The 57671-nt window shown below is 27.6% G+C and carries 67 protein-coding genes, 1 pseudogene and 1 riboswitch (1 of these 69 running past the window's edge); of the genes and pseudogenes, 40 read left to right on the plus strand and 28 right to left on the minus strand.

Features of this window, described 5'->3' with window-relative positions:
- The 8 genes and pseudogenes from CRU91_RS08375 to glmM form a co-directional block, all read right to left on the minus strand.
- A pseudogene (locus CRU91_RS08375) lies at positions 1-796 on the minus strand (hypothetical protein); the annotation flags it as partial.
- Positions 790-984, minus strand: a complete 195-nt coding sequence (locus CRU91_RS08380; protein WP_113894778.1) for a hypothetical protein — start codon at positions 982-984, stop codon at positions 790-792. The pseudogene CRU91_RS08375 and the gene CRU91_RS08380, both read right to left, overlap by 7 nt.
- Positions 985-1166: 182 nt before the next feature.
- Positions 1167-2354 (minus strand): rhodanese-like domain-containing protein, encoded by a 1188-nt coding sequence (locus CRU91_RS08385; RefSeq protein WP_113894779.1) that lies wholly within the window; start codon positions 2352-2354, stop codon positions 1167-1169.
- 17 nt (positions 2355-2371) lie between these two features.
- A complete protein-coding gene (locus CRU91_RS08390; protein WP_113894780.1) occupies positions 2372-3841 on the minus strand; it encodes an NAD(P)/FAD-dependent oxidoreductase in 1470 nt (489 codons plus the stop codon).
- A 96-nt stretch (positions 3842-3937) separates the two neighbouring features.
- Positions 3938-4519 (minus strand): molybdenum cofactor guanylyltransferase MobA, encoded by a 582-nt coding sequence (mobA, locus tag CRU91_RS08395; protein WP_113894781.1) that lies wholly within the window; start codon positions 4517-4519, stop codon positions 3938-3940.
- The gene (gene leuC, locus CRU91_RS08400) at positions 4520-5788 is read right to left on the minus strand and encodes a 3-isopropylmalate dehydratase large subunit (RefSeq protein WP_113894857.1); all 1269 of its coding nucleotides are present in this window, start codon (positions 5786-5788) and stop codon (positions 4520-4522) included.
- A gap of 65 nt (positions 5789-5853) precedes the next feature.
- Positions 5854-6330 carry a signal peptidase II gene (lspA, locus tag CRU91_RS08405; protein ID WP_113894782.1) on the minus strand — a complete coding sequence of 159 codons (477 nt, stop codon included), beginning with the start codon at positions 6328-6330 and terminating at the stop codon, positions 5854-5856.
- Positions 6327-7661 carry a phosphoglucosamine mutase gene (gene glmM / locus CRU91_RS08410; protein WP_113894783.1) on the minus strand — a complete coding sequence of 445 codons (1335 nt, stop codon included), beginning with the start codon at positions 7659-7661 and terminating at the stop codon, positions 6327-6329. The genes lspA and glmM overlap by 4 nt, the downstream gene beginning before the upstream one ends.
- Before the next feature lie 82 nt (positions 7662-7743).
- On the opposite strand from glmM, the gene rpsT reads away from it, so the two are divergent.
- The 14 genes from rpsT to rpsI all read left to right on the plus strand — a co-directional run bounded on the left by rpsT (position 7744) and on the right by rpsI (position 19907).
- Positions 7744-8004, plus strand: coding sequence for a 30S ribosomal protein S20 (rpsT, locus tag CRU91_RS08415; RefSeq protein ID WP_113894784.1), 261 nt, complete (start codon positions 7744-7746; stop codon positions 8002-8004).
- A gap of 7 nt (positions 8005-8011) precedes the next feature.
- Positions 8012-9079 (plus strand): peptide chain release factor 1, encoded by a 1068-nt coding sequence (prfA, locus tag CRU91_RS08420; protein ID WP_113894785.1) that lies wholly within the window; start codon positions 8012-8014, stop codon positions 9077-9079.
- Between the two features lie 218 nt (positions 9080-9297).
- Positions 9298-9927: a hypothetical protein gene (locus CRU91_RS08425; RefSeq protein WP_113894786.1), complete on the plus strand. Its 630-nt coding sequence runs from the start codon at positions 9298-9300 to the stop codon at positions 9925-9927.
- Positions 9928-10084: 157 nt separating this feature from the next.
- Positions 10085-11140: a substrate-binding domain-containing protein gene (locus CRU91_RS08430; RefSeq protein ID WP_113894787.1), complete on the plus strand. Its 1056-nt coding sequence runs from the start codon at positions 10085-10087 to the stop codon at positions 11138-11140.
- A gap of 58 nt (positions 11141-11198) precedes the next feature.
- Positions 11199-12929: a GGDEF domain-containing protein gene (locus tag CRU91_RS08435; protein WP_113894788.1), complete on the plus strand. Its 1731-nt coding sequence runs from the start codon at positions 11199-11201 to the stop codon at positions 12927-12929.
- A gap of 64 nt (positions 12930-12993) precedes the next feature.
- Positions 12994-13923 (plus strand): phosphate ABC transporter permease subunit PstC, encoded by a 930-nt coding sequence (gene pstC, locus CRU91_RS08440; protein WP_113894858.1) that lies wholly within the window; start codon positions 12994-12996, stop codon positions 13921-13923.
- Positions 13920-15107: a phosphate ABC transporter permease PstA gene (gene pstA, locus CRU91_RS08445; protein WP_235826980.1), complete on the plus strand. Its 1188-nt coding sequence runs from the start codon at positions 13920-13922 to the stop codon at positions 15105-15107. The genes pstC and pstA overlap by 4 nt, the downstream gene beginning before the upstream one ends.
- 10 nt (positions 15108-15117) lie before the next feature.
- Positions 15118-15888 carry a phosphate ABC transporter ATP-binding protein PstB gene (gene pstB / locus CRU91_RS08450; protein WP_113894789.1) on the plus strand — a complete coding sequence of 257 codons (771 nt, stop codon included), beginning with the start codon at positions 15118-15120 and terminating at the stop codon, positions 15886-15888.
- Positions 15888-16556 carry a phosphate signaling complex PhoU family protein gene (locus tag CRU91_RS08455; protein ID WP_113894790.1) on the plus strand — a complete coding sequence of 223 codons (669 nt, stop codon included), beginning with the start codon at positions 15888-15890 and terminating at the stop codon, positions 16554-16556. The genes pstB and CRU91_RS08455 overlap by 1 nt, the downstream gene beginning before the upstream one ends.
- Positions 16543-16974, plus strand: coding sequence for a hypothetical protein (locus CRU91_RS08460; protein ID WP_235826981.1), 432 nt, complete (start codon positions 16543-16545; stop codon positions 16972-16974). Before CRU91_RS08455 ends, CRU91_RS08460 begins: the two co-directional genes overlap by 14 nt.
- The gene (locus tag CRU91_RS08465) at positions 16964-17638 is read left to right on the plus strand and encodes a response regulator transcription factor (protein WP_113894791.1); all 675 of its coding nucleotides are present in this window, start codon (positions 16964-16966) and stop codon (positions 17636-17638) included. The genes CRU91_RS08460 and CRU91_RS08465 overlap by 11 nt, the downstream gene beginning before the upstream one ends.
- Entirely contained in the window at positions 17632-19017 is a 1386-nt protein-coding gene (locus tag CRU91_RS08470; RefSeq protein ID WP_113894792.1) for a sensor histidine kinase, read from the plus strand. Before CRU91_RS08465 ends, CRU91_RS08470 begins: the two co-directional genes overlap by 7 nt.
- A 75-nt stretch (positions 19018-19092) precedes the next feature.
- Positions 19093-19512 carry a 50S ribosomal protein L13 gene (gene rplM / locus CRU91_RS08475; RefSeq protein WP_113894793.1) on the plus strand — a complete coding sequence of 140 codons (420 nt, stop codon included), beginning with the start codon at positions 19093-19095 and terminating at the stop codon, positions 19510-19512.
- A 5-nt stretch (positions 19513-19517) separates the two neighbouring features.
- On the plus strand, positions 19518-19907 hold the full coding sequence (gene rpsI, locus CRU91_RS08480; protein ID WP_113894794.1) for a 30S ribosomal protein S9: 390 nt from the start codon (positions 19518-19520) through the stop codon (positions 19905-19907).
- 57 nt (positions 19908-19964) lie between these two features.
- Here the strand turns inward: rpsI and tenA are convergent, their stop codons facing one another.
- Positions 19965-20645 (minus strand): thiaminase II, encoded by a 681-nt coding sequence (gene tenA, locus CRU91_RS08485; protein ID WP_113894795.1) that lies wholly within the window; start codon positions 20643-20645, stop codon positions 19965-19967.
- Between the two features lie 94 nt (positions 20646-20739).
- On the opposite strand from tenA, the gene CRU91_RS08490 reads away from it, so the two are divergent.
- From CRU91_RS08490 to CRU91_RS08500, 3 genes are read left to right on the plus strand one after another with little or no spacing between them, the layout of a single operon-like run.
- On the plus strand, positions 20740-22242 hold the full coding sequence (locus CRU91_RS08490) for a peptide-binding protein (protein ID WP_113894796.1): 1503 nt from the start codon (positions 20740-20742) through the stop codon (positions 22240-22242).
- A gap of 2 nt (positions 22243-22244) precedes the next feature.
- Complete coding sequence (locus CRU91_RS08495) at positions 22245-22895, plus strand: HAD family hydrolase (protein WP_113894797.1); 651 nt, start codon at positions 22245-22247, stop codon at positions 22893-22895.
- Positions 22892-23929, plus strand: a complete 1038-nt coding sequence (locus CRU91_RS08500) for an AbrB family transcriptional regulator (protein WP_235826982.1) — start codon at positions 22892-22894, stop codon at positions 23927-23929. The genes CRU91_RS08495 and CRU91_RS08500 overlap by 4 nt, the downstream gene beginning before the upstream one ends.
- A gap of 7 nt (positions 23930-23936) precedes the next feature.
- Here the strand turns inward: CRU91_RS08500 and CRU91_RS08505 are convergent, their stop codons facing one another.
- The 7 genes from CRU91_RS08505 to CRU91_RS08535 form a co-directional block, all read right to left on the minus strand.
- Positions 23937-24506: a hypothetical protein gene (locus tag CRU91_RS08505; protein WP_222718436.1), complete on the minus strand. Its 570-nt coding sequence runs from the start codon at positions 24504-24506 to the stop codon at positions 23937-23939.
- 76 nt (positions 24507-24582) lie between these two features.
- A complete protein-coding gene (locus CRU91_RS08510) occupies positions 24583-25161 on the minus strand; it encodes an ABC-type transport auxiliary lipoprotein family protein (protein WP_113894799.1) in 579 nt (192 codons plus the stop codon).
- A complete protein-coding gene (locus tag CRU91_RS08515) occupies positions 25151-26065 on the minus strand; it encodes an MlaD family protein (protein WP_113894800.1) in 915 nt (304 codons plus the stop codon). Before CRU91_RS08515 ends, CRU91_RS08510 begins: the two co-directional genes overlap by 11 nt.
- Positions 26065-26802: an ABC transporter ATP-binding protein gene (locus tag CRU91_RS08520; protein WP_113894801.1), complete on the minus strand. Its 738-nt coding sequence runs from the start codon at positions 26800-26802 to the stop codon at positions 26065-26067. Before CRU91_RS08520 ends, CRU91_RS08515 begins: the two co-directional genes overlap by 1 nt.
- A 1-nt stretch (position 26803) precedes the next feature.
- Positions 26804-27931 (minus strand): MlaE family ABC transporter permease, encoded by a 1128-nt coding sequence (locus tag CRU91_RS08525; RefSeq protein WP_235826983.1) that lies wholly within the window; start codon positions 27929-27931, stop codon positions 26804-26806.
- A gap of 79 nt (positions 27932-28010) precedes the next feature.
- Positions 28011-28724, minus strand: coding sequence for an SDR family NAD(P)-dependent oxidoreductase (locus tag CRU91_RS08530; protein WP_113894802.1), 714 nt, complete (start codon positions 28722-28724; stop codon positions 28011-28013).
- Positions 28721-29158 carry a MarR family winged helix-turn-helix transcriptional regulator gene (locus tag CRU91_RS08535; RefSeq protein WP_113894803.1) on the minus strand — a complete coding sequence of 146 codons (438 nt, stop codon included), beginning with the start codon at positions 29156-29158 and terminating at the stop codon, positions 28721-28723. Before CRU91_RS08535 ends, CRU91_RS08530 begins: the two co-directional genes overlap by 4 nt.
- 143 nt (positions 29159-29301) lie before the next feature.
- Here CRU91_RS08535 and luxS point away from each other — a divergent pair, with 143 nt between their 5' ends.
- Genes luxS through CRU91_RS08555 form a run of 4 tightly spaced genes read left to right on the plus strand, consistent with a single transcriptional unit; the run spans position 29302 to position 31859 of the window.
- Positions 29302-29817, plus strand: a complete 516-nt coding sequence (gene luxS / locus CRU91_RS08540; RefSeq protein ID WP_113894804.1) for an S-ribosylhomocysteine lyase — start codon at positions 29302-29304, stop codon at positions 29815-29817.
- Between the two features lie 2 nt (positions 29818-29819).
- Positions 29820-30260: a hypothetical protein gene (locus CRU91_RS08545; RefSeq protein WP_113894805.1), complete on the plus strand. Its 441-nt coding sequence runs from the start codon at positions 29820-29822 to the stop codon at positions 30258-30260.
- A complete protein-coding gene (locus CRU91_RS08550; protein ID WP_113894806.1) occupies positions 30261-31001 on the plus strand; it encodes a tRNA (5-methylaminomethyl-2-thiouridine)(34)-methyltransferase MnmD in 741 nt (246 codons plus the stop codon).
- Positions 31002-31046: 45 nt separating this feature from the next.
- On the plus strand, positions 31047-31859 hold the full coding sequence (locus CRU91_RS08555; RefSeq protein ID WP_113894807.1) for a D-alanyl-D-alanine carboxypeptidase family protein: 813 nt from the start codon (positions 31047-31049) through the stop codon (positions 31857-31859).
- Between the two features lie 7 nt (positions 31860-31866).
- On the opposite strand, the gene CRU91_RS08560 is transcribed toward CRU91_RS08555, so the two are convergent.
- The 3 genes from CRU91_RS08560 to CRU91_RS08570 all read right to left on the minus strand — a co-directional run bounded on the left by CRU91_RS08560 (position 31867) and on the right by CRU91_RS08570 (position 36512).
- Positions 31867-32364: a hypothetical protein gene (locus tag CRU91_RS08560; protein ID WP_113894808.1), complete on the minus strand. Its 498-nt coding sequence runs from the start codon at positions 32362-32364 to the stop codon at positions 31867-31869.
- A gap of 33 nt (positions 32365-32397) precedes the next feature.
- Positions 32398-35871 carry a methionine synthase gene (metH, locus tag CRU91_RS08565; protein ID WP_113894809.1) on the minus strand — a complete coding sequence of 1158 codons (3474 nt, stop codon included), beginning with the start codon at positions 35869-35871 and terminating at the stop codon, positions 32398-32400.
- Positions 35872-35939: 68 nt separating this feature from the next.
- Complete coding sequence (locus tag CRU91_RS08570; RefSeq protein ID WP_113894810.1) at positions 35940-36512, minus strand: hypothetical protein; 573 nt, start codon at positions 36510-36512, stop codon at positions 35940-35942.
- A 118-nt stretch (positions 36513-36630) separates the two neighbouring features.
- Between CRU91_RS08570 and CRU91_RS08575 the strand changes: the two genes are divergently transcribed.
- From CRU91_RS08575 to CRU91_RS08615, 9 genes are all read left to right on the plus strand, one after another.
- Positions 36631-37551, plus strand: a complete 921-nt coding sequence (locus tag CRU91_RS08575; protein ID WP_113894811.1) for a branched-chain amino acid transaminase — start codon at positions 36631-36633, stop codon at positions 37549-37551.
- Between the two features lie 45 nt (positions 37552-37596).
- Entirely contained in the window at positions 37597-38682 is a 1086-nt protein-coding gene (locus CRU91_RS08580; RefSeq protein ID WP_113894812.1) for a prohibitin family protein, read from the plus strand.
- 38 nt (positions 38683-38720) lie between these two features.
- On the plus strand, positions 38721-38987 hold the full coding sequence (locus CRU91_RS08585; protein ID WP_113894813.1) for a hypothetical protein: 267 nt from the start codon (positions 38721-38723) through the stop codon (positions 38985-38987).
- Entirely contained in the window at positions 38987-39667 is a 681-nt protein-coding gene (gene hisIE, locus CRU91_RS08590) for a bifunctional phosphoribosyl-AMP cyclohydrolase/phosphoribosyl-ATP diphosphatase HisIE (RefSeq protein ID WP_113894814.1), read from the plus strand. Before CRU91_RS08585 ends, hisIE begins: the two co-directional genes overlap by 1 nt.
- A 91-nt stretch (positions 39668-39758) precedes the next feature.
- On the plus strand, positions 39759-40016 hold the full coding sequence (locus CRU91_RS08595) for a DUF2116 family Zn-ribbon domain-containing protein (protein WP_113894815.1): 258 nt from the start codon (positions 39759-39761) through the stop codon (positions 40014-40016).
- A gap of 26 nt (positions 40017-40042) precedes the next feature.
- Entirely contained in the window at positions 40043-40387 is a 345-nt protein-coding gene (locus tag CRU91_RS08600) for a MerR family transcriptional regulator (RefSeq protein ID WP_113894816.1), read from the plus strand.
- A 183-nt stretch (positions 40388-40570) separates the two neighbouring features.
- Positions 40571-41050 (plus strand): diaminobutyrate acetyltransferase, encoded by a 480-nt coding sequence (gene ectA / locus CRU91_RS08605; RefSeq protein WP_222718437.1) that lies wholly within the window; start codon positions 40571-40573, stop codon positions 41048-41050.
- On the plus strand, positions 41047-42327 hold the full coding sequence (gene ectB, locus CRU91_RS08610) for a diaminobutyrate--2-oxoglutarate transaminase (protein WP_113894817.1): 1281 nt from the start codon (positions 41047-41049) through the stop codon (positions 42325-42327). Before ectA ends, ectB begins: the two co-directional genes overlap by 4 nt.
- Before the next feature lies 1 nt (position 42328).
- Positions 42329-42721, plus strand: a complete 393-nt coding sequence (locus CRU91_RS08615) for an ectoine synthase (RefSeq protein ID WP_113894818.1) — start codon at positions 42329-42331, stop codon at positions 42719-42721.
- Positions 42722-42753: 32 nt separating this feature from the next.
- Here CRU91_RS08615 and CRU91_RS08620 read toward each other — a convergent pair whose 3' ends face one another.
- The 3 genes from CRU91_RS08620 to CRU91_RS08630 form a co-directional block, all read right to left on the minus strand.
- Positions 42754-43926, minus strand: coding sequence for an Mrp/NBP35 family ATP-binding protein (locus CRU91_RS08620; protein WP_113894819.1), 1173 nt, complete (start codon positions 43924-43926; stop codon positions 42754-42756).
- 62 nt (positions 43927-43988) lie between these two features.
- On the minus strand, positions 43989-45341 hold the full coding sequence (thiC, locus tag CRU91_RS08625; protein WP_113894820.1) for a phosphomethylpyrimidine synthase ThiC: 1353 nt from the start codon (positions 45339-45341) through the stop codon (positions 43989-43991).
- Between the two features lie 10 nt (positions 45342-45351).
- On the minus strand, positions 45352-45900 hold the full coding sequence (locus CRU91_RS08630; protein WP_113894821.1) for a spermine/spermidine synthase domain-containing protein: 549 nt from the start codon (positions 45898-45900) through the stop codon (positions 45352-45354).
- Positions 45901-46021: 121 nt separating this feature from the next.
- Positions 46022-46122: riboswitch (TPP riboswitch) on the minus strand.
- Positions 46123-46224: 102 nt separating this feature from the next.
- Between CRU91_RS08630 and CRU91_RS08635 the strand changes: the two genes are divergently transcribed.
- Genes CRU91_RS08635 through CRU91_RS08650 form a run of 4 tightly spaced genes read left to right on the plus strand, consistent with a single transcriptional unit; the run spans position 46225 to position 49595 of the window.
- On the plus strand, positions 46225-47046 hold the full coding sequence (locus tag CRU91_RS08635; protein WP_113894822.1) for an HDOD domain-containing protein: 822 nt from the start codon (positions 46225-46227) through the stop codon (positions 47044-47046).
- A gap of 58 nt (positions 47047-47104) precedes the next feature.
- Positions 47105-48229, plus strand: a complete 1125-nt coding sequence (locus tag CRU91_RS08640; RefSeq protein ID WP_113894823.1) for a bifunctional 2-C-methyl-D-erythritol 4-phosphate cytidylyltransferase/2-C-methyl-D-erythritol 2,4-cyclodiphosphate synthase — start codon at positions 47105-47107, stop codon at positions 48227-48229.
- The gene (locus tag CRU91_RS08645) at positions 48226-49116 is read left to right on the plus strand and encodes a DNA-binding transcriptional response regulator (RefSeq protein ID WP_113894824.1); all 891 of its coding nucleotides are present in this window, start codon (positions 48226-48228) and stop codon (positions 49114-49116) included. The genes CRU91_RS08640 and CRU91_RS08645 overlap by 4 nt, the downstream gene beginning before the upstream one ends.
- Positions 49117-49118: 2 nt before the next feature.
- Positions 49119-49595 carry a phosphatidylglycerophosphatase A family protein gene (locus CRU91_RS08650; RefSeq protein ID WP_113894825.1) on the plus strand — a complete coding sequence of 159 codons (477 nt, stop codon included), beginning with the start codon at positions 49119-49121 and terminating at the stop codon, positions 49593-49595.
- On the opposite strand, the gene CRU91_RS08655 is transcribed toward CRU91_RS08650, so the two are convergent.
- Entirely contained in the window at positions 49585-49845 is a 261-nt protein-coding gene (locus CRU91_RS08655; protein WP_235826984.1) for a helix-turn-helix domain-containing protein, read from the minus strand. The genes CRU91_RS08650 and CRU91_RS08655 overlap by 11 nt on opposite strands.
- 103 nt (positions 49846-49948) lie before the next feature.
- Here CRU91_RS08655 and CRU91_RS08660 point away from each other — a divergent pair, with 103 nt between their 5' ends.
- Genes CRU91_RS08660 through CRU91_RS08680 form a run of 5 tightly spaced genes read left to right on the plus strand, consistent with a single transcriptional unit; the run spans position 49949 to position 52411 of the window.
- Positions 49949-50320: a hypothetical protein gene (locus CRU91_RS08660; protein WP_113894826.1), complete on the plus strand. Its 372-nt coding sequence runs from the start codon at positions 49949-49951 to the stop codon at positions 50318-50320.
- Complete coding sequence (locus CRU91_RS08665) at positions 50317-50796, plus strand: OB-fold protein (protein ID WP_113894827.1); 480 nt, start codon at positions 50317-50319, stop codon at positions 50794-50796. Before CRU91_RS08660 ends, CRU91_RS08665 begins: the two co-directional genes overlap by 4 nt.
- 9 nt (positions 50797-50805) lie before the next feature.
- Positions 50806-51273 carry a hypothetical protein gene (locus CRU91_RS08670; protein ID WP_113894828.1) on the plus strand — a complete coding sequence of 156 codons (468 nt, stop codon included), beginning with the start codon at positions 50806-50808 and terminating at the stop codon, positions 51271-51273.
- Between the two features lie 8 nt (positions 51274-51281).
- The gene (locus CRU91_RS08675) at positions 51282-51938 is read left to right on the plus strand and encodes a lysozyme inhibitor LprI family protein (RefSeq protein WP_113894829.1); all 657 of its coding nucleotides are present in this window, start codon (positions 51282-51284) and stop codon (positions 51936-51938) included.
- 17 nt (positions 51939-51955) lie between these two features.
- Entirely contained in the window at positions 51956-52411 is a 456-nt protein-coding gene (locus CRU91_RS08680; protein ID WP_113894830.1) for a hypothetical protein, read from the plus strand.
- 52 nt (positions 52412-52463) lie between these two features.
- On the opposite strand, the gene CRU91_RS08685 is transcribed toward CRU91_RS08680, so the two are convergent.
- Genes CRU91_RS08685 through CRU91_RS08705 form a run of 5 tightly spaced genes read right to left on the minus strand, consistent with a single transcriptional unit; the run spans position 52464 to position 57325 of the window.
- Positions 52464-53561 (minus strand): carbamoyl phosphate synthase small subunit, encoded by a 1098-nt coding sequence (locus CRU91_RS08685; RefSeq protein ID WP_113894831.1) that lies wholly within the window; start codon positions 53559-53561, stop codon positions 52464-52466.
- Positions 53561-54112: a DUF507 family protein gene (locus CRU91_RS08690; protein WP_113894832.1), complete on the minus strand. Its 552-nt coding sequence runs from the start codon at positions 54110-54112 to the stop codon at positions 53561-53563. The genes CRU91_RS08685 and CRU91_RS08690 overlap by 1 nt, the downstream gene beginning before the upstream one ends.
- A 4-nt stretch (positions 54113-54116) precedes the next feature.
- A complete protein-coding gene (locus CRU91_RS08695; protein ID WP_113894833.1) occupies positions 54117-55367 on the minus strand; it encodes an adenylosuccinate synthase in 1251 nt (416 codons plus the stop codon).
- Between the two features lies 1 nt (position 55368).
- Complete coding sequence (locus tag CRU91_RS08700; RefSeq protein WP_235826985.1) at positions 55369-56268, minus strand: ATP phosphoribosyltransferase regulatory subunit; 900 nt, start codon at positions 56266-56268, stop codon at positions 55369-55371.
- Complete coding sequence (locus CRU91_RS08705; protein ID WP_113894834.1) at positions 56219-57325, minus strand: pyridoxal-phosphate-dependent aminotransferase family protein; 1107 nt, start codon at positions 57323-57325, stop codon at positions 56219-56221. Before CRU91_RS08705 ends, CRU91_RS08700 begins: the two co-directional genes overlap by 50 nt.
- Before the next feature lie 125 nt (positions 57326-57450).
- Between CRU91_RS08705 and CRU91_RS08710 the strand changes: the two genes are divergently transcribed.
- On the plus strand, positions 57451-57671 hold the beginning of the coding sequence (locus CRU91_RS08710; RefSeq protein ID WP_113894835.1) for a YceI family protein. The gene runs 361 nt beyond the window's last position; 221 of the gene's 582 nt are visible here — the first part of the coding sequence; it begins with the start codon at positions 57451-57453; its stop codon lies beyond the right edge, outside the window.

Genomic DNA, 57671 nt, shown 5'->3' on the forward strand with positions numbered 1-57671 from the left:
CTATTCCTGCTTTTGTTTTTATAATATTCTCATTTACTACTTTTGCCATCTGTCCAAATTCATCTTTTGAACTATCTTCTAAAAGTTCTGTTGTATTTGATTCTCTATTTAAGTATGCAAAAAATCCTAGTAATCCTAATTTAAAACTGTCTAAAGACTTAGAAATCTGTTTTATTATAACAACACTAACAGTAAATCCAATCAACACTCCAATTACTAGTAAAACTATTCCTTCAAACAAAGAATCTTTCGACAACGCTATTATTTCATTTACATTTGATTTTAAATTATTTTCTACTTTCTGTATTTCTTTTTCTATCTCATTTTCAAAATGATGTAAATGCTCTGAATAAGCTTCAATTGATTGCTCTAGTATTATATTTTTATTTTCAGTAACTATAAATTTGTTTGCTATATTCTCACCTTCAGTAAATAAATTTTTAGCCAATAACTCTAGATTTTTTATATTTTTTAATTCATTACTATTATTTTTAAATAGTTCTTGTATAACACTCATTTCTATAGAAGCTTTATTAAAATACTCTTTTGCTTCACCTATTTTATCGAAGTTATTTTCAATAATTGCATTTGATATTGATAGTTGCATATCTAAAATATATTTTTCAAATTTAGATAAATGAATTATTTCTGGAACAACAGTATTCTCAATATATTCACTATCATTAATTATCAATGAAAATGATTTACCAGAAATAAATCCATATATCATAAATAATATCATTATACTAGATGATAACCCAATAATTTTTTGCTTTGTATTTAAATTTTTTAACATTCTTCACTCCTTGGTTGATTTCTTTCAATTATTATTCTTATTTTATTTAGCTGGTTTAAGATATCTTTTAATACTTGTTTTTGAGATATATCTTTACAATCATATTTTTGTAGTGAATACTCGTCTTCAACGTAACTCAATAACTGGTAAATTAAAAAATTAAGTTCAATATCTTTTTCTTTTGTCATATTAATCCTTAAAAAAGATAATCTTATCTTATCTTATCTTGCAATTAAAAACCCATTTAATTTTTATTAAATTTATATGTAATAGTTTGATATTTATTGGAAATTGTAGATTTTAATAAATCTTCCTCTTTTATATTTTAAAATATAAAGAGAAAGATATAGAAGAAGTGGATTAGTTTATTTTATTCTAAAGGCTCATTTACATCAATTTTGCATTTATTACCTTCACAAATAATATTTGCATCAAAGTAAAAAATTTCTGATAAATCAACTTTATCTTTTTGTAATTTCATATATGCTTCCAATGATCTAGCACCAGCACTACAATGAAAAATAATAGTTTTATCTTTTGGTAACTTTTCAAGTATCTCTTTTGCACTCAATTTATCAGTTTCGATATTTATACTACCTTCAATATTTCCTTTTTCAAAGTCTTTTTTAGAAAGTACATTTACAATTTGAATATAAGAAGGAACTTTATTTTCTAAAATTAATGATTTTAACCACTCTCCATCAACAGTTCCTTCATCACTTCCTAATTTTGCACCATTTTTACTAAACTCTTTTTTGGCTTCTTTTGGTTTATCTTCTGATTTTTTACCACCTATTGTTGTAGGAAGTCCAGCTTTCTTCCACTCTGGAACTCCACCAGCATATACAGAAACATTTTTATAACCTAATTCAAGAAGTTTATTTGCTACAATATTTGATTTTTCACAAGAATAACCAGAACAAAAAGTTACGATTTTTTCATCTTTATTTATAGGAAATCTACCTATTAACTTATCAAGTTCAGTATCAGGAATAGAAATACTTCCTAAAATAGTTTCTTGCATAAATTTTGCATTTGGTCTTGCATCTACAAGTAAAGCACTGTTGTTTTCTTGATAAGATTTAATAACTACTGTACCAACTTCTAAATAGCTTTTTGTTGCCCATTGCGGTTCTCCAGCACTATAAACTTTTACTTTTTTATGCCCTTTTTTCTTTAAAAGATTTGCAACAATTGGACTTTTTTCACATCCATATCCACCGCAATAAACAATTAATTCTTTATCTTTAGATACATCTATAAGTTGTTTATATCCATCTTCAAAAGTTCCATCTGTAATATTTAAACTAGAAGGAATCGTACCTCTTACATATTTTGCTTCTGGTCTTGCATCGATTAAAATAGCTTCAGCTGAACCTCTATGTCCAATACCAACTTTTTGCTTAACATATTCGAAATCAACTTGTTCTAATTTGTATTTATTTATCAACTCCAAAACTGCTGGAGTTGGTTTTGTTAAATTTGGTATCTCATTTGCAAATAATCCACCAAAACCTAAAATTGATACTACAACTAAACTACTAACTATTTTTTTCATTTTGTTCTCCCTATATTTTAAGCTCTACCGCTTAGCATTCCATACATTGTCATTGGTTTTAAAATATAAACTTTTAATATCCACCAAATCCATCTCTCTTGTGTAGGATCAAGTGGTATAATAGGAGTTGGTTTTGATGTCCAATCAAATTCTGCAAGCATAACTTTTCCAATATCAGTTAAAACTGGGCAAACTGTGTAGCCATCAAATCTAGCTGTTAGCTCTTTACCTTCCATAACTGCTATTAAATTTTCAACTAAAACTTTATATTGTTTTCTTACTGTTCCTCCTGTTTTACCTAGTGGTACAGCTGCTATATCACCTAAAGCAAAAACATTTTTGTATTTTACATGTTGCAATGTTTCTTTATTAACAGGGATCCAACCTTTTTCTGAACCAATTTCAGATTTTCCTATTTCATCTGGAGCTTTTTGTGGAGGAGTAATATGTAAAAAATCAAAAGGAACTTCAATATTTTGGCTTTTTTTAACAATATCATACTCTTCTAAATCTTTATCATAAGCACCCTCTTCTTCCCAAAATTTATTAAAAATAGCAACTTTTTTTGCAATATCAACCTCAACTAAATTATGTTGAAAATTCCATTTCATATCTCTTGCAATAAACTGCTTTTCAATAGCATCAGCAAATTCCTTAACACTAAATAGCTTATCATTATTATCATACAATGTTAATTCAGCATTCGCTCTTGCTTTTGCTTCATTTAATCTTGCATTTGTAAGATACATAACTTTTTTAGGAGCTCCTCCACATTTTATAGGAGTATTTGGTGCAGTAAATACACCTTTTACCTTTTGCCCATCTTTTGCTTTTTGAATAAACTTTTGAGTTTGCTCCCACATATGTGCTGAACTATCAATATTATAAACAGATGTTACTCCACTATCACCAAAAACTTTTAAAATTTTTGAAGCATCTCCAGCACTATAAGCATCTCCTATCTCTTCTAATCCTTTAATTGCAGCAAAATCAAGAGTAACCCCAGCTGCTACAATTAAAAAATCATAAGATAATACATCTCCAGATGCCAATGTCACTTTATTTGCTTCAGGATTAAAATCAACAGCTTTATCTTTTATGAAAGTAACACCATTTGGTAAATAATCTTTTGTTTCAAAAAGTAATTCATCTTTTGATTTATAAATTCCAGATGCTACAAGAGTAGTCCCTGGTTGGTAAGATACTGATTTAGGATTTGGTTCAACAATTGTAATGTCAGGATCTGATAATGTATTAACCAACCTTGCAGCTGTTGAAATACCAGCTAATCCACCACCAATAATAAGGATTTTCCCTTTTGCTTCACTAGCTTTTGCAGCTGTTGATGCACTAGCTTGAGTTCCACCAGTTAAAAGTGCTGCACTTCCAAGACCTGCTAATTTAAAAGCTTCTCTTCTTGAGATTCCAGATTTTTTTAATTCACTATCTATAATCTCAAATGCTTTTCTTAACTCATCTTTATTCATTATTTTTTCCTTAAAATAAATATATAATATACTAGCAAAATAATTATAATAATACACTTACTTTATATAAGTTTGTATTTTCAAATATATATCATTTTATCTTATAATTTGTAGTGATTTATAATAATCTTCTTGTGAGTTTATATTTAAGAATTCATCTTCATATTGAAAGTCTAAAATATTATATTTAGAATTCCTAACTAAATAATTTATTTTATGAATATCATCTTTTATCATATTTTTAATTCTATTTAAAATATTTTTTGAAAATACTCCACATAAATTGTGTGTTTTTAAAGGTGTTTGAGCAATGGTTATATCAAAATCTAAACTCTTACTTATTAGTTCTTTTATTGTTTCAATTTTTACAAAAGGTGTGTCCACTGCGATAATAAAAACTTTTTCATCTTTTATTGTTTCTAAAATAGTTTGTAAAGCTAAAATTGGCGAGAAAATCTCTTTATTTTCATCTAGGATTAGATTATTAGAATTTAGAAAATTAAATTTATTGCTTTTTGAAGAGATATAAATATCTTTAAAGTGAGGTTTTAGTCTTTCAAATTGATATTCTATCAAAGAGTTTGAAGAGCTAAAGGGAAGAAGAGATTTGTCTTCTCCCATTCGTGAACTTTTACCTCCACTTAAAATAACACAAGGTATTTCAAATGGAATAATCATTTATAAACTTCTTGGGTCTGTAATATATCCACTAATAGCACTTGCAGCGGCAACAGCACTATTTGCTAAATAGATTTTTGAACTTCTACTTCCCATTCTTCCAACAAAGTTTCTATTTGTTGTAGAGATACATACTTCGTTATCTCCTAAAATTCCCATATATCCACCAAGACATGCTCCACATGTAGGATTTGATACAACTGCTCCAGCATCAACTAAAGTATCAATATATCCTAGTTTTGTAGCTTCTCTTAATATTTTTTGAGTTCCTGGAGTTAAGATAAGTCTTACATGTCGAGCTACTTTTTTATCTTTTAAAATTTCAGCTGCAACTTTAAAATCACTTAATCTTCCATTTGTACATGAACCTATAAATACTTGATCAACTTTGATATCATCTTTAACAGCTTGAGATACACTATGACCATTTGATGGTAAATATGGATATGCAATAACAGGCTCTAGTTTTTCTACATCAATAACAATCTCTTGACAATAAACAGCATCTTCATCACTATAATGAATTTTAGGCTCTGCTCTTAAACTATCCCTACTATCCAAAAACTCTTTTGTAATCTCATCGTAAGCTACAATTCCATTTTTAGCACCTGCTTCAATAGCCATATTACATAAACTAAATCTATCATCCATTGATAAATATTTTATTGTATCTCCTGTAAATTCTAAAGCTTTATATAAAGCTCCATCAACTCCAAGTATTCTAATAATTTCTAAAATTAAATCTTTTCCAGTTACATATTTAGATGGACGACCATTAAATACTACTTTTATAGATTCTGGAACTTTAAACCAATTCCCACCAGTAATCATTCCAAAAGAGATATCTGTTGAACCCATACCAGTTGAAAATGCTCCTAAAGCTCCGTGTGTACATGTATGACTATCTGCACCAATGATAACATCACCAGGAATTACTAAACCTTTTTCAGGTAAAAGTGCATGTTCTATTCCCATATCTTTTTCATCAAAAAAGTTTTTTAAATTGTATTTTAATGCAAAATCTCTACTAATCTTTGCTTGATTTGCTGAAGCTATATCTTTTGCTGGAATAAAATGGTCTAAAACTATTGCAAAACCATCTGGATTTGCTAGTTTTTTAAAACCACCCTCTTCAAATGCACGAATAGAAATAGGAGTTGTAATATCATTTCCAATTACCATATCAATTGGACTTCTTACAATTTCTCCTGCATAAACTTTTTTTCCAACATGTTCACTAAAAATTTTTTCTGTAATTGTTTGACCCATATTTTTTCCTAAACTGTTTAATTTTGAGAATTTTGCCAAGATTATAACCAAAAAACTCTTTTAAGCTACAAAGAGCTTTTCTCTTTTAAATTTTTTTCTCTTCTATTGTTTCGTATTTGAATAAAGATTATAATAGCAACGGAAACATTTATCATAACATCTGCAAAGTTGAAAATTGCAAACTCAAATCCATAATGCCAATAAAAATAATCAACAACTGCACCATAAGTAAATCTATCCAAAATATTTGACAATCCACCAGCATATAAAAGCCCTATTGCAATATAATATTCTTTAAATAAATATATATTTTTATATAAATATATACTTCCTAAAACTACTATAAAAAGCTGGATATATTTTAAATACTCATCCAAAAAAGAGAACATAGAAAAAGCAACTCCATAGTTGTAAGCAAGTTTCAAGCTCATAACACTTCCATTTGCATCCCAACCAAGATTTGCAAAACCAAACTTTACAACTTGGTCTATGATAAAAATCGCTATAAAAATAGCAACTGCTAATTTAAACTCTCTTTTCATAAAGCTTTTTTAAAAAAAGAAATTAAAGTTTCCATTCCAGTCTCTACATCTTTTTTATTTTTTCCTTCGAGTAGAAGTCTGATTTTATTCTCTGTTCCAGAATATCTTATCAAATCTCTCATTCCTTTTTCTCTTAAAGGTTTTAAAATTTCATCTAAACCCTTTATATCTTTTAATGGTATTTTTTCATTAACTTTCATATTATGTAAAATCTGTGGATACAGAGTAAAAGGATTTAAAACTTCACTTGCTTTTTTCTTACTTCTAATCATCATCGCCAACACTTGCAATGCCGAAGCTAAACCATCTCCAGTTTTTGCAGCATCAGAAAAAATAATATGTCCACTTTGTTCTCCACCAAAATTTATACCTTGTTCTTTCATGAGTTCAAGAACGTATTTATCTCCAACATCACTTCTTAAAAGTTTAATTTGATGGTTTGCTAAATAGTCTTCTAAGGCTTTATTTGACATAACTGTAGCTACACAAGCATCACCTTTTAATAGATTTTCTTGTTTTAAGTATATTGTCAATGCTCCTAAAAGTTTATCCCCATCAACTATCTCACCTTTTTCATCAATAACAACCAATCTATCTGCATCACCATCAAGAGCCAATCCAATATCTGCTCGATACTCTCTTACAAGTTTTGCTACATTTTCTGGGTGCATCGCTCCACAATTATCGTTTATATTAAATCCATTTGGCTTATTGTTTATAGTGATAACATCTGCACCTAATTCTTCTAAAATTGTAGGAGCAACTTTATACGCAGCACCATTTGCACAATCAAGAATTATTCTTAAACCTTTTAGAGTTAAATCTTTTGGAAACGATGACTTAATAACAACAATATATCTTCCAATAACATCATCTATTCTTTTTGATGAACCAATATCCATACCAGTTACTTGTTCACTTTGGAGTAAATCATGATTGAAAAATATTTTTTCAATCTCTTTTTCATCTTCAACACTTAGTTTATTTCCATGATTATCAAAAAACTTTATTCCATTATCTTCAAAAGGATTGTGTGAAGCACTTATCATAATTCCAGCATCACATCTCATACTTTCTGTTAAATATGCTATTGCAGGAGTTGGCATAGGTCCTATTTGGATAACATCATATCCAACAGATGTAAGACCACTAACAAGTGCATTTTCTATCATATATCCACTTCTTCTTGTATCTTTTCCAACTAAAATTTTATTTGTTGTTGAGTGTTTTCTAAAATGAACACCAGCAGCTTGTGCAAGTTTTATTACAGTAAAAGCATCTAAAAATGCTCCAGCCTTTCCTCTAACTCCATCTGTTCCAAATAGTTTCATTAAATCTTCCTAAAATTAAACTCTGTTTAAGTTATTTTGGATAGTATTCTATCCTTTAAAATTTTATAAAGAGGTTAAAAAAATGGCAAATCACAAATCTTCTGAAAAGAGAGCTAGACAAACTTTAGTTAAGACTGAAAGAAATAGATTCTATAAAACTAGAATTAAAAATATAACTAAAGATGTAGTTGCTGCAGTTGAATCTGGAGACAAAACAAAAGCTACTGAAGCAATGAAAGTTGCAAACAAATATTTCCACCACTGCGTTTCTAAAGGTATTTTACCAAAAGGTACAGCAGCTAGAAAAGTAAGTAGATTACAATTAAAAGTAAATGCTATATAAGTAATTTATGTTAAAAAATAGACTCCAACCATTTATTACTAGATATGAGGAAATCACTCAATTATTGATGAGTCCTGATATCACAAGTGATATAAAAAGAATGACATCTTTGTCAAAAGAACAATCAAGTATAGAAGCAATAGTAAATAAAGCTAAAGAGTATATAAAAGTTCTTGATGATATTGAAGAAAACAAACTTATCCTTGATGATGCTGAACTTGGCGAATTAGCAAAAGAAGAGTTAAAAGAATTAGAAACTTCAAAACCAATTTTGGAAGAAGAGATAAAAGTTTTGATGATTCCAAAAGATCCAAATGATGATAGAAATATTTACTTGGAGCTAAGAGCGGGAACAGGCGGAGATGAAGCTGCACTATTTGTAGGTGATTTATTCCGTGGTTATTTAAGATATGCTGAAAATAATGGTTGGAAAGTAGAGATTATGAGTTCAAGTGATAGTGAAGCAGGTGGTTACAAAGAGATAGTAATCTTAGTAAAAGGTGACCATGTGTATTCTAAACTAAAATTTGAAGGTGGAACTCATAGAGTTCAAAGAGTTCCAGCAACAGAATCTCAAGGTAGAGTTCATACATCAGCTATTACAGTTGCAGTTATGCCTGAAGTTGATGATGTTGAAGTCGAAATAAATGAAAATGATTTAAAAATTGATGTTATGAGAGCTAGTGGGAATGGTGGTCAATCTGTAAATACTACAGACTCGGCTGTAAGAATCACACATATTCCTTCTGGTATTGTTGTAACAAATCAAGATCAAAAATCTCAACATAAAAACAAAGAGCGAGCTATGAAAGTTCTAAAAGCTAAACTTTTTGAAATTGAGATGGAAAAAAAGATGGAAGCTGAAGGTGCAAACCGAAAAGAGCAAGTAGGAACTGGTGATAGAAGTGGAAGAATAAGAACTTATAACTTCCCACAAAATCGTATCAGTGATCATAGAATAAATTTGACTCTTTACAGACTTGAAAACATCTTAAATGATGGGTTGTTTGATGAAGTAATTGATCCTCTTATTGCTGATCATCAATCTCGACTTATCGAAGCAAATGGGCTATAAAAAGCCTTTTTTGTTTTTCTTTTTTAAATACTAATAACAAAATAAAAATACTTTTATAATTTTTAAATCAATCTTATCTTTACTAATATTTTTATTTTTACTTAGATTTATTGTTTTTGTTTTAAATAAAATCATACAAATCATACCAAGTTTTCGTTACAGTTTTATATTAAAATGATAATTGATTTATTATAATATATAAACACAAGGAAAAAAAAATGGAAATAAATCAAACTACAAATATATATCAAACACAAAGTGTAAAAAATTTAAGTACAGCTTATTATAAGGAACTTGAAAAAATAGATTATAGTAACTATTCGGCAAATGATTTACTAAATATTTCTTTTGAAGAGGCAAAAACTCATCAAGAAGAGTTTGATAAAAGATATAAAGAACTATCAGATAATGGAGATATAAAAGCTTCCCAATATAGTAAGTTTTTACACTTAAAAGGTGCATTAAATTATAGTGAGAATAGTAGTATCAATAAAGCATATTATGAAACTTTACAAAATACAGATCCAGAAAAAACTGGACTTTTATCTTTTGAATTTCAAATGAATTTACAAGAGTTTTCTAAAAATGAAGATATAAATGCAAGTTTTATGAAAAATGGCAGATCTTCAAATGGTAATTATGTGATAAATCATAAAAATGAGTTAAATAATATAGATTTTGTTTCTTTTATAGATAAAGCCATAGCTAATTTTGAAAAAGCTTTAATAAATTCAAAATCTTCAAATGCAGATAAAAAAGTGCAAGAGCAATATCAAAATATATCTGATTTTTATAAAAATTTTCAAGAGAACTTTAATAAAGCGACTAAAGAGCCATATTATGCATAATATTAAATGTCCTTATTGGGGATACAGATAAATAAATATCTCTAAAGTAGTTATTATAAAAAACTATCCTTTTCAAGTTTAAATTTATACAAAAGTAACCAAACTGTAATCAAGGCTTATTAGAATTCTTCCGTAAATAAAATTTATCGGAGAAAAAATGAATTTAAAAAAATCATCTGTGGCATTGATAGCAAGTGCCTTATTAGTATCAAGTTTAAGTGCAAGAGACCAAATCAAAATTGTTGGTTCATCAACAGTTTATCCTTTTTCATCTTCAGTTGCTGAAGAATTTGGAGCAACAACATCTTATCCAACTCCTGTTGTTGAATCAACTGGAACAGGTGGAGGAATAAAACTATTTTGTGCTAGTGCTGATATAAATACACCAGATATTGCAAATGCTTCAAGAAAAATTAAAGCAAATGAATTAAAAATGTGTCAAGACAATGGTGTTACTGATGTAACTGAAGCTTTAATTGGATTTGATGGTATTGCAATAGCACAAAGTTCAAAAGTACAAAGTTTTAATGTAACAAAAGAACAATTAGCTTTAGCAGTTGCAAAAGAAGTTCCTTCAAAAGATGGTAAATCTTTAATAGCAAATCCATACAAAAAATGGTCAGATATTAGTAGTAACTTACCAAATAGAGAAATCATAGTTTATGGTCCACCAAAATCATCTGGAACAAGAGATTCTTTTGAAGAGTTAGTATTACAAAGTATATTTGAAAAACAATCAGTTTATACAGATTTATTTAAAGCTGATGAAAAAGCAAATAAAAAATATAAAGCTTATTCAGAAATCAGAACAGATGGGGCTTATGTAGAGTCTGGTGAGAATGATAACTTAATAGTTCAAAGACTTACAAAAAATGAAGCGGCAATTGGTATTTTTGGTTACTCTTTCTTAGCTGAAAATAAAGATAAAGTTATTGGTCTTAGTATAGACAATGTTGCACCAACAGTTGATACTATTGCAAATGCTTCTTATCCTGTTGCTCGTTCAATGTATTTTTATATCAAAAATCAACACTCAAAAGATGTTCCATCTTTAAAAGAGTTTACAAAACTTTTCGTATCTGAAAAAATGATTGGAAAAGATGGAATTCTAACTGAAATCGGACTTATTCCATTGACTGATGATGTTAGAACAAAAGCTAGAGCAAAAGTTTTAAATAGTGAAAAACTAACAGAAGCTGATTTAAAACACTAATAAGAAGTAGATAAACTCTACTTCTTAACCTCTTTTTAAAATACCATATAGGAAAACTATGCCAAATTGGACTGAAATAATATCAAAGCTTGATTATGCTTTTCAACCAATAATCTACTCTCACAGTGGGAAAATTTATGCAGTCGAGGCACTTTTAAGAAATGTTCAAGATATACCAAATCTCACAAATATTGATGACTTATTTGATTTAGCTTTCAACAATGACTATTTATACGAACTAGATTTACAATTAAGAGAAAAAGCTATAAGTAAATTTGCAAAAATAAATTATTCAAATTTAAAACTATTTTACAATTTAGATAATAGGATTATTTACAATAAAAGCTATTCATCAGGAAATACAGAAAAGATATTAAAAAAATACAACCTAAACAAAGAAAGAATATGTTTTGAGCTAAGTGAAAAAGGTACAGCAATAGAGCAAAATGCTCTATCTTCAATGCTTGAAAAATATAAACAAAGTGGTTACTCAATTGCAATAGATGATTTTGGAATAGGTGTTTCAGGATTAAAACTTTTATATTTTAGTGAAGCAAATATCATAAAACTTGATAGATTTTTTATTTCAAATATAGACCAGGATTCAAAGAAAAAACTATTTTGTTCCTCTATTATTGATATGGCACATATTATGGGAATACAAGTAATTGCAGAAGGAGTAGAAACTATCAAAGAATTTTATACTTGTAAAGATATAGGAGCAGATTTTATACAAGGGTATTTAGTTCAAAAACCTACAAAAAATATAAATGAAATTGAAATTTTATATAACAATATAGTAGATTTAATAGCAAAAGATAAAAGAAATGATACAAATAGGACTATTGATAGTAAATTTATAGAAGAGATTACTCCATTGGATGTTAATACCTCTTTGTATGATTTGTTTTTGCACTTCAAAAAGAATACTCAACATAACTTTGTTCCTATTGTAGATGAGTTTGGATATTTGTTAGGAATAATTTATGAAAGTGATATCAAAAAAATATCTTACTCTCAGTATGGTCTATCATTAGCACAAAATAAAACATTTTCATCTACTTTATTAAAATATATCAAACCTGCATTAAGTGTAGAAATATCATGGGGAATTGATAAAATTCTTGAAATGTATAATCTCAACTTCAATGATTCTTTAGGTATATTTATCACTAGTTCGGATAAATACAAAGGTTTTATAAATCTGAATTCTCTTTTAACTTTATCGTATAAAAGAAATATAGAAATAGCAACAAATCAAAATCCACTTACAAAACTTCCAGGAAATAGTCAAATAGAAAAATATATTGATACATCATTTAAAAATTCTCAATTAAATACTACTTATATTATATATTTTGATTTCAATGATTTTAAACCATTTAATGATATTTATGGTTTTAGACAAGGTGACCGTGCTATTTTAATATTTTCTGAACTATTACAAAAAAGATATCAAAAAAATAGTTTTATAGCTCATATTGGTGGTGATGATTTTTTTGTAGGATTAATAGACTACAACTACAAAGATGTTTTTGAACTAACTTCAAATATACAAGATGAATTTAAAAATAGTGTAAAAAACTTATACTCAAAAGAGGATAAACAAAACAATTTTATAGTAGGAAAAGATAGATTTGGTACAACTAGAAAGTTTGATTTACTATCTGTTTCTTGTGCTATTTTGGAGATAAATTCTCAATCAGATATTTTGAACTTTGACAACACTTTAAATATTGTAAAAAAAGCCTCTAAAAACTCAAAAGAACCTATTTTTAAAATTATATAAATGTAACTCAATTGTAATCAAGTTCTTCTAAAATTCCATAAATTCAATACAAAGGTCGATTTTGTTGAGTAGTTTTCAATCACAAAAAAAACGAAGAGAACTAAATGAGAAGCTTATAAAATATGCACTTATTTTTGCAGCTGGTATCTCTATTTTAACAACTTTTGGTATTTTATTCTCAATTTTATTTGAAGCAATAGAGTTCTTTAAGTTAAGAAGCTTTTGGTACTTTTTAACAGGTACACAATGGACTCCAGGAACTGCAAATAGCCAATTTGGTGCTTTACCTATTTTTGCAGGAACATTTGTAATTACAGTTATAGCTTTACTTGTTGCCATTCCTATTGGGCTTGGAAGTGCTATATATATGAGTGAATACGCAAGTCCAAAATTAAGAGATTATCTAAAACCTATTTTGGAAGTTCTTGCAGGTATTCCAACTGTTGTTTATGGTTTCTTTGCAGCTATTACAGTTGCTCCTTTTGTTGTCAAAGCAGCAAACTTTTTTGGGCTTGAAGCGACATTTAATAGTGCTTTAGCATCTGGAGTTGTTATGGGAATTATGATAATTCCTTTGGTTTCTTCACTTTCAGATGATGTTATAAGAGCTGTTCCAGATAGTCAAAGAAAAGCAGCATTTGGTTTGGGTATGACACATGGAGAAACTATCAAAAACATAGTTTTACCATCAGCTATGCCAGGTATTATTTCAGCATGTCTTTTAGCTTTATCAAGAGCTTTAGGTGAAACAATGATTGTTGTTATGGCAGCAGGTTTACGACCAAATTTATCTATAAATCCTCTTGAAGATATGACAACAGTTACAGTTACAATTGTAAACTCTTTAGTTGGAGATTTTGAGTTTAATTCACCAGAAACACTTTCAGCCTTTGCTTTAGGTTTAGTACTGTTTATCGTAACTTTGGTTTTAAATATGATTTCATTGTCATTGATAAGAAAATTTAAAGAAAAATATAAAGTGAATACATTATGATAAAAAGAAATAAGAAAAATAAACAAAACAATCCATTTTATGACCCAACATTGAAAAAAAGACATGCTAGTGCAGCAAGATTTAAGAAGTTTACTATAACTTCTTTGGTATTTTCAATAGCATTTTTAGCTTTCTTTCTTTTTGATATGATTGGAAAAGGTGTTCCAGCTTTTAATATAGCTTTCGTAAAAGTTGATGTAACTTTCAACGAAAAAACATTGGATGATACAAGATTAGCAGTTCCAAGTGAATTTAGAAATATAGTTTCAAGAGCAGCTTTAAGAGATTTACCAAAACTATTAGAAAAAAATCCAGAGTATAAAGATACAACACAGAATCTTTGGATTTTAACAAATCACCAAGTTGATCAATACATAAAAAATCACCATCACAATTTAAAAGATAAAGAAATAGCAATAGTTGATGAACTATATTCAAATGGTTTAATAGAAAAAAGATTCAACTCTTTATTCTTTTTAAATGGTGATTCAAAAATACCTGAATATGCTGGGATTTTCTCATCGGTTGTTGGTTCAATTTTAACTTTAATCATAACAATGCTTGTTGCATTCCCAATAGGAGTAATGACAGCAATTTATCTTGAAGAGTTTGCAGGAGATAATAAATTTACAAGATTTATAGAGATAAATATCAATAACCTTGCAGCTATTCCATCTATTTTGTTTGGTCTTTTAGGTCTTGCAATATTTATAAATCTTTTTGGTATGCCAAGAAGTTCACCACTAGTTGGAGGATTAACTTTAGCTCTTATGACACTACCAATTATAATTGTAAGTTCAAGAGCAGCTTTAAGAGCAGTTCCAGATAGTATTAGACAAGCTGGATATGGTTTAGGATTAAATAAAATTCAAGTAACACGAGATCATGTTTTACCTTTAGCATTTCCAGGAATTTTAACAGGTTCAATCATCGGTTTAGCTCAAGCTATGGGAGAAACTGCTCCTTTAATCATCATAGGTATGATTGCATTTATTCCAGATGCTCCAACTATGGTTACTGGTGCAGCAACTGTTATGCCAGCACAACTTTTCACTTGGGCTGGAATGCCTGAAGGTATGTATATAGAAAAAACAGCTGCAGGGATTTTAGTACTATTAACAATACTAATTTCACTAAATGCAATCGCAATTTATCTTAGAAAAAAACTTGAAGTAAAATGGTAAAAGGAAAAAAATGAGTACAGAAATCAAATCAAAAATAGATGTAAAAAATTTAAATCTATTTTATGGAACAAATCAAGCTTTATTTGATATAGATGTAAATTTATATCAAAATAAAATCACAGCATTGATTGGACCATCAGGTTGTGGAAAATCAACATTTTTAAGATGTATAAACAGAATGAATGATTTAATCCCAATAGTTAAAATAGATGGACAAATTATCATAGATAAGAAAAATATATATGATAAAGATGTAGATGAAGTAAGTGTTAGAAAAAAAGTAGGAATGGTTTTTCAACAACCAAACCCTTTTCCAAAATCTATTTATGATAATGTTGCTTATGCACCTTTAAAACATGGACTTGTAAGAAAAGGAAAAGAGTGTGATGAGTTAGTTGAAACTTCTTTAATTAAATCTGGACTTTGGAATGAAGTAAAAGATAAATTAACACAACCAGGAACTTCACTTTCAGGTGGTCAGCAACAAAGGCTTTGTATAGCTAGAACAATCGCTATTAAACCAGAAATTATTCTAATGGACGAACCAACATCTGCACTTGATCCAATAAGTACAGAAAAAATTGAAGCACTTATGCTTGAGTTGAAACAAGATTATACGATTATAACTGTAACTCACAATATGCAACAAGCTGCAAGGGTTGCTGATTATACAGCATTTTTCCACTTAGGAAAATTGATAGAGTACGATATAACAGAAACTATTTTTGTTAATCCACACAATAAAAAAACAGAAGATTACATAACAGGGAGATTTGGATAATGTTAAAACCATACGAAATAAAACTAGCAACAGTAAAAGAAGAAGTAAAACAAATAGGATTTTCAGTGATTGAAGCTTTAGAGATTTGCTTAAAAGCTTTAAATGATAGAAAAATTGAAGATTTAAGTAATGTTGAAATAAGTGAGAAAAAAACTCTTCATAAATCAAACGAAATAGATAATATTATCGTTGGAACAATGGCTTTATATGCACCTGAAGCAAAAGATTTAAGAAGATTAGTATCTTTTCTAAAAATTACAAATGAATTAGCAAGAACAGCTGCAAACACAAAAGATTTTGCAAAAATGTTTAAAAAATCATATTCAAGTGATTTAGATACAAATGTTATTTTAGAATATGCAATTCCTCTTTTAAAATCAGCACTATTGTCTTTACAAACTGCAACTTCTATTATTGATGAAAAAGATGAAAAACATATAGAAGAAAAATATCATAGAGTTATAGTTGAAGAGAGTAAAACAGATGATTTATACCTTATGATAGAGAAAAATATCTTAAAACTAATTTCAAAAAAACTTGATTTATCAAAAGAGTATTTTGATATTTTAAGTAGTTTGAGAAGATTAGAAAAAATTGCTGATAGAGCAGTATCTATTGCAAGATTATTACAATTTGCACAAGTTGGTGGAGATATTGAACAATCATAATAGCGAAATCTTTTATATTAGACATTTTAAAAAAGCTATAAGAAAAATTTCAAAATATTTTAGTTCACATTTTGAAGTTTTAGTTGCAATAATTATCTTTTTAACGATACTTATTGCTGGTCACGACTTTTATAAAGCAATCATCTTAATGTTAGAATTTATTGTTATTATGGAAGTTGTGAAGATGATTTCAGAGTTTATAACAAAAGAGACTTTAAGACTTAGATATGTCCTTGATATTTTTATTATATTTTTAATAAGAGAAGTTATAATTCTAGCTACGAATAAAAATAGAGAGTATTTTGATATTGTTTTTCTACTTTTAGTTATATTTATATTCTTTATTTTTAGAATATTAGCTATAAAATTCTCTCCACAAAATGATAAAAAACAAGATGTGATACAAAATGAACAATAAACTAATTTTAATAATAGAAGATGAAGAAGATATATTAGAACTTCTTGAATATACCTTACAAAAAGAAGGATATGAAACAATAGGATTTTTATCTATAAATGACAATGTAAAAAAAGTTTTAGAAGAAGAAACTATTGATTTAATATTGATGGATAGAAATCTAAGTGGTATAGAAGGTACCACTTTTATTTCTAGTATTAAAAAAGATGGTTACTCTACTCCAGTTATTTATGTAACAGCAAAAGATAAAGATGAAGATATCATAGAAGGATTCGAGTCTTATGCTGATGATTATATAACAAAACCTTTCAATATAAAAGAACTAAGTGCTAGAGTAAAAGCTGTACTAAAAAGAACTTCAAAAGATGTAGAAGTATTAAAAGTAAAAGATATTTTATATAACTCTTCAAATAAAAAATTTTATATTGAAAATATTGAAGTCGAATTAACACAACTTGAATCAAACCTACTTTTAGAATTCATAAAAAATAAAGATATTCTACTCTCAAGAGAATATTTATTGGAAAAAGTGTGGGAAGACTCTTTGGATAAAAAAGAGAAAACTGTAAATGTAGCTATAAAAAGACTAAAATCTAAAATAGACCCAAAAAACAAAAAGAATTATATAAAATCTGTTAGAGGAGAAGGTTACATATTTTGCTAAAAATTCACCAGCTATTTTTACGAACATATCTTACAATATTTGTTGCAATATTATTGACTGTAACACTCACTACTTATTTTTGGGCAAAAAATCTATATATAAATCAAATAGAGAAAAACCTTTTACAAAATATTGATACTTTAATAGTTGTTTTAGAAGATTCAAAAGATATAAATAGCTTGAAAAATATTGTTCAAAATCTTAGTTCAAAACTATCTTTAAGAATATCGTTAATCAATGATCAAGGCGATGTAATAGCTGAAAGCCACAAAAATTTAGATGGAATAAATAACCATAAAAATAGAGTTGAGATAATAGAAGCAGAGAATATTGGTCTTGGAAAAGATATAAGGAAATCTGAAACTTTGGATAAAGAACTTTTATATGTAGCTAAAAAAACTATCATAAATGAAGAAATATTTTATATAAGAATGTCTGATTATACAAATAAAATCACTGATAATTTTATGAAATTAACTTTAGAAATATTTGCATATATCTCTATTTTCTTATTTATTGCATTCTTGGCAACCTATTTTATAAGTTTAAAAATAAAAAAAGAGACTGATTTTATACTTCATTTTTTAAAAGAATTGACAAAAAAAAGAAAACCAATGTTATTAAAATCAAATTATACTTTTGAATTTTATAAAATAGCAAAACTACTAAATAAAGTAGCTATAAAATTGGCTAAAAAAGATAAAGCCAAAGCTAAACACACTGCAAAACTGACTATTGCGAATAGACAAAAAGATGACATTATATCAGCTATTTCTCATGAGTTTAAAAACCCAATAGCTATAATTTCTGGATATAGTCAAACTTTGATGGATGATAAAGATATGCCAAAAGATATGAAAATCAAATTTTTAAATAAAATATTTTCAAACTCAAATAAAATGGCACAAATCATAGATAAATTAAGATTAACTTTAAAATTACAAGAACAAAAACAAGAGCTTATTTTAAGTTCAATATCTATAAAAAAGATTTTAGAAAATTCTATAAGTGACTTGAAATTTAAATATAAAAATAGAGAAATAAAAGTTGTTGGTGATGATATTTATCTTAAAGTTGACGAAACTTTAATTTCAATAGCAATATCAAATCTAATAGAAAATGCTCTTAAATACTCAAAAGAAGATATAGAAATTGAAATCACAAAAACTTCTATTGCAATTATAGATAAAGGTATAGGAATAAGTAAAGAAGAACTTGAAAAAATAAAAAAGAAGTTTTATAGAGTTTCAAATAATGAATGGAATAACTCTTTAGGATTAGGATTATTTATAGTTCAATCTATATTAAAATTACACAATTTTAGACTTGAAATAGAGTCTCAAATCGATGTTGGTTCAAAATTTATAATTTATCATTAAAATCTACTTAATTTAAGCAAAACAAAAGCAATACTTAACTATTATTCCAACTTATTATTGAAAGGGAGTTAATAAATGAAATTTACTCAAATGGCAAAAGCCAACGAAATCGAAAGATCTTGGGTTGTAGTAGATGCAGAAGGTAAAGTATTCGGAAGAATTATTACTGAAGTTGCTACAATATTAAGAGGAAAAAATAAACCTTGTTTTACACCTAACGTTGATTGCGGAGATTATGTAGTAATTATCAATGCAAGTAAAGCTAAATTTACTGGTGCTAAATTAGAAGAGAAAAACTACTATACACACTCAGGTTATTTTGGAAGTACAAAAACTCACAAAATGTCAGATATGATTGAAAAAAACCCTGAAAAATTGTATAAATTAGCTACTAGAGGTATGCTTCCAAAAACTACTCTTGGTAAAGCTATGTTAAAAAAATTAAAAGTATATGCAGGAAGTGAACATCCTCATACGGCTCAAATTAAAGGATAATAGTAATGGCAAAAGTATATGCAACTGGAAGAAGAAAAACTGCGATAGCAAAAGTATGGTTAGAGTCTGGAAATGGACAATTAACAGTTAATGGTCAAACTTTAGATGCTTGGCTAGGTGGTCATGAGTCTATCAAAAAAAGAGTTTTACAACCATTACAAGTAGCAAAACAAGAAGCATCTGTAAATGTTGTTGTTAAAACATTGGGTGGTGGATATTCTGCTCAAGCGGACGCTGCAAGACATGGAATTTCAAGAGCTTTAGTTGCTTTTGATGAGCAATTTAGAACAATTTTAAAACCTCATGGTTTATTAACTAGAGATGCTAGAAGTGTTGAAAGAAAAAAATACGGAAAGAAAAAAGCAAGAAAATCTTCTCAATTCTCAAAAAGATAATTGGTATTTTTCTTTATTTTCCCAAAGGAGTGGTTTTATCACTCCTTTTTTTATGCCTTATTTACTAAGGTTATATGACATCTCTTTTTTATATGCCATATCCCAAAACATATATTCAAATTCAACACTAGATATAAAAATTTCTTCAATTTTTTCCTTCTCTTTTTGTGTTTTATTCTCAACCAATTTATCAACTGCATCATAAAACCATTCAAATGATTGTTCAAAAGCTTCTCCAGAATACATCTCTATCCAAGATTTATAAAAATTATCTTCTAAATTATCTTTATATTGTTCTTTTAACCTTTTTCCATAATCACAATAAGTCCATGCACAAGGAAATACAGTAGCTAAAATCTCTACTAAACCACCTTTTTGTGCAACTGCTAACATATTTGAAGTGTATGCTCTGCTAAATAATGAAGCTTTAACATTTTCTACTTCTTCTTTTTTAATTCCAAACTCTTTCATATACTCTCGATGAACTTGCATTTCATCTACAAGAGTACTATGCAATATTGAACTAAGCCTTGCTAACATATCTTCATCTTCAGCTTTTAGTATTGCAGCAGCAAAAACTTTTGAATACTCCAAAAGATATAAATAATCTTGTAATAAATAAAATTTAAATTTTTCTTTATCTAATGTACCTTTTCCTAGCTCTTGTACAAAAGGGTGATTGTATCCATCTTCCCAAACTTTTTGGGCTTTATTTTTTAAACTTTTTGAAAATGACATTTTTATCCTTTATTATTTTTTGATATATTCTATCATAATTAAAAAGTTAAAGCCAATTTATGGGATTTTTTGTAAAAAAACTATAAAATATCCTATGAAATTTTTACTAATCAACCTAATTTTTTTTATATCGTTAAATGCTTCAACTATTACTTTAAGTATGAGTTCAAGCCCAAGTAGATTAAATCCTGTTTTAGCCAATGATACTGCAAGTTCTGAAATATCTGATTGGCTTTTTAATGGACTTTTCAAATATGATAAGAATGGAGATATAACAACTGATTTAGCTTCATCATACAAATTTGAAACCCCAACAAAATTGATTGTAAAATTAAAAGATAATGCCTTTTGGCATGATAAACAAAAAGTCACTTCAAAAGACATAGTTTTTACTTACGAGCAAATCATAAATCCAAAAGTTTTTAACTCCATAAAATCAAATTTTAATGAAGTTGAAAATGTAAAAATAGTAGATGATTTAACAGTTGAGATAAACTATAAAAACCCATATTTCAAAGCACTTGAAACTTGGATGGTTGGACTTTTACCATATCATATTTTAAAAGATGAAGAAAATCTAATGACAAGTTCTTTTAACAAAAATCCAATAGGTACAGGTTCGTATATGTTAAAAGAGTTTAAAATAGGTCAAGATATAGAACTTATTGCAAATCCTGATTATTTTGAAGGAAAACCAAAAATTGATAAGATTTTATATAAATTCTTACCAGACTTAAATACATCTTTTTTATATCTAAAACAGAAAAAACTCGATATTGGAACACTTGACCCAATACAACTAAATAGACAAATAGATGATAATTTTAAAAAAGATTATACAATCATACAAAAACCAGCTTTTACATATAGTTATTTGGGATTTAATTTAAAAGATGAAAAATTTAAAGATAAAAAAATAAGAGAAGCTATATCTTTAGCTATAAATAGACAAGAGTTAGTTGATATTTTGTTTTTTGGGTATGGACAAGTTTGTAATGGTCCATTTATGCCACACTCTTATGCTTATAATGAAGAAGTTAAACCCGTAGTTCAAGATATAAAAAGAGCAAAAGAATTATTAAAAGAAGCAGGATATGATGAAAAAAATCCTTTTACATTTGAAGTTATTACAAATACTGGAAATGATATAAGAGTAAATGCTGCTCAAATACTTCAATACCAACTTCAAAAAATTGGTGTTAATATGAAAATAAGAGTTATGGAGTGGCAAGCTTTTTTAAATACAGTTGTACACCCACGAAAATTTGAAGCTATACTTTTAGGTTGGTCTATGCCTTTAACTCCTGATGCTTATCCTCTTTGGCATAGTTCTAGTGATAAATTAGGAGGATTTAATCTAGCTGGATATAAAAATGATAGAGTTGATGAACTCATAGAAAAAGGTATAAATACTATAAATAAAGATGAATTATCACTAATTTATAAAGAGATTTTTAAAACTATTGCTGATGATTTACCATATCTTTTTTTATATATTCCAGATGGAATTACTGCTGTTAATAACAAAATAGAAAATATCGAACCAACTTTTACAGGGATTTTACACAATCAAAAAGATTGGGAAATAAAGGAATAAATTTGAAAAACAAAATAATACTTTTTGATTTAGATGGAACTTTGATAGATTCAACAGATGCCATAATATCTACATTTAGATTTGCTTTTAAAGAACAAAACTTTGATTTTACTGGAACTGACGAAAATATAAAAGATTTGATAGGTTATCCACTTGATATTATGTTTGAAAATCTAGGAGTAGATAAGGCAAAAGTTTGGGATTTTGTAGATAGCTATAAAAATAGATACAAAGATATTTCAGTTGCACAAACACTACTACTTGAAAATGCTTTTGAAGCTGTAAATCTAGCTTCAAGTTTTGCAAGACTTGGAGTAGTTACAACAAAAACTAGGATTTACTCAACTCCTATTTTAGAGAACTTTGATATTTTGAAACACTTTGAAGTAATTATTGGAAGAGAAGATGTGCAAAATCCAAAACCACACGAAGAACCTATTCTAAAAGCTTTACAAAGTTTAAACTATGATGATACAAAACATCAAGCTTTTATGATAGGAGATACAAAACTTGATTTAATCTCAGCTTCAAATGCTTCAATAAAATCTATTGGAGTATTATGTGGTTACTCAAATGAAGAAGAACTTTTAAAATATACGGATATTGTCAAAAAAAACTCTTTTGAAGCTGTAAAATATCTAGCAAATATATGAATATAAACTCTATTTTTCAAATGCTACTAGCTTTGCTAGTTGCTTTTTGTGGCTCAATTTTATTTATATTTTTGCATCTTCCTTTGCCTTGGCTTTTAGGAAGTATTTTTGCTACAAGTTTACTCATAAGATTTGATAAAATTCCAATACAAAGCCCAAAACTCTTTTCAGCACCAGCTAGAATTTTGATAGGACTTACTATTGGGAGTGCTTTTACACCACAAATTTTAGAGTTTATTCCACACTATGCTATAAGCCTTTTATTGGTAATTCCTTTTACAATTTTAGTTATATTTTTTGGAACATTTTACTACTACAAAGTTTTAAAATATGATTTAAAAACCTCATATTTAGGCTCAATGCCTGGTGGTGTAATAGAAATGGTGATAATCGGACAAGAACTAAAAGCAGACACTTCAAAGATAACTTTGATGCAAAGTTCAAGGCTTTTTTTTGTTGTAGTATCTTTACCTTTTATAATTCAATATATTTTTCAAATAGATATTCGTGGTAACCAGCTTTTAACAACTCCTATAAAAGATATAAATATGTTTGATTTTTCATATATCTATATTTTTTGTATATTTGGTGCTTTGTTAGCCAAAAAGTTAAAACTAACAGCTGCTTATTTAATAGGTCCTATGATTGTAAGTATAGTTTTGTACTCTACTGGTTTTGTAAATACTCATATTCCAGATGAGTTGCTAAAGTTTATACAAATCGTTTTTGGTTCAATCATAGGATTTACTTTTAGAGATGTTGGCATTAAAACAATCCTTAAAACTTTGGTGGCTACTTTGGGACACTTCGCTATTTTGATTCTTTTGTGTGCTATTTTTATAGCAATTATTTTTTATAGTTTAGATTTTAAGGCTTTGGATATATTACTTGCCTTTGGTCCTGGTGGTCAAACAGAGATAAACTTAATAGCTATTTTAGTTGGTGCAAATTTACCTTATATAACTTTGCACCATATTGTAAGACTTTTTATTGTGATGAATATTGCACCAATTATTGCTAAAAGGTTGAAGTAATTATATTTTAATTTAATTTTTCTATTTTTTCTTCAAAATCTTCATAATAACTTAAAAACAAATCAATATTTATCTGATTTATAAACTCATTTATATAAGATTTTAGTTTATCTATATTTGTAAAACTTTCTGCAAATTCTTGTTCAAGCTTTATATAAATAACAGTTCCTGAATATTCCTCATTTACACAAGAGTTTACAGATATTTCACCATTTTGTATTTTACATTTATATGCAGTATCTTCACCAATTTTTTTAGATATTATTGAAATATTTTTTGATACTAAAAAAACTGCTAAAATATCAGATGTTTTAGTAAGTTCAATAAGTTGATCTTTACTAAATCCTATACCATTGTCTACTACTGTTATTGATTGATCAGATGGCTCAAAATATACTTCAATACGACCTTTATATTCTTTTAACTCATTGATAAATATTTTTTCTTTTTTTAGTTCTTCTAGTTTTATTACTGATTTATTAGCATTTAGAATCAATTCTCTTAAAAATAACTTTTTATCAATAAAACTATCTTTTTTCAGACTATCTAATATTTCATTATTAAAAATTTGTTTCACATCAATTCCTTTATAATTTAAATAAGAATTATATGATAAAACAATTAATTATGTATTAATTATTCTAATACTTATATTAAATTAATAGTAAGCTATCCAACAAACTATTTACAACCTCATCAAAGCCACTATTTACAGCTTTCACAAAACCATAAGCATCATTTGTTTCGCATAATATCTCTTTATCAAAATTGTATGATTTCAGAATTTTATTATCTTTTATCAAATCAAATTTTATTTTCAAAATAGCATAAGATTTATCATCTTTAAATGTTTGATATATTTTTATAACTTCAGTTTTTAAAGCATATTTATACTCTATTTTTTTATCTCTTAAAACTATATTTTCAAAAATATTACTTGATATAAAAGAGTCTGTAAGTTGATTATATATCATATTACTTGGAAGATTTACCCATCTATTTTTTGCATACTCTTCAAACAAATATGGTTTTGTATTGTATAAAATTGATGTTAGATTAAAACTTCTATTTACATTTACATCTTCTATAAAAATTGAGTCAAATGTTGCTTTATCCACTTTTTCACTTGATTTAAAATCAATTGAGTAGTGATTTATATCTACTCTTTGTTGTTTAAAACTGCACCCTGAAAATACCAAAATCAATAACAGTGCTAAAATCTTACTTCTCATTTTGCTCTCCTGGACCATATTTTATATTTTTTTGTTTAAACAATAAATCACTTGGGCTTTCATTTAAATTTTTTATTAAATCTTGAGTTTGATTTAAATTCTCTTCTAAACTTTTTAAAACTACATTGATATTATCAATACTATCTTGAGTTAGCCCTTTGATATCAAAAGTTCCATTGTCAAAATCCTCTTTCATCTTTGTTGTAAGTGCTTTAAAGTTATCAGCAGAAGATTTTACACTAACAAAAGATGAGCTTCCTATAACTGTAAAATCTTTGATTTTATTCAATAATTCATCAATTTTATTCTCATTTGTTGCTAAATAAGAAGTTAGCTTTTCAATATTTTGCATACTGCTATTACTTTTTGAAATAAGAGAAGATATATTCTCCAAATTCTCATCATTTAAAACTTTTTTAATTTGACTTAGAACTATCATAAACTCTTTTGTAATATCTTCAGTTGAATCTACAAGATTACTCAAAGCTGATTTCTTTGAATGAATTACTTTCATTCCATATTCATTTTCTTTTAAAAGTTTTGCTTGATTACTACCACCTTTTAACTCTACATATTTAAGCCCTGTAATACCCAAATTTCCTAAAATCCCATAATTATCCTCTTTTATAGGAGTTCCTTTTTGGATTTGAAGTTCTATTTCTATTTGTTCAGAATTATATGGATTTATTTTTATATTTTTTACAACTCCAACATCAAAACCTTTATATTTTATAGATGAACCGATATTTAATCCAGAAATAGACTCTTCAAAATGTATAAAATAATCATCATATTTTTTATCTTCTAAACCATATTTGCCAAGCCAAAATATAGCAATCACAAGTAAAAAAGATATTACACTTACAAATAAACCTATCCTAAAAAAATTGATTTTTGTATTCATCAGTCTGCCTTTTTATGTGTTAAAAAATCTTGTATAAACTCATCTTTTGAGTTTAAAGCTTCATTTATATTTCCATCAAAAATTTTCTCTTTTTTTATGATTATAAATCTGTCTAAAACTGTTTTGATTGTTTCCAAATCGTGAGTTATTATAACTATTGTGATATTTAGATTTTTCTTTAAATAAAGTAAGAGTTCATTTACTTGTTGTGTACTTGCTGGGTCTAGTCCACTTGTAGGTTCATCTAAAAATAGAACTTTTGGTTGCATAGCAAGACTTCGTGCAAGAGCAACTCTTTTTTTCATACCACCACTAAGTTCACTAGGATATAGTTTTGCTGTATGTTTTGAAAGTCCTACAATATCCAAATTTGTATAAGCTATTTTTTCTATCAAAGATGACGGCAAATTTGTGTACTCTTTTAACATCACACTTATATTTTCAATCACATTTAAAAATGAATACAATGCACCAAATTGAAAAAGATATGAAAAATCCAGTTTTACTTTTTCTATATCTTGCATAGATAGTTTTGAAATATCTTTATCAAAGATTTTTATAGTTCCTTTTTGAATTTGATTTAACATAACTATTTGTTTTACCAATACACTTTTTCCACTACCACTTCCACCTAAAACTCCAAATATTTCACCCTCTTTTACACTAAAAGATATATCATTATGAACTATATTTTTTCCAAAAGATGTGTGAAGATTTGAAACTTTTATAATATCCATCTTATACTCCCATTTGAGTGAATATTACAGAGAAAACTGCATCTAGTAAAATAACCACAAATATTGCATTTACAACACTAATCGTTGTATATTTTCCTATACTTGTAGTATTATTTTCTACCTGAAAACCTCTAAAACAACCAATAATTGCGATAAAAAATCCAAAAAACAAAGCTTTAAATACTCCTAGCAATAGATGTTTTACTGGAACTTCATTGTGAAGTCTATTTACAAACTCTACAAATGTAACATCTAAACTTGTATATGCTATCACCATTCCACCCATTACACCAATAATATCTGCAAAAAAAACCAATAAAGGCAAAGAAATACTCAAAGCAAAAATTCTAGGAAGTGTTAGAAAAAGTATTGGATCAAAGTTCATAGTTCGCATAGCATCTATCTCTTCTGTTATCTTCATAGCTCCTATTTCTGCGGTATAAGAACTCGCACTTCTTCCAGCAATGACAATAGCAGTAACAAGTGGAGCTATTTCTCTAAACATAGTTATACTTATCATCTCAACAACAAATATATTTGCTCCAAATTTTTCAAGTTGAACTGCACCTTGATAAGCAATAACAACTCCAACTAAAAAAGAAGTAACTGCTACTATCAAAAGTGCATTTACTGCTGAAGTTTCTATATATTTTAGTGTAGCTTGAAATCTGATTTTTTTGGGATTTAAAAGTGAGTATATGAAAAAATAGAAAACTTCACCAACAAAATTTATAAATAATTTTGTTGAACTATATATTTCATAAGTTTTTTTACCAACACTTTCAAAAAATTGGTTTATTTTTCTTTTGCCTTTAAAAGCTTCGTCTTGATAATGTTTTTTATAAAATTCATAAGAGTTTTTGTATTTATCAAGATTTACTAAAGTGATATTTTCTTCTTTAAAATGTTTTAAAAATGATAATAAATAGATGATAGCAAGGCTATCTAACTCTTTTAAGTTTTGAAAATCTATCGTTAATTTTCTAATTTTTGAAATATTTAACTCTTTTATTTTCTCTATGATAAAAGGGATGGTTTGTTTATCCCATATATCGAATAATATAAGTTTATAGTTATTTTCTACTACTTCTAAAGCAAAATACTTAAAATTTTTCATATCTTCTTTCATCAAAAATAAAATGCTTTATAGTATCTAATTTTTGTAAAAATAATCTTTTTTAAAAAAAGATAGAAATTAACCTATCTTTTTATGCTTGTACAGAATTTGCAAACTCTTTTTCTAGTTCTTTTTGATTAGTTTTTAGCATTGAATATATATTTTGTGAAAAATCATCTGGAAAAATCTCAAAAGTTTTATTTTGTAAACCTTCAAAACTTTTTTCTACAATTTGTATAGGAGAAGCTTTAGGCATTTGTAAATTTTTTGCCATATTTGTATCAATTGGACCAGGAAAAACTTCATATACTTCTATTTGTTTATTTTGTAATTCTGCACGAAAAGCTTGCATTATAGAATGTAAAGCACTTTTTGAAGCACAATATAAAGCCATTGTAGGAAGATTTATAAAAGCAAGAATTGAATTTATAGTGATAATTGCCCCATCTTGTTTGATTTTTGAACTTAAAGTTTTTGTAACATTTAAAGTTCCAAAAGTATTTACTTCAAAATCATTTGAAATCTCTCCAAAAATTCTTTTTTCACTATTAAAACCTGCATTATTTATTAAAATATCTATTGAATTTATTGTTTTAGCTACCTTATTAATATCTGATTGTTTTGTAATATCTAAAGTAAGTATTTTTACTTTTTCATTAGAACTATATAATTTTTGTAAATTCTCTATATTTCTAGCACAACAATATATTTTTTTTACATTTTGTTCTAAACAATAGTTTATAAAAGTTTGTCCTAATCCACCATTTGCACCAGTTATTAAAACTTCTTTATTTGTAAGATTCATAAATTATCCTTTTGTAAATTTTTGTAAACTCTATCTAATAAGTTTATTAATTGATTTTTTTCATCTTGTGAAAAGCCCTTTGTTAATTCATCATTAAAATCTGATGAACATAAAGTAATATCATCTACAATATCTATTGCTTTTTGTGTTGGATGAATATTGATTATTCTCCTATCCAATTTATTTGATTCTCTTTGTAAAAAACCTTTTTTTTCTAATCTATCAATAGTTCTAGTTATATTTGCTTGGTCTTTATAAGTTGAATCAGAAATCTCTTTTTGTGTTAAGCCTTTTGTTTCTACTGTTCTAAAAATAATTGACCATTGCTCAGGTGTAATATCAAATTCCTTTATTTTTTGAGCAAATAGTGTCTTTGACATTAATGCTGTTTTATTTAAAATAAATCCTAGTGATAAATTCATATCAAATTTCATAATAACTCCTTATTAGATAGTGCAAAGTATATTACAAAATAAAATACTTGTCAAGACAATTATTGTTTTATCAATTATATTAATAAAAGCCTAAAATAAAAACTCTTTAGTTATAATTTGTATATTTTAAAAAAGGATTTTTTATGCCATTATTAGATAGTTTTAGAGTTGATCATACTATTATGCCAGCACCTGCAGTTAGAGTTGCAAAAGTTATGCAAACTCCAAAGGGTGACAATATAACAGTTTTTGATTTAAGATTTTGTGTACCAAATGAAAAAATGATGAGTGAAAAAGGGATTCATACTTTAGAGCATCTTTTTGCTGGATTTATAAGAAACCACTTAAATTCACCAACAGTTGAAATCATAGATGTTTCTCCTATGGGTTGTAGAACTGGATTTTATATGAGTTTGATTGGAACTCCGAGTGAAAAAGAGGTGGCAAGTGCTTGGAAAAAAGCTATGGAAGATGTTTTAAAAGTAGAAAAACAAAGCGATATTCCAGAACTAAATATTTTTCAGTGTGGAACATGTGCTATGCACTCACTTGATGAAGCAAAAGATATAGCTCGTGATATTTTATCTTCACAAATTGGTGTGATGTCAAATGAAAAACTATTTTTAAGTGAAGACAAACTTTCAAGTTTAGGAAACTAAACTTGGAGAAAAAACTAGAACTTTTCAAAGGTTTATTTAGTAACTATATAAATATCTCTATTTTGCATATTGACAATAATCTTGACTTAGTAAATAGCACTTTAGAAGAAATAAAAAACAAAAATCAAGGAAAAATAAAATATATATCTTTTATTGATGAAAATAGTGCAAAACTATCTAGTGCAAGAGTTTTTGAATATATAGTTTTGAGTAATATTTTATCTTATTGCACAAATAAAGAAGAGATTTTAAAATCTCACTACAAAGCCTTAGAAAACTCTGGAAATATCATCATCCTAGAAAAAACATCAAATGACAATAGATATGAGATTTTAGATATGTTAGAAAATCTTGGATTTCAAGCTCCAAATACAATAGAGCTTTTTGATGATGTTTTGATTTTTACTGCAAAGAAGATGCACCATTGGGGATATGGTTTATAGATGAAAGAAGATATTTTAGTAACCACAGATGATGGTTCAAATACACTTTTTTCTTTAAAATACAATCAACACTTTCACAATACTCAAGATGGTGCTATAAATGAAGCACTAAACAAACATATAATTCCAGCTTTTACATATCATAAAGACAAAAAAGAACTAAATATTTTAGATATTTGCTATGGTATTGGTTACAATACACTGGTTACTATTTACTATGTTTATAAAAATAATTTAGATATAAAACTCAATATTTATTCTGTTGAATTGGATTTTGATTTGATAAAATCTTTAAAAAATTTTACTTATCCAAAAGAGTTTGAAAAATTAAAAAATATAATCAATGAAATATCTACAAATCAAAAATATGAAGATGAAAATATCAAAATAGAAGTTGCTATTTTAGATGCAAGAAAATATATACAAAAATTACCAAAAGATTTTTTTGACATAGTTTATCAAGATGCTTTTTCAAGTGATGTAAATAAAGAACTTTGGACAAAAGAGTATTTTGATGATATTTATAAAATATGTAAAAAAAGTGCCATTTTAACAAGCTATGCAATAGCAACTCCTATAAGATTATCTATGTATGAAGCTGGGTTCTTTATATATGAAGCAAAACCAAAACTAAAAATAACATTAGCACTAAAAACAAAACAAAATATATCTGCAAAATATATTGATATGGAATTAAAAAAAATTCGCAATCCAAATGCAAAATCTTTATATGATATTTAATATGTTTTGATTATAATTTTACAAATTTTTCGCACAAGGAACACAATGCGACTATCAAAACTAGTTCTTATCTTACTTTTTGCTCCTATTTTAGCTTTTTCTTATAGTGATAAACAAGTTTTTCAACAAATCCAAAAAGATTTAGATTCAATAATTGTAAAAGATTTAAATAAAAAACAGCTAATTTTTCAAAAAGATGCAAATCAAAAGTTAAGCCCTGCAAGTCTTACAAAAATTATGACTTCTATTATTGCAATAGAAAGTGGAAAGATGGATAAAGTTGTAACTATTACAAAAGAGATGAAAAATGTTGAACCAACTATTATGAATTTTAAAGTTGGAGAAAAATTTTATTTAAGAGATTTAGTAAATGCAGCTATGATAAAATCAGCAAATGATGCAGCAAATGCAATAGCCATATATTTAGGAAATGGAAATAAACAAAAATTTGTAAATATGATGAATGCCAAAGCAAAAAAATTAGGAATGCTTAACACAAACTTCCAAAACCCTTGTGGATTCGATGCTCCAACACATAAAAGTACTGCTAGTGATTTATTAAAACTTACAGAATATGCAATAAAGAATAAAACTTTCAATACTATTGTAAAAAAAGAGAATTACACTTTTCAAGCTATAAACACAAAACGAACTTACAAAATGCACACTAGCAATAAACTTCTTCCAAAAGAAAAATATATGGTTGGTGTAAAAACTGGATATACAAGTAAGGCTGGACCTTGTTTAATAGCTCGTGCAAAAGATGGTAAAAAAGATATTTTATTGGTTATGTTAAATTCTCAAAATAGATGGGAAAATACAAAATTAGCTTTAGATACAGTTTTAAAAAATAGATAAACTTCTACTATAAAGTAGAAACTTTATCTAAAATATATTTTTGTAAATCCCTTTTTGGAATCTCTTCTCTCATAGCTTCTTCAAAAATCTGATTTACTTTTTTACTATATTCTTCATAAGCAAAAAATGGGAAATGAACTCTCCAAGCCTTTTTTATAACCTCTTGTGTCATCATCTCTTTTATCTTATCTCTAAAGAAGTTAAATCCTATAAAAATCAATGCTGTTACTACCATTCCACCAACTATTGAAATATGTGGATCAATAATTGCTAAAGTTTTATGTGTCAATAAAGATATTGGTATAAGTATTGCTAAAATTAAAACTATATATACAAAATATGCTCTTGCTAATTTCAATCTAAAGCCCAATCTTCCAGCATCAACTTCCATTCCATTGTTAAACTGTCTCGAAGCAACTAATAAATCTTTTAAAAGTATTGGTTGCTTTGAAGTGTTATAAACAAAATTTAATACTTTGCTTATCATATTTTTTTCTTGTAACATTTTTCTCCCCAATTTTTTGATAATAATTCTATCTTAAACATTATAATAATTTGCTTCTTTATTATGTACAACAATAGCACAAGTTGTTTGTTCAGGATGCATTTGGAAAGTTTCACTAAGTTCTATACCATATTGTTCTGGATTTATCAAATCAAAAATATCTCTATTTTGACTTAATTCTGGACAAGCAGCATAACCTGGAGAATATCTACAACCAACATATTGTTTCATCTGAACATCACTTAATTTGTGTCCTTCATTTGGCACAATATTCCAATCAAGTCTTATTTGTTTATGTAAAACCTCAGCTAAAGCTTCTGCAAGTTCAACACCAAGTCCGTGAACTTGATAATATTTTGTAAATTCACCTTTGTCGTAAAACTCTCTTTCATAATCACTTATTTTCAACCCAGCACTTGCAAGTGTAAATCCTACAACATCCAATCTATCATTTGCAAAAAAATCAGCTATACATCTAAATGGTTTTCTTCTTTGTCTTGGAAACTCTAAAACTTTTATAGCTTCACTCAAAGCTGGTACTTTTTTTGCTTCTTCAAGATTATTAAAAATATATTTTTTATCAAAAATATAAAGTTTATTATCATGAGATATACAAGGAAAATACTCTATAATCGAAATTGGGTCAAAAATATTTTTAGCTATCAATTCAGCTTTTAAATCTTCATATAAAGGTTCAACTACATCTTTTTCATACTTTTGAAAAGCTTCGGGAGTTTGTTTTCCTCTTTTATATCCCCATCTTTGTCTAAATAAAACTCTATGATTTATCCATTTGAAAATCAAATCTTTATCCAATTCATCACCAGTTTTTGCAACTCTTTCCCAATATGGTGGACAAATAAACTCTCTTTTTGGCATAGAAATCTCTTCATAAGGTGGTATTTCAACGACCTCTTTTTCAACTCTATCACTTGTATCAATTCTTTCAATTAAATCAGCTGCAAGTGCAGTGTTATTTATATCTCCTTTTTCAATTCTTTGCATAGAAACAACTCCATCAAAAGCATCTCTACAATAAAAAATTGGTCCATCATAAAATGGGCGACAATAATCATCAACAAAGTTTTTTGTTAAAGCTGCCCCACCTAAAAGAATAGGGATTTTTATACCCATTTTTTGTAATTCTTCAAGATTTTCTTTCATAACAGCTGTACTTTTTACAAGCAATCCACTCATTCCAAGTGCATGAGCATTGTGTTCTTTTAATTTTTCAACAAATTGTGATAAATCAGCTTTTATTCCTATATTTACAACTTTAAAACCATTATTACTTAATATAATATCAACTAGATTTTTACCAACATCGTGAACATCACCTTTTACTGTTCCAATAATAAGTGTAGTTTCACTAGCTTTTTCTTGTTTTGGTAAATATGGATTTAGTGTATCAACAGTTGCTTTCATAGTTTCAGCACTTTGAAGTACAAACGGAAGTTGCATTTGACCACTTCCAAAAAGTTCTCCTATGATTTTCATACCATCAATTAACCACTCATTTACAATAAGTTCTGGAGCAACTGTATCTTTTAACTCCATCACAAGTGGTAGCATTCGTTCTTTATCACCATCAAGTAAAAGTTTTTGAACTTTTTGTATTGGTTCAAGCTTTTGATACTCTTCATCACTTTGTTCTTCTTGTCCAACTGCATTTGAAAAATGTTCAATAAATTTAAATAGTGGGTCACCATTTTCTTGATTATTAAAAATCAAATCATCACAAGCTTTTTTGTCTTCTTGGCTTATTTTATTTAATGGAATTATATGCTTCACATTTACAATAGCACTAGTAAGCCCTGCTTTTACACAATGATCAAGATATATAGAGTTTAAATAAACTCTTGCATTTGCACTAAGCCCAAAAGAAATATTTGATAAACCTAAAGTTGTCCCAACTTCTGGATGACGAATTTGAAACTCGCGAATTGCTTCCATAGTTTCAATTCCAGCTGTTCTATACTCATCATCACCACTTCCAATAGTAAATGTAAGCATATCAAATACCAAATCACTTCCATCAAATCCATGTCTATTTACACATAAATCATAAATTCGCTCTGCAACTTCAAGTTTTCGTTTCTTATCTTTTGCCATTCCAACTTCATCAATAACCAAACAAACAAGAGCTGCACCAAATTTTTTAGCCAAGCTACAAACTGCATCAAACTTCTCTTCACCATCTTCTAAATTTACAGAATTTATGATACATCTTCCACCAATTTGTTTTAAAGCAACTTCTAAAGCTTTTATCTGAGTAGAATCTGGCATAAGAGGAAGTGATATTTTTTGAGAATATAAAGCTACAACTTTATCCATATCATGTGTTTCATCTCGCCCTGCAAATCCTACACTTACATCTATTACATGAGCCCCTGCACGAACTTGCTGTTGCCCTACACTCAAAGTTCCTTCATAATCATTGGCTTTTAAAAGTTCTCTAAAAGCTTTACTACCAGTTGCATTGCTTCGTTCACCTATTAAAAGTGGAGCTGGTTCTTGTTTTAATGGAACTACATTAAATAGTGATGCCAAAGAAGCCTTTAAAAATCCACAAGGTTTTAATGGAACAATATCTTTTACTGCATTTGCTAAAGCTTCAATATGTTGTGGTGTTGTTCCACAACAACCACCTAAAAATGAAACTCCATTTATGTTCAAGAACTCCTTTTGAAGTTCAGTAAATTCAGCTGGTTGCATAGGATAATAAGTTTTCCCACCTCTATTTTGAGGTAAACCTGCATTTGCATGAACTGAAATTGGAAATTTACAAACTTCACTTAGAGTTTTTACATGTTTTTGCACTTGTACTGGTCCTGTTCCACAGTTAAATCCAAGTGATAAAATATTAAATGGTGATAAGATAGCTGCTATTGTCATAGCATCTGTTCCTATTAGCATTGTTCCACTTAATTCAATTGTTACTGATACCATAATTGGAATATTAGGAGCTACATCATTTAGTGCATGAAGTGCAGCTTTTATTTGAAGAGGGTCTTGGCAAGTTTCAAGTAAAAATATATCTGTTCCACCATCAGCCAAACCTTGTGCCATAATTTTATAGCCTTCATACATATCATCATATTTTATATGCCCTAAACTTGGCAATTTTGTACCAGGTCCAATAGATGCTAAAACAAATTTTGGTTTATCTTTTGTAGTATATTTATCACAAGATTTTTTTACAAGTTGAGCACCTAATTTTGATAACTCATAACTTAAATGCCCTATTCCATACTCATCCAAAACCCAAGGCATAGAACCAAAAGTATTTGTACTTATCAAATCTGCACCAGCTTGTGCATACTCATCATGTATTTTTTCGAGTATATGGGGAGCAGTTAAATTTAGAAGTTCATTACAACCTTCTAAGTTTTCATTTTCAAAAATCCACTCTTGATCTTTTATATCTGCTAATTGAAGCTGTGTTCCCATAGCCCCATCTATAATTAAAACTCTTTGTTTTATCAAATTTTCTATTATTTGTTTCATCTTTTTTCTTCTATTATCATATCTTTATTTTTAAATAAGTATATATTATATTTTAACTTTACTAAAAACTATTCAAGTTCTAAATTAGAACAATCAGTTTTTACCCCATCAATCAAAGTAATATAATATTTATCATCAATTTTTGTCAAATAAAATATTGTGTTGTATGTAATAATAACCTCTATACTATTTTCTAAAACTTCTTTGATAAAATCTTTTCTTTGAATATTTTGTTCATTTAAATAATCTTCCAAATATTTTTCAGTATTTAAAGATATAAAAACTCCATCTTGATTCCAACCATATAAAGCATCATTATATGGACTACAATAAAAATTTACATCTTCATTTTTTATTTCAAAAGAACCTACATAATTATCAATTTCTTCTAATTTTTGCTTATTTGTAATTAAAATTTTTCCATCTTCAATATTAACTTCATAAAATCCAAATTCACTATTTATATAACTCTTATTTAAGGTCTGTAAATCATTTTTTCCTATAAGATATAAAATATATTTTATATGACTTAAAAGATTTTCATTTATTTGTATCTTTTCTGGTTCTTTTAGATGTTTTTGGTTTAAAGAACATCCACTAAAAAGTGCAATCATTAATATAATAAAGAGATTTTTAAACATATATTTATCCATTTTTTTAACTTCTTCTATATTACATTTTTTATTCTTAGAACTTATTTTAATTATCTTTTGGATAATATTATTGATTAAAAAATTCAATTTTAGGATACTAAATACAATGACTGAAGCAAAATATATTTGGATGGATGGAGAATTTACTCCTTGGAATGATGCAAAAGTTCATGTTCTTTCTCATACTTTACACTATGGAAATGGTGCTATTGAAGGAACAAAAGCTTATAAAACAGTTGATGGAAGATGTGCAATATTTAAATTAAATGAACATACTCAAAGACTTCTAAATTCATCAAAAATGACTTTAATGAATGTACCATTTTCACTTGAAGAGTTAAATAAAGCTCAAGTTGAATTATTACAAAAAAATGACCTTACAAATGGTGCTTATTTAAGACCTTTAGTTTATTTAGGTTACGGGGTAATGGGACTTTATCATAAAGATGCTCCAGTACAAGTATCTATTTCTGCTTGGGAATGGGGAGCTTATTTAGGAGAAGAAGGTCTAAAAAAAGGTGTAAGAGTTAAAATTTCTTCATTTACAAGAACTCCAAATACTTCTGGTATGGGAAAAGCAAAAGCTGTTGCAAACTATTTAAACTCTCAAATGGCAAAATATGAAGCAGTTGAAGCTGGATATGATGAAGCTTTACTAAGAGATGATCAAGGATATATTGCTGAAGCATCTGGAGCTTGTTTCTTTATAGTAAAAGATGGAAAACTTATAACTCCACCAAATGATAACTCTTTAGAGTCAATTACGCAAGCAACAGCTATTGAGTTAGCAAATGACCTAGGAATTGAAGTTGTTAGAAGAAGAATAACAAGAGAAGAAATTTATGTAGCAGATGAAGCATTTTTCACAGGAACTGCCGCTGAAATAACTCCAATTAGAGAAGTTGATGCAAGAGTTATCGGTTGTGGTTCAAGAGGTGAAATAACAGAAAGAATCCAATCTGCATATTTTGATGTAGTAACTGGTAAAAATCCAAAATATACAAAGTATTTAACATATATTAACTAATATAAATTATTATATACGACAAAAAATTTAATTTGAAGGAAAAATATGCCAATAGATAACGACTATTTTAAAAACAGGCAACAAGGTAATAAACCAAATAACGGAGGAAATGGTGGAGGTGGAAATTTCCAACCACCTTTTGAAACTCCAGAGTTCTTTAAAAATTTTGGGAAAAAAGCTGGAATGCTTTATGCTGTAATTATTATCATTGGAGCTTTATTTTTATTTAAGCCTTTTGTTATTATTGAATCTGGACAAGTTGGTATCAAAGCAACAACAGGAAAATATGATGAAACTCCATTAAACCCAGGATTTCACTTCTATATTCCAGTAATACAAAAAGTTATTGTAGTTGATACAAAAGTAAGACTTTTAAACTATAGAAGTGTTGAAGAAATAAGTGGATTTGACCCAAGTATCAAAATAAATGGAGCAATTAGTGTTTTAGATAGTAGAGGTTTACCTGTTTCTATTGAATTAACAGTTCAATATAGACTTACAGCTTCTGGTGCACCTGCAACAATTGCAACTTGGGGACTTTCTTGGGAAGATAAAATTGTAAACCCAGTTGTAAGAAATGTTGTAAGAAATGTTGTTGGAGGATATAATGCTGAATCTTTACCAATGCAAAGAAATGAGGTAGCTTCTCAACTTGATACTTTAATAAAAGAACAAGTAAATGAACTAGCTGATGGTTCTGTTAGTATCGAATCTGTACAATTAAGAGAGATTGTTTTACCAGAAAAAATCAAAGAACAAATTGAAAGAGTTCAAGTAGCAAATCAAGAAGCTGAAAGAGTAAGATATGAAGTTTTAAGAGCAAAACAAGAAGCTGAAAAAAGAGCTGCTCTTGCAAGTGGGGAGGCTGAAGCTAGAAGAATTGAAGCTCAAGGTAGAGCAGATGCAGTTACAATAGAAGCAAAAGCACAATCTGTTGCTAATAAAGTGATTGCAGATTCTTTAACACAAAACTTACTTCAAATGCAACAAATTGAAGTTCAAGGTAAATTCAATGAAGCTTTAAGAGAAAATAAAGATGCGAAGATATTCTTAACTCCAGGTGGTGCAACTCCAAATATTTGGGTTGATACAAAAGATAAACCTAGAGATACAATAATAAATCAAAAATAGATAAGAGCTTAAGCTCTCATCTATATGGAGAGTGCAATATGAGATTTTATTCAATATTTTTTATAATTATTTTACTTTTTAGCTCTTTGTTTGCAAAAAATATAGAATCTGTCTTAAAAATAAAGCCTCCTATAAAATATCATCTCAATCACAAATATAAAGAAATTTTCATATATAAAGATCCTAAGTTAGAAAAAGAAGAGAGTAAATATGATTTTGGTATTGATTTAGATATAAACAAAGAACTTATGACTATTGATAAACTAAAAATTGATGTAGGTACAAAATTTAAAGGAATAAACTAATGAAAGAACTTGAAATTGTAGATTGGGAAAAAATGAATAATTTAGTTCCTGTTATTACTCAAGATAGTACATCTAATGATGTTTTAATGCTTGGATATATGAACAAAGAAGCTTTAGAATTGACTATTAAAACAAGATATGCTCACTATTTTAGTAGAAGTAAAAATAGAATTTGGAAAAAAGGTGAAAGTTCAAACCATACTCAAAAAGTTATTGATATTTTTTTAGATTGCGATAATGATACAATTTTACTAAAAGTTATTCAAGAAGGTGTTGCTTGTCATACTGGAAGAAAATCTTGTTTCTTTACAAAACTTGAAAATAATACAATAATTGAAGATATAAAAATAGACACTTCATCTGCTTATGGAGTTGTTGATACTTTATATCACACAATTCAAAGTAGAAAAAATGATGATATTGAAAAATCATACACAGCTAAACTTTTAAATGGTGAACAAAATTCTATGCTTAAAAAAATTGTTGAAGAAGCAGGAGAGTTTTGTTTTGCTATTAAAGATAACAATGAAAATGAAGCAATATACGAAGCAGCCGATGTTACATATCATATTTTAGTAGCACTTGCTAGTAAAAATATAAGCCCTGATAGAGTAAAACAAGAGTTAGCTAGAAGATTTAATATTTCTGGAATAGAAGAAAAGAATTCACGAAAAGTTTAGTAAATTATTAAAATTCCTTATGCAAATAAGTTGCATTTAATAATCACTTGTTATAATGCACCAATTTAAAACTTGCTTTAAAGGAGTTAAAATGACAAATACTTGTCAATACTGCTCTAAGAAAATACCAATTTCAAAGGTTTTCTGCTCTCCGACTTGCAAAGAAAGTTACTTTCAAAAGATTGCGATATCGGTACCAAAACCTTTTATAAAAAAATTGTACTTTTTTTGTACAAAAGAAGAAAAGGATTATGAGATTAAATCATTCGCCCAAAGACATAATTGGCATGAAGATCTTGTATTAGAAAAAGTTGAAGAGTTATTTCAAGAGTATTATAAGTGTGGGTAATTCCACACTTTTTTTAAAGTAAAAATATGGCACTTTTAAATAATCAAAAAAATGTTTTACCACTTAGTAGTATTTCTGAACTTTTAGATACAAAAACAAGAACTCTAAAAATATATGAAGAAAAATTGCTATTACCACAAAACCAAGATAAATCAATTAAAAAACTTTATTCAATAGATGATATACAAATGATTGCATTTGTCCATTATCTTGCAAGTATAAAAAAAATAAATTCCAATGGTATAAAATATATTTTAGAAATTCTTGAAGAAAATATGGATGAAAATCATAGAAAAGAGTTTTTAAATATCATAGAAACAAAGCTAAAATCAATATCTACAAAAGATGTACAAGAACTAAATAATTTCTAATTTCATAAAATAAATCCCTATAAATTCCACACATTATTATAATAAATATCAAAATTCAATATGTATTGTATGCATTATTAAGTTTTATTTAAAATTTTTATGTTAAATTATAACTCATTTTATGTAAATATTTTACATATCATATGTAATATTTTTACATAATTTAATACTTAAAGGAGAATAATGCTGACCAATCTTATTTACAGAAAACCCGTCAAGAAAGACTCAAAGGATATAGTAAATATCATAAAAGAATGTAGAATTTTAGACTTAAACTCAGAGTATTTATACTTACTTCAAACTACTCATTTTAAAGAAAGTTGTTGTGTTTTAGAAAATAACAACAAAATTATAGGCTTTGTATCAGGATATTATCTTCCAGAAGACCCAAAAACACTTTTTATTTGGCAAGTTGCTGTTGATGAACAATATAGAGGTAAAAATCTTGCCTTTAGTATGATAAAAAATATAATTGATAGAAGAGAAATAGATTTTTTAATTTCTACTGTTTCTCCATCAAACATATCATCAACAAAAGTTTTTGAAAAAGTTGCACAATATTTTAATACAAAACTTGAAAAAAAAGTTCTATTTACAAAAAATGACTTTTGTGGGTTTCATGAGGATGAAGTACAATTTACAATAAAAAAGGAGATATTATGAGAATATTTGAAAATTTTGAATCAGAGGTTCGTGGATATATAAGAAGTTTTCCAACAATATTTAAAAAAGCAAAAGGTTCTATTTTAACAGATGAACAAGGAATAGAATATATAGATTTTTTTGCAGGAGCAGGAACATTAAACTATGGACATAACAATGAACATATTTCTCAAGCTTTGATAGAATATATACAAAATGATGGTATTGTACATGGTCTTGATATGGCAACAACTGCAAAAAAAGAGTTTATTCAAACTTTTCAAGAACTTATACTAAACCCTAGAAATTTAGAATATAAACTTCAATTTACAGGACCTACTGGAACAAATGCTGTTGAAACAGCATTAAAATTAGCACGTCTTGTAAAAAAAAGAAGTAATATTATCGCATTTACAAATGGTTACCATGGACTAAGCCAAGGAAGTTTAGCAGTAACAGGAAATAATCAATATAGAGATGAGAGTTATATTAGCAGAACAAATGCTACTTTTATGCCTTATGATGGCTATTTTGGAGATTTCAATACATTAAAATATCTTAGAAAATTTATAGAAGATAGTAGTAGTGGTGTTGATTTACCAGCTGCTATTATACTTGAGACAATACAAGGAGAAGGTGGTATAAATGTCGCTTCAAACGAGTGGTTACAAGAACTTGATTCTATTTGCAAAGAGTTTGATATTTTACTAATAATAGATGATATTCAAGTTGGGAATGGAAGAAGTGGAGAATTCTTTTCATTTGAATTTGCTGGAATTAAACCAGATATGGTTACTTTATCAAAATCTATTGGTGGAGGGTTACCTATGGCTTTACTTTTATTCAAACCTGATTTAGACCAGTGGAAACCAGGAGAACATACAGGAACTTTTAGAGGAAATAATCTAGCTTTTGTTGCTTCAAAAGTATCTTTAGAACATTATTGGAAAAATGATGATTTATCAAATGCAGTAAAATATAAAGAGAATATTTTGAAAACAAAACTTGAAGAAATAGCAAATAAACATAGAGATATTTGTACAATAGATGTAAGAGGCAGAGGATTAGCTTATGGTTTTGAGATAAAAAATGATACAAATATTGCTGGAGAATTATCAAGTTATTGTTTTAATGAACAATTAATAATCGAAACTTGTGGTTCAGTAGGACAAGTTGTAAAATTTTTACCTCCACTTTTAATAAGTGAAGATTTACTAATAGAAGGTCTTAATAGATTTGAAAAGGCATTTGATAAACTACTAAAAGATAAAGCAAATAGATTAAATAAGGAGTATTAAAATGATAGTAAAAGATATAAAAAACATTATTCGTACTTCAAAAGAAATACATGCAAAAGATGGACAATGGTGTAGTAGAAGAATGCTTTTAAAAGATGATAAAATGGGGTTTTCTTTTCATGAAACAATCATAAAAGCAAATACAAAAACACACATTCACTATAAAAACCATCTTGAAGCTGTTTATTGTGTAGGAGGAAATGGAAAAATTGAAGATTTGAAAACAGGAACTATACACGATGTTTATGATGGAATTATGTATGCTTTGAATAATAACGATGAACACTACTTATATGGTGGTAGTGTTGATATGAGGCTTATTTGTGTGTTTAATCCACCACTAACTGGATTGGAAAATCATGACGAAAATGGTGTTTATCCACTAATAAATTAAATTTTGAATAGGAATCCCTATTCAAAATATTTTTAGTGGCAACCACATCCAGTTCCACATCCACCACTTTTTTTAGCTTCATGTTCTGCTTTTATTTTTTGTCCTTCAGTTGAACAAGCACTAACACCTGCTGGCATAATTGGTTGAATATCAGCATTTGAAACCTCATTTTGGCTATCCAAAATAGAGATCAATTTATCTGCAGCTATCATATATCTTTTTGCTGTAATTGACTCTGGTTCAAAATAAACAATTGGTTTTCCACTATCTCCACCTTTTCTAATAGCTGGTTCTATAGGAAGATTTCCTAAAACTTGAGTATTGTACTCTTTTGCCAAATCTTCACAAGTTCCCATACCAAAAATATCACTTTCAGTATTACAATTTGGACAAATAAACCCACTCATATTCTCAACTATTCCAGCAACAGGAATATGAAGTTTTTGAAACATATCTAAACTTCTTCTACTATCATCAAGTGCAACATGTTGTGGAGTTGTTACATTTATTCCAACACTTACTGGGACACTTTGAGCTAAAGTTAGTTGAGCATCGCCTGTTCCTGGAGGCATATCAATAAATAATATATCCAATTCTTCCCATAAAATATCTGTTAAAAGTTGTTGAATTGCTTTCATTATCATAGCTCCACGCCAAATAACAGCTTCTCCCTCTTTCATCAAAATACCCATTGACATAACATCAACACCATAGGCATTCAAAGGTTTTGCTTTATTCCCTAAAACTTCAACTTCCATCCCATTTACACCCATCATTCTAGGGATATTTGGACCATAAATATCAGCATCTAAAATACCAACTTTTTTACCTTGCATAGCACTAGCTACTGCTAAATTTACAGTTGTAGTTGATTTTCCAACTCCACCTTTTCCAGAACTCACCATAACAATTTTTTTAATCTGTGGAGCAATATTTTTTCCACTTACACTATTACTTTGTTGAGTTTGTTCTTTTGGTTTATTAAAATTTATTGTTAAATTTAAACCAAAAGAGCTTAAACAGGCTGAAATATCTTTTCTTAATTCTTCTTCAACATCTTTTGCAGTTGATGTAATATCCAATAAAATTGTACAATTTTTATCATCAAGTAAAATATCCTTTACAAATCCAAATTCAACAATTGATTTTGAAAAGTTAGGATATTTAACACTTTCTAAAGCTTTTTTAATATCTTCTATTCTCATTTTAAATCCTTTTTATTTGAAGCAAGGAATTATATTTTAATTAGGATAATTTTTGTCTTAAATTATCCTGCCATATTATCTATTGCTTCTCCATGAGTTTTTACAATCTTCTGTGTAATTTTATACGAACAAAACTTAGGACCACACATAGAACAAAACTCTGCTTCTTTAAATACATCTTGAGGTAATGTTTCATCATGGAACTCTCTTGCTCTATCAGGATCAAGTGCTAGTTCAAACTGTTTGTTCCAATCAAAAGCATATCTTGCATCACTCATCTCATCATCTATATCTCTTGCACCTTTTCGCCCTCTTGCAATATCAGCACTATGAGCAGCAATTTTATATGCAATTATTCCATTTCTTACATCTTCAGCATTAGGAAGTCCTAAATGCTCTTTTGGAGTAACATAACAAAGCATACTTGCTCCATGCCATCCACCAACAGCAGCACCTATTGCACTAGAAATATGATCATATCCAGCACCAATATCTGTTGTAAGTGGTCCTAATATATAAAATGGAGCTTCGTGGCAATACTCTCGCTCTAATTTCATATTTCTTTCAATTTGATTTAAAGGAACATGTCCAGGACCTTCAATCATAACTTGAACATCTTTTTCCCAAGCTCTTAAAGTTAATTCTCCAAGAACTTTTAACTCTCTTAATTGTGCTTCATCACTAGCATCTGCTAAACATCCAGGTCTTAAACTATCCCCTAAAGATAATGATACATCATATTTTCTACAAATATCTAAAATATCATCAAAAGCTTCATAAAATGGATTTTCTTTATGATAGTGCATCATCCAAGCAGCCATTAAACTTCCACCTCGACTTACTATTCCCATTTTTCTTTTTGCAATGTGTGGCATAAATTCCAATAAAAATCCTGCATGAATTGTGAAATATGAAACACCTTGTTGTGCTTGTTTTTCTATAACTTCAAGCATTTTTTCTATACTCAAATCTTCAATTTTATCTTTAACATCATGTAGTATTTGATACATAGGAACCGTACCAATAGGAACTGTCGAGTGTTCGATTACAGCTCTTCTTATCATATCTAAATCACCACCCGTACTTAAATCCATAATAGTATCTGCACCATATTTCAAACAAACATCAACTTTCTCAATTTCTTTACTTACATCACTTGCCAATGCTGAACTCCCAATATTTGCATTTATCTTACAAGATGATGCCATTCCAATAGCCATAGGAGTTAAATGTTTATGATTAACATTTGCTGGAATTATAAGTCTTCCACGAGCAATTTCAGCTCTTACAAGTTCTGGTTCAAGCTTTTCAACTTTTGCAACATATTCCATATCTGGAGTTATAATTCCCTGTTTTGCATAGTACATTTGTGTTCGTACTTTATCATTTTTGTTATTATCTAACCAAGTTCTCATATCTTTTCCTTTATCTTTTTGCTATACCAGTTAATTCTTTGTGTTCCTTTGCAGGGAAAACAAAAGATGCCATATGAATTTCAGAAGAGTAATACTCTAAATTATCCAATAAATCTGCTCTTTGTAAGTTTATATCAGCTGTTGGATGATATTTTTTAGATGCTATTATTGATGTGTTATGACCAAATCTAAATGGCATAGCTATCCAAAATTTCTCTCCTACAAGTTTTAAATCTGAAATTAATCTATCTTTATCTTTTGAAAAGGCTTTTGTAGAAAAAGTAATAAGTGCATCATTTTTCAAAACTCTTGAAATATTTGCTAAACTTTTTAAATCAAGCTTTACATCTGTAAAAATGATAGTATCAACTGATTTATCTTCTTTTGTACATACAAAATCTAAATCCCCATACTCAATATTTGAAATTTTAGAGTGTTTATTTGCTTCTTGTTTTATAGCTTCATCAACTGTTCCAATAATCAAAACATTTTTAGCCTCTTGATGAGTGCAAAGAGAAATATGAACCATCATCTCTGCAAAAACATTACTATCTTTCATTGTTAAATCCTTTTTGATTGTTATGTTTTTTTATTGTTAGCTGGATTTTTGAGTAAAAAAAAGGGTACTTTCTTAAAGAAAGCACCCCTTTTATATTAAATTTATTATCAAGTTTATTAAATTTAATTTTAAAATCGCTTCCTACTCTGGTGTTAACCAACAGGTTCAAAGGGTCAGGTTTTAACCTTCTCAACGCTAAATAGCGTCCCCCCGCAATAAAAAAAGTATTCTATCATAAACAACGTTTAAAAGTATAGTTTTTAAACTATAAGTTACAATTGCATATAATATTTAACAATTCAGATTCAGGGATTCTAATTTAAGATGATAAAAAATTTAACAAAATATATAAATAATATTCAAAAACTTCCAGATATTATTATTGAACTTGATAGTTTTAGAAAATCTAAAAATAAAAATTCTAAACATCTAGTAATGCTTATAAAAAAAGATAAAAATATTCATCAAGATATTCTAAAAATTATGAATTTTAATATTTTTGATTTTGGTACAAAACCACAAAATATTACAAATCTTATAGCCATTACAAATTTAGAATTTGTTACGACTTTGGCAACAGCCTTGGCAATTACAAAAAGCATAAATTTAAATTTATTTTCTTATGCTGTTACAATAGATGATTTTTTATACTCAAATATTTTAGCAATGAGAATTACAGATATTTGGATAGGGAAAATTGATAAATCTTTAAAAAATGAACTTTTACTTTTATCTTTTTTACAAAATATTTCAAAACCCATAATCTCTCTAGCAATTAGTGAAAATAAACTAACAGAAAAATTTTTAAATTATATTTCAAATAGTGATGATTTATCACAAAGTGAAGAAAAATTTACTGGTTATAAAACAGGAAGAATAACTGCGAATATATTAAAACAATGGGATTTAAGCTATAAAATAATACTTCCTATTTTATTTGCACAAGATTTATTAAACTGCCCAGAAGAGTTTAGATTGAAAGCTGTGATTCTAAATATAATAAACCAAATTTGTAATTTACGAGAGCCCTTATGCGATAAAAATATACACAAAGCTTTAGAAGATTTAGCTTTATTTGATTTTGAAATAGATATTTTTTTAGCTTCGATTGATGAAATAAAAAATATTATTAATAAGACAATTTAACTCTTCTATAAGTAACATTTAGTTAGAATCTGTAACTTTTTTACTCAAAGGAATGGTATTGTTAGATGTTACTTTAGTAGTTTTATGTGCTGGAAATTCTGCAAGATTTGAAAAAATGTGTAAAAAGCAGTGGTTAAGAGTTGGTAATGAACCATTGTGGCTAAATGTTACAAAAAGGTTAAGTTCTTACTCAAAATTTTCTAAAACAATTGTTGTATCTCATAAAGATGAACTAAACTATATGAAAAATTTTAGCGATTGCTACACTTTTGTTGAAGGTGGAGACACTAGACAAAACTCAATCAAAAATGCTTTAAAAAAAGTTGATACAAAATATGTAATGATTAGCGATGTTGCTAGAGCTTGTATAAATAAAGAAATTGTTTTAAACCTACTAGAGAATAAAGATAAAGCATCTTGTATCGTTCCTGTTTTAGATGTAAGTGATACTGTTATTTTTGAAGAAAATACTATAAATCGTGATAAAGTAAAACTTATACAAACTCCTCAACTTTCAAATACACAAGTACTAAATAAAGCCCTTGATACACCTAGAGATTTTACAGATGAAAGTAGTGCTATAAAAGCTATTAGTGAAACAATATTCTATATAAAAGGTAGTCTTGAAAGTAAAAAAATCACTTTTGGTGATGAAATAGAGCAAATTCCTTGTTTAAAAAAACCTTCAAACAATTTTTTTACAGGAACTGGTTTTGATATCCATGCTTTTGAAGAGAACAAAGAGATGTTTTTAGGTGGAATAAAACTTCCTTATGAATATGGGTTTAAAGCTCATAGTGATGGTGATGTATTAATACATTCTGTAATAGATGCTCTTTTAGGCGCTATTGGAGGAGGAGATATTGGAGAGTTTTTCCCCGACACTGATGAAAAATATAAAAATATTGACTCAAAAATATTATTAGAGAATATTGTAAATTTTATTTACAATGTTGGGTATGAGATTGTAAATATAGATTTAACAATAATCGCTCAAAAACCAAAAATAAATCCATTTAAAATAGAAATAAAATCTTCTATGGCAAAACTTTTAAAACTTGAAAAACAGTTTATAAATGTAAAAGCAACAACTGCCGAAAAATTAGGATTTATTGGTCGAGCAGAAGGAGTTGCTGTACAAAGTATTGCTACACTAAAATATTATGATTGGACACAAAAATGAATATATTAATTATTGAAAATGAAATTTATCTAGCACAAAAGATAGTATCTAGGCTACTTGATGATGGACATAGTTGTGATTATGTTGAACAAGTAAATATTGAAAATCTTACAAAAGATTATGATATTGTTTTATTATCAACTTCTCTTCCTAGTGAAGTAACAAAAGGTATTATAAAAAGATATGCTGCTAACTCTATTATACTTCTTTTAGTATCTTATATTTCAGATGAAACTGTAACAAACCCTATAAAAGATGGTGCAAAAGATTATATGATGAAACCATTTTTAATGGATGAACTTTTAAGAAAAATATATCACTATAAAGATTGTAGAAGTATGAGAAGAGAGCTTCAAGTTTTAAGAGATTATTTTAATTTTACAATGAATAATATTGATACAAGTGATGTACTGTTGCCTTTATCTTTTCCTTTAATGATTGAAACAAATTTCCAAACTTATGCAGATAAACTTGTATTTGAGATATCAAATAAGCTTGATTTACCTATAAAATTTATTTCATTAAACTCATCTTCTTGGCAAAAGCAATTATTGGCAGTAAATGATAAGTCTATCATATATCTTACAGATTATCACTCTTTAAAGAAAAATATAAAAGAACAACTTTTAAAACAAATAGAAGATAAAAATTGTGTTATATGTACTCTTGAAAGTAATGAACCTTTTATGTATAAAAAAATCACTTTTAACAACGATAATAAAACTCTTGATAATACTCAAATAATGTCAATCAATGACTATGTAAAAATGATGGTAACCACTTATCAAAATAGATATCCAGATACAGAATTATCAAAAAGATTAGGAATTTCAAGAAAATCTCTTTGGGAAAAAAGAAAAAAACTTGAAATCGATAAAAAGAAGTAAAAATGAATATTAGAAGATTTTTTTTAACAGTTGGATATAGTGGTCTTAGCCCCAAAGCACCTGGAACTGTTGGAAGTTTTGTGGCTCTTATTTTAGGGCTTTTTTTACTAGAATTTCTACATACTTCAACTCTATTTTTACTTTCATTGCTAATAACAGTAGTTGCTATAAAACAAATAAATATATATGAAGAAGAAGTTGGTATTCACGATGGTAGTGAAATAGTAATAGATGAATTAGCTGGAATGTGGATAGCATTAAGTATTTGTGGAATCAATAGTGAAAATGTATTAGTATTGGCTCCTCTTGCATTTATTTTCTTTAGAATTTTTGATATATATAAACCATCAGTTATAGGAAAAATTGATAGAGATGTAAAAGGTGGATTAGGTGTGATGGGAGATGATGTAGTTGCAGGAGTCTTTGCTGGTATTTGTACAGCTGGAAGTTGGCAATTAATAGAGAAGTTTATTCTGTAATCTCTTTAAAAAACTCTGCAATATCTACTTCGAGAACATAAGCTATTTTTAGCAAATGTTCTATATTGAAATGATTGTTTCTATGATTTATCTCTGCACATGATATTATACTTACAGATTTATGCCCTATTTTATGGGCTAAGTCTAGTTGGCTAATACCTTTTTCTTTTCTTATTCTTTTAACATTTTGCCCAATTATTTTATGAAAATCATTTATATAAGTTTCATTCATATCGTCGATATGTTTCAATTTATCCCCTATGACTTGTTATGTCAAGTTGCTAGGAATATACTAATAAGATAAAGTTATTTTTACAACTTGTTACTACAAGAGAAAAAATACAAGGATATAAATGAAAGTTGCTATGACAAATCCTAAAACAGGAGAAATAAGAGAAGTTAAAGTTGGTTGGAGTTGGATATTATTCCTATTTTCTGGTTTTTTTGGATTACCTCTTTTTCTAAGAAAATTACATATTTGGGGTGGAATATTTTTAGTTCTTTGGGTTGTTTATCTCATTGCTCCTTCAATGATGCAAAATGAAGAAGAAGCATTAGGTTTAATGATTTTATTAAATCTATTTTTCTTAGGTTTACAAATTTGGTTAGGTATAAAAGGAAATGAGATAACAGCTAAAAATTATCTTGAATTTGGTTGGCATTTTACTAATCCTGATAGTGATGAAGTAAGATTTGCAAAAGGTAAGTGGGGAATAAATGTATGAAAACATTTTTTAAAATAGTCTTTATTTTAATTATATCACTGATTGCAATTGGTGTTATTTTTGATAATACAGAAGAAAAGAATTTACAAAAACTAGAAACAATCAAAACTTCTAATATAGATAAAATCTCTCCAACTGGTACATTATATGATATTTATACATTAATGAGTGATTACACTGATTTACAAAGAGTTAATACTGAAAAAGAATTAAAAGGTAAAATTGTTCAATGGACATTACCAGTTTTTGAAGTTAGTAAATTAAGTGAAAATAAGTATAAAATTCAAACAGATTCGGGTACTTTTTTTGGAACAAAATATGTTGGTACATTTACGACAATATACACTCAAAGTAAAGATGAAGTCATATTTATAGAAAATATTAAAACTGGAAATCTCATAACAGTAAAGGGTGAAATAACTGGAACTTTTATGAGAAATATTCAAATTGAACCTGCTATATTAATATTAAAATAAGGATTAAAAATGAGTTTATTAAAAAAGATAATTATAGGGTGTTTATTTTTAACTTCACTCGCCTTTGCTTCAAATGATATTTATATGGTACAAAAAGGTACTTTGAATTTTAATAAAAATATCACCATAGAAAAAGTATTTAATGATTATAAATATTTTGATGAAATCGAGTGGGAAAGTTTTGTTGATAATAATATTAGGGTTGTAAATGTAGTTTCAAAACTATCTTATCAATATTTATTTAATAATGCAACAGATGGTTGGACTTCAGAACTCGATGTATATTTTTTAGTTCAATTTATATTAAATGATAAAGCTATTATACCTCATGACGTGGGATTAATATACCTTGATGGAAAAACTGATGAGTTAATAAGTGAAAAATATGCAGTTGAATTAAATATTGATCAAAATAAAGTATTAGATATTTTTTATGATATTTATAATAATGAACCATTACGACATTTATATAATTAGGAGAAAATATGTTAAGAATTTTATTACCAATTTTATTTTATAATTTACTTTTTGGAGCTAGTTTTAATTGTACAAAAGCTTCTTCATATGTTGAAAAAATGATTTGTGCAGATGCACAATTATCAGAACTTGATAGTAAAATGGGAACTCTATATAAAGAAGCTTCTAAAAACACAACTAATAAAAAAGAGTTATTAGATAAGCAAAGAACTTGGGTAAAAGATAGAGAAAATTGTACAAATGTTTATTGCATATTTTTATCAACAAAAAATAGAATAAGTCAATTAGAAAGTTTATCATCGAATAATTTAGTTAATATTGCTTCAAATGATAAAATTCCTTTTGATATAAGTATCGAAACAGCTTATAATGAAGCTTGGGAATTTAACTATCCATTAATTACAATTACAGCATTAAAAGATAATTTAAAACTTGTAAATATTAAAGCAAATAAAGGAAAATGCAAAATTGAAATTGAACCTAGTATTTACATTTCAAATGGTATGCCAGTAGTAGAAAATAACTCTTTCCCACTAAAAATAAATGAATATGATACTTTAAAAGCTAGAGTTTCACAAGAATGTATATTGTTAAGAATTGATATTTCAACAGATGAATACGAATGGACATTGGAAAATAAAAAGGACTTTTTTTATTTTAATTAAAATTAATAAGGAATATAATGGCTAAAAAAGATTTATTAACAAAAGAAGATAAAGACCTAAATCAAGAGAAATTTAGTGAAATTATAAATAATAGTGCTTTAGGTCGCCTAAATGTAATAGATGCTTTTGAAACATTAAAGACTTTGCCTAATTTAAGAGAATTAACAAGTTCTCATCTTCAAACACTAAAAACTGTATTTAGCTTGTCAAATGAAATAAAAACAAATGCTATGGATAAAATTCCTGTTTTAGATATAAATAAAACACTTGACAAATTGGAAAATAGATTAGAAAATGCAAATTCAAGTGAAGAATTAAAAATAATATGTGATACTATTATAAAAATTACAGAAAAACATTATAATACAATCTCAGCAATAAATAAAAATGATGTTAATGTACTTAAAAAAGCGATAGATTTTGTCACAGAAGTTACAAAGACAGCTATAACAGTTAAGTCAAAAATTTTCTAAAATAATTTATACCGAATTTTAGGTTAAGGATTTTATCCTTAGCCTTTTAGATTTATTTTACAGAATTTGCAAACTCTTTATATATTGGAGAGTTTGATACTGGAGTAAATTCGCTACTTAAAATATCTTTATTTTTATATTTTAAAGCTACTAAACTATTATCAAATACTTTTGTGTAAGTTACATCTGCTAGATTTTTTATACTATCATCTATTTTATAATCACTATTTATACCATATATTTCAACAGTTTTTTCACCTTTTACAGGATGACTTCCATATTTGATAGATTTTATTTTTTCTACTTTTACACCATTTGCTAATGCAACTAAATAGTGACCTAATCCAACAGCAATTAGTGGTATATTTGCATCAAGTAGTTTCTTAACTTCACTTACTATTGAAGTTAAAATATTTGGATTTCCTGCTCCACTACTAAGGGCAACTCCTCCTATTTCATTTGATTTAAATCTAGCTATTATATCATCTGCTTTTATTGAGTATGGAACAACTTCAACTTCAAGCCCAGCTTCTACAAGTTCATTTAAAAATGATTTTTTAGCTCCTAAATCTACAACTAATACTTTTTTATCACTCATACTAGCTTTATTGTATTCTTGTAAATCAGGATTCCAAGCACCAGATTTATGGATATAAATATCTTTTGTAGAGTTTTGGCTTACAAAATCTATTTCATCATATTTTTTTGCTTCGCTTAATTTTTTTGATAGTTCATCTTTGTTAGAAATCGATGTTGAAGCTATCATCATCATACTTCCTTCTTCTCTAACAATTGTAGTTAAAAATCTTGTATCAATATCACAAATACCCATAACACCTTGTTCTTTTAAAAAGTTACTCAAACTTTGTTCTGCTCTATAACTTGAATATTCATCATGATAAGTTCTTACAAGTATTCCTATTGCATGAGATTTTGAACTTTCAAAATCAACACTATTTGCACCAACATTTCCTACCTCAACAGGTGTGAAATTGATAAATAAACCTGCATTTGATGGATCTGTAACTATTTCTTGATGTCCAAAAGTTGCATTATTGTAAACTAATTTTCCAATTGCAGTTGTATCTGCACCAAAAGATTTTGCCTCTAAAAATATTCCATTTTCTAAATAAATATATACTTTTTGCATTAAATTAATCCTCTTTTTATTAACTCTTCTTCATAAAGTCTATGATATACCAAATCATAATCTTCTGTACCAGGAATTAGTTTTCTTTTATAGTTTCTAAGCTTTGCTAAAACCTCACTGTCCGCTTTTTCAAATCCTTTTATAAAATCGTCCAAAGAACCAAATATCACATTTTTAATTTGGTTATCTGAACATCTAAAGTGTATATAGTCCTCCTCCCATAGATAATCTAATATTTTGTGAGAAATATCAGAAAATCTATCTTCATTGTTTAAGATTACTCCAAAATCATTTGCAAGTCTTTTTTTAGTCATCCAAAAAAGTTGCCGTCTATCCGCATTTAAATACTCTATTTCTTCTTCTTGAGAATCTAAAATCTCTTGAACCTTTTCATCTAAAGCTTGTTCTTTTTCTATATCTTCATCTAAAATTCTTTCGATTTCAGCTTCAATACTATTTTTTTCTTTTCTTACTTCTACAAAATCACAAGTTAGTAAATCTCTTGTGATTCTTCTTGCTACATAAGGCGTGTGATGTAATCTTAATCTCATAGTATTATCCTCTTATAATTGTGTCTGCTCTTTCTGGAGAAGTTGAAACTATTCCAACTTTTACAGAAGTTATTTCTTCTATTTTTTCTATATATTTTTTTGCATTTGCTGGAAGAGATTCATAATCTCTTATCCCAACTACACTATCCCAACCATCAATTTCTTCATAAATTGCTGTTACATTTTCCATATCTGATGGCATATAATCTATTCTTTTTCCATTAAACTCATAAGCTACACAAACTTTTATCTTAGAAAAACCATCTAAAACATCTAGTTTCATAAGTGCTAATTTATCACACCCATTTAGTCTACTTGCATATCTTACCGCAACTGCATCAAACCAACCACATCTTCTTTTTCTTCCTGTTACCGTTCCAAACTCTTTTCCAACTTCCCCAATTTTTACTCCATCTTGAGTAAAATCTTCTGTAGGGAAAGGACCATTTCCTACTCTTGTACAATATGCCTTTACTATACCAATTACTTCTCCAATATCTTTTGGATTAAGTCCTAAGCCTGTACAAGCACCAGCACTAACTGTACTTGAACTTGTCACATAAGGATAAGTTCCGTGGTCAATATCTAAAAGTGTTCCTTGAGCACCTTCTAGTAATACTCTTTTATTTTCTTCAAGTGCTTTCCAAACCATATTCGTTGTATTTGTAATATATGGTGCTAAATTATTACTATAAGATTCTAGCTCTCTTAATAGGTCACTTTTTTGTGGAGTTTTTATTTCTAATACATCAAAGATAGCTTTATTTTGTGCAAAATAATCTAAAATATCATCACAAAGTTTAACTGGATTTAAAAGTTCTCCAGCTCTAAAGCCACTTCTACTTATCTTTTCAGCATAAGTTGGTCCAATTCCTTTTCCAGTAGTACCAATAGCTCTATCACCTTTAAGTCTCTCTTTTGCTTGATCAATTAGAGCATGAAATGGTAAATTTAAATGTGCTTTATCAGATATATATAGTCGTCCTTTTAAGTTATCAAATTGACTCATCTCTTTTAATATATTTTCTGGAGATACGACAACTCCATTTCCAATAATATTTATAGCTTTTGGATTTAAAATTCCTGAAGGAATAAGTTGTAGTGCATATCTTACACCATCAACCCAAATAGTATGACCAGCATTGTGTCCACCTTGGCTTCTACAAACCATATCATACTTTTGTGCTAACATATCAACTATCTTACCTTTTCCTTCATCTCCCCATTGAATTCCAACTATTACATCTGCTTTCATTTTATCCCTCTAACATTTTTAATAAATTATCTGTATACAATGCAAACCCTAAAGAACTTAGTCCATCAGTAGAGTACATTCCACCTTTACATAAAACTAAATTTTTATCTATTACTCTAAAATAAATATCATCATAGTATTTTAGTATCCCATAATATAGTGGTGCAATTATAATATTTGAGTAGTTTACTTCTTTTGCTTTTGTAAGAAGTTTTTCTAACTCTTTTTTTAAACTATTTGGTACTACCTTTATAGTATTTTCTAAACTTTTTATATCCTTTACTCTTAGAAGAGTATTCAACCAATCACAATTTAGTTTTAAAAGTTCTGAAATTTCTCCCTTTTTAAATATCTCAATATCAATATTTAATTCAAGACTAACTAATCTTGGAATATTTATATTTGATATTTGCAAAATTGGTTCTATTTTTAAAGATTTTAAAATCTCCGCTGTTAAATTTATAATATCAGAGATATTAGTATGCTCTATCCATTCACAACCAATTTGATAATCCTCTTTTGATGGATAAGAAAATATAGGCTGAACATAAAACCATTTTCTATGCTTTGTAGTTCTTCCTAATCTTTTTGTTATAATTCTTACAACATCTAAAGTAGAATCTGCTCTTAAAGAAACTTGCTCATTTTCTTCATCTGAAAATTTTATCAATTTTTTATCATTTTCAATTGATTGATGTTGTGAATATGAAAAATTTGGAGTTAAAATTTCTTCAAAACCATTATTTTCTAAAATTTCACAAACACTATTTTCAAGAACTCTTTTTGCTCTTGCAAGTTTTCCAAAATAGAGTCTACTTCCTTTTGGGATTTCATGTTCAAATATCATTAAATCATTTTCCTTTAAACATTGTTGTTGCAAATACTTTATTTGCAGTTCCATCAAATGTTCTAATTCCTAACTCATCCATAACTAATTCAATAGCATTTACTGCCCAAGAAGATTCAAAATCTTCAACCAATCCCATATGATTTATTCTAAAGATTTTTCCAGATAAATGATCTTGACCACCAGCAATATCAACACTATATTTTGTTTTTAAAATTTTTCTAATCTCATTTGATTGCTCTGTATAAACTGTTGTCATGGCATTTGCTGGATTTTGTGGATATATTTCAAATCCAATAGCTTTTAAAGCTTCTCTTGTAGCTTTTGCTCTTAATGCAGTTTGTGCATATAAATTATCAAATCCAATCTCTTTGAATTTTTCTAAAATAGCTTCTAATCCCATAATCAAAGTAGTTGCTGCTGTATAAGCTGTTGTATTTTTTCTTTGATTTTTTAACTCATTTGCTAAATTAAAATAATACCCAGATGGTTGCTCTTCTATTTTTTTAATTGCACTAGCTGATAAACCAATCATTGCTAATGCTGGTGGTAACATAAATGCTTTCTGACTTCCAGTAATAACAGCATCAAGATTTGAAACATCTATTTTTTCAACACCTATAGCCGTGATTCCATCTGCAATGATCATAATATCTGGATTTATTTTTTTAACTTCTTTTGCAATTTCTTCAACAGGATGTCTTAATCCTCCTGCACTTTCACAAATTTGAATAAAAATGGCATCAATAGTAGAGTCATTTTTAACTGTATTTACAACTTGTTCAACACTAACAGGAGTATTCCACTCATTTTTTATCTCTGTATATTCTATGTTGAATGCTTTACATATTTTTCCAAATCTCTCACCAAATTTTCCAGAATTTATTGTAAGAGCTTTCTTTCTTGTTAAATTTGTAATACAAGCTTCCATAGCCCCAGTTCCACTCGAAGCCAACATTAAAACTTCTGGCATTCCATATAATTCAATAAGTAAATCTCTAGTCTTTCCAAAAATCGCTTCAAATTCTTTAGTTCTATGGTGTATTGTGATATCAGACATTGCTTTTCTAGCAAATTCTGGTACAGGAGTTGGACCTGGTGTCAATAACATATTCTTTATCCTTAATAAATTTTTATTCAGTAAAACAGAACATTCTATCGAAAAAAAGATTATTAAATGGTTAAACAAATATTTAATTAGCTATAATTACAGCATTAATTTTATTAAGGAAAAAAATGAATCTTTTAAAAATAGCTTTGGGTACACTCATTTTAACGAGCACTTTGTTTTCAAAAGAGTATATAGTAAATAAAGACAATTCAAATGCACAATTTCAAATAAAATATCAAAAAAGTAATATTATTGATGGAACTTTTAAAGATTTATCAGGAAAAATAGATTTTGATGAACTATCTAATAATATAAAATCATTAAAAGGTGAGATAGAAATCGATTC

The sequence above is a fragment of the Aliarcobacter vitoriensis genome (assembly GCF_003316695.1).
Classification (GTDB): Bacteria; Campylobacterota; Campylobacteria; order Campylobacterales; family Arcobacteraceae; genus Aliarcobacter; species Aliarcobacter vitoriensis.

Coding starts and splice junctions, on each gene's coding strand:
- CRU91_RS08380 (WP_113894778.1), bottom strand. CDS start 984: ATGACAAAAGAAAAAGATATTGAACTTAATTTTTTAATTTACCAGTTA.
- CRU91_RS08385 (WP_113894779.1), bottom strand. CDS start 2,354: ATGAAAAAAATAGTTAGTAGTTTAGTTGTAGTATCAATTTTAGGTTTT.
- CRU91_RS08390 (WP_113894780.1), bottom strand. CDS start 3,841: ATGAATAAAGATGAGTTAAGAAAAGCATTTGAGATTATAGATAGTGAA.
- mobA (WP_113894781.1), bottom strand. CDS start 4,519: ATGATTATTCCATTTGAAATACCTTGTGTTATTTTAAGTGGAGGTAAA.
- leuC (WP_113894857.1), bottom strand. CDS start 5,788: ATGGGTCAAACAATTACAGAAAAAATTTTTAGTGAACATGTTGGAAAA.
- lspA (WP_113894782.1), bottom strand. CDS start 6,330: ATGAAAAGAGAGTTTAAATTAGCAGTTGCTATTTTTATAGCGATTTTT.
- glmM (WP_113894783.1), bottom strand. CDS start 7,661: ATGAAACTATTTGGAACAGATGGAGTTAGAGGAAAGGCTGGAGCATTT.
- rpsT (WP_113894784.1), top strand. CDS start 7,744: ATGGCAAATCACAAATCTTCTGAAAAGAGAGCTAGACAAACTTTAGTT.
- prfA (WP_113894785.1), top strand. CDS start 8,012: ATGTTAAAAAATAGACTCCAACCATTTATTACTAGATATGAGGAAATC.
- CRU91_RS08425 (WP_113894786.1), top strand. CDS start 9,298: ATGGAAATAAATCAAACTACAAATATATATCAAACACAAAGTGTAAAA.
- CRU91_RS08430 (WP_113894787.1), top strand. CDS start 10,085: ATGAATTTAAAAAAATCATCTGTGGCATTGATAGCAAGTGCCTTATTA.
- CRU91_RS08435 (WP_113894788.1), top strand. CDS start 11,199: ATGCCAAATTGGACTGAAATAATATCAAAGCTTGATTATGCTTTTCAA.
- pstA (WP_235826980.1), top strand. CDS start 13,920: ATGATAAAAAGAAATAAGAAAAATAAACAAAACAATCCATTTTATGAC.
- pstB (WP_113894789.1), top strand. CDS start 15,118: ATGAGTACAGAAATCAAATCAAAAATAGATGTAAAAAATTTAAATCTA.
- CRU91_RS08455 (WP_113894790.1), top strand. CDS start 15,888: ATGTTAAAACCATACGAAATAAAACTAGCAACAGTAAAAGAAGAAGTA.
- CRU91_RS08465 (WP_113894791.1), top strand. CDS start 16,964: ATGAACAATAAACTAATTTTAATAATAGAAGATGAAGAAGATATATTA.
- rplM (WP_113894793.1), top strand. CDS start 19,093: ATGAAATTTACTCAAATGGCAAAAGCCAACGAAATCGAAAGATCTTGG.
- rpsI (WP_113894794.1), top strand. CDS start 19,518: ATGGCAAAAGTATATGCAACTGGAAGAAGAAAAACTGCGATAGCAAAA.
- tenA (WP_113894795.1), bottom strand. CDS start 20,645: ATGTCATTTTCAAAAAGTTTAAAAAATAAAGCCCAAAAAGTTTGGGAA.
- CRU91_RS08490 (WP_113894796.1), top strand. CDS start 20,740: ATGAAATTTTTACTAATCAACCTAATTTTTTTTATATCGTTAAATGCT.
- CRU91_RS08500 (WP_235826982.1), top strand. CDS start 22,892: ATGAATATAAACTCTATTTTTCAAATGCTACTAGCTTTGCTAGTTGCT.
- CRU91_RS08510 (WP_113894799.1), bottom strand. CDS start 25,161: ATGAGAAGTAAGATTTTAGCACTGTTATTGATTTTGGTATTTTCAGGG.
- CRU91_RS08515 (WP_113894800.1), bottom strand. CDS start 26,065: ATGAATACAAAAATCAATTTTTTTAGGATAGGTTTATTTGTAAGTGTA.
- CRU91_RS08520 (WP_113894801.1), bottom strand. CDS start 26,802: ATGGATATTATAAAAGTTTCAAATCTTCACACATCTTTTGGAAAAAAT.
- CRU91_RS08525 (WP_235826983.1), bottom strand. CDS start 27,931: ATGAAAGAAGATATGAAAAATTTTAAGTATTTTGCTTTAGAAGTAGTA.
- CRU91_RS08530 (WP_113894802.1), bottom strand. CDS start 28,724: ATGAATCTTACAAATAAAGAAGTTTTAATAACTGGTGCAAATGGTGGA.
- CRU91_RS08535 (WP_113894803.1), bottom strand. CDS start 29,158: ATGAAATTTGATATGAATTTATCACTAGGATTTATTTTAAATAAAACA.
- luxS (WP_113894804.1), top strand. CDS start 29,302: ATGCCATTATTAGATAGTTTTAGAGTTGATCATACTATTATGCCAGCA.
- CRU91_RS08550 (WP_113894806.1), top strand. CDS start 30,261: ATGAAAGAAGATATTTTAGTAACCACAGATGATGGTTCAAATACACTT.
- CRU91_RS08555 (WP_113894807.1), top strand. CDS start 31,047: ATGCGACTATCAAAACTAGTTCTTATCTTACTTTTTGCTCCTATTTTA.
- CRU91_RS08560 (WP_113894808.1), bottom strand. CDS start 32,364: ATGTTACAAGAAAAAAATATGATAAGCAAAGTATTAAATTTTGTTTAT.
- metH (WP_113894809.1), bottom strand. CDS start 35,871: ATGAAACAAATAATAGAAAATTTGATAAAACAAAGAGTTTTAATTATA.
- CRU91_RS08570 (WP_113894810.1), bottom strand. CDS start 36,512: ATGTTTAAAAATCTCTTTATTATATTAATGATTGCACTTTTTAGTGGA.
- CRU91_RS08575 (WP_113894811.1), top strand. CDS start 36,631: ATGACTGAAGCAAAATATATTTGGATGGATGGAGAATTTACTCCTTGG.
- CRU91_RS08580 (WP_113894812.1), top strand. CDS start 37,597: ATGCCAATAGATAACGACTATTTTAAAAACAGGCAACAAGGTAATAAA.
- CRU91_RS08585 (WP_113894813.1), top strand. CDS start 38,721: ATGAGATTTTATTCAATATTTTTTATAATTATTTTACTTTTTAGCTCT.
- hisIE (WP_113894814.1), top strand. CDS start 38,987: ATGAAAGAACTTGAAATTGTAGATTGGGAAAAAATGAATAATTTAGTT.
- CRU91_RS08595 (WP_113894815.1), top strand. CDS start 39,759: ATGACAAATACTTGTCAATACTGCTCTAAGAAAATACCAATTTCAAAG.
- CRU91_RS08600 (WP_113894816.1), top strand. CDS start 40,043: ATGGCACTTTTAAATAATCAAAAAAATGTTTTACCACTTAGTAGTATT.
- ectA (WP_222718437.1), top strand. CDS start 40,571: ATGCTGACCAATCTTATTTACAGAAAACCCGTCAAGAAAGACTCAAAG.
- ectB (WP_113894817.1), top strand. CDS start 41,047: ATGAGAATATTTGAAAATTTTGAATCAGAGGTTCGTGGATATATAAGA.
- CRU91_RS08615 (WP_113894818.1), top strand. CDS start 42,329: ATGATAGTAAAAGATATAAAAAACATTATTCGTACTTCAAAAGAAATA.
- CRU91_RS08620 (WP_113894819.1), bottom strand. CDS start 43,926: ATGAGAATAGAAGATATTAAAAAAGCTTTAGAAAGTGTTAAATATCCT.
- thiC (WP_113894820.1), bottom strand. CDS start 45,341: ATGAGAACTTGGTTAGATAATAACAAAAATGATAAAGTACGAACACAA.
- CRU91_RS08630 (WP_113894821.1), bottom strand. CDS start 45,900: ATGAAAGATAGTAATGTTTTTGCAGAGATGATGGTTCATATTTCTCTT.
- CRU91_RS08635 (WP_113894822.1), top strand. CDS start 46,225: ATGATAAAAAATTTAACAAAATATATAAATAATATTCAAAAACTTCCA.
- CRU91_RS08645 (WP_113894824.1), top strand. CDS start 48,226: ATGAATATATTAATTATTGAAAATGAAATTTATCTAGCACAAAAGATA.
- CRU91_RS08650 (WP_113894825.1), top strand. CDS start 49,119: ATGAATATTAGAAGATTTTTTTTAACAGTTGGATATAGTGGTCTTAGC.
- CRU91_RS08660 (WP_113894826.1), top strand. CDS start 49,949: ATGAAAGTTGCTATGACAAATCCTAAAACAGGAGAAATAAGAGAAGTT.
- CRU91_RS08665 (WP_113894827.1), top strand. CDS start 50,317: ATGAAAACATTTTTTAAAATAGTCTTTATTTTAATTATATCACTGATT.
- CRU91_RS08670 (WP_113894828.1), top strand. CDS start 50,806: ATGAGTTTATTAAAAAAGATAATTATAGGGTGTTTATTTTTAACTTCA.
- CRU91_RS08675 (WP_113894829.1), top strand. CDS start 51,282: ATGTTAAGAATTTTATTACCAATTTTATTTTATAATTTACTTTTTGGA.
- CRU91_RS08680 (WP_113894830.1), top strand. CDS start 51,956: ATGGCTAAAAAAGATTTATTAACAAAAGAAGATAAAGACCTAAATCAA.
- CRU91_RS08685 (WP_113894831.1), bottom strand. CDS start 53,561: ATGCAAAAAGTATATATTTATTTAGAAAATGGAATATTTTTAGAGGCA.
- CRU91_RS08690 (WP_113894832.1), bottom strand. CDS start 54,112: ATGAGATTAAGATTACATCACACGCCTTATGTAGCAAGAAGAATCACA.
- CRU91_RS08695 (WP_113894833.1), bottom strand. CDS start 55,367: ATGAAAGCAGATGTAATAGTTGGAATTCAATGGGGAGATGAAGGAAAA.
- CRU91_RS08700 (WP_235826985.1), bottom strand. CDS start 56,268: ATGGAACTGCAAATAAAGTATTTGCAACAACAATGTTTAAAGGAAAAT.
- CRU91_RS08705 (WP_113894834.1), bottom strand. CDS start 57,325: ATGTTATTGACACCAGGTCCAACTCCTGTACCAGAATTTGCTAGAAAA.